The organism is Acidobacteriota bacterium, assembly GCA_016716715.1.
In the GTDB taxonomy this organism is placed as follows: domain Bacteria; phylum Acidobacteriota; class Thermoanaerobaculia; order UBA5066; family UBA5066; genus Fen-183.
In genome coordinates this window covers 1-57,671 of record JADJVE010000013.1, presented here as the reverse complement: position 1 = coordinate 57,671, position 57,671 = coordinate 1, and the positions used below count along the sequence as shown (strand labels likewise).

Sequence of the window (57,671 nt, the reverse complement as noted above, 5' to 3'; positions counted from 1 at the left end):
GCGCCCGCAGCTACGAGGACTTCGAGACGACGTACGACCTCGGTCCGAACACCTGCACGATCGCGACGCTGACGCCGCTCTATCACCAGATGCGCGAGTACGTGCCGCGGGCGGCGGCGCCGTCGTGACGGAGGCGGTCGATCAGAGCTTCGATTCGCCCGAGCGCGTGTTCAAGCGCTGCGATCACTGTAGCTGCAAGACTTGACCCCCGCGACCCCGGAAGGGGAATCCCCTCTCATAGACTCCACGGATGTTCCTTGCCCTGAGAGTCAATCCACTTACGGTTATCCAACAGTCTCCATCCGTCTTGTGTTCGCTCTACCGTATAGACGAATCTCTTCATCAACGGCCCCTCACTGCCGGTAACCACACGTACCGTCTTCCCTAGCTCGGTGGCTTCGATAATGACCTCGGTTTGCGGGTTGTAGCCGGGCGGTGTGGAGTACGCAAGCCCGCGTCGAGCCTCTACCTTGCTGCAATACCTTAGAAAGATCTCTCCCAATGCAGCTCGGGCCTGCTCTTGAGCCTCCCTAAGCCGAGCTGGGTCCGCCTCGCTGGGGGACATCCGCGCGCGCGCGAACAGCTTCGCTGAGACCGTCTCCCAGTCACACATCTCCACAAAGAACCCATGCAAGAACTCTCCAAGACTCGCCCGACTCTCCGAGTCATAGCCTGCCCTCGCGACAGCATCACGGGAATGTCCGATTGAAAACGGTCATCGTATCGGGGTCAGGTCTCAATTTTCTATTCTCACTCCCTCACCGCCTTCTCGATCCTGTCACGGAGCGAAGCGGTGAGGGTTTCGGTGTCCCCGGCGGCCGCCAGCGCCGAAGCCTGCGCGACTCCCACTCCAAGCGCCTTTCCGATTCCGTCCAGCGGCACCATCCCGAAGCTCTTGAGAGCCCAGGCCGTAAGACGCCGCTCTCGAATGAGAACTCGCGGCCTCCGCTTCATCTCCTCGAGCCCGCTTCCAAGGACTTTTGCCACGGCCGTCGCCGCCACAAGGGGATCTACCTCGAGCGGTTCCACCTGACGGCGAGGGATCCCCTTCGCCATTGGGCGTGCCTTCAGGCGCTGCCGCACCTCCTCGAGGAATTCGTCTCCGCCCAGGTAGACCTGTGCTCGCACGGCCTGCCATGGCGACTCGGCTGCGCCGACGCCCTCCGCGACGAACTTCCGGTAGCGCCGCACGGCCTGCGACGTCTCGCGACCGAAGTTGCGGAGCGTCCAGCGGGTTTCGAGCCATTCAGGCGCGGGTTCTTCTGCCGAGGTCGCCCGGTAGCTGCTCCATTTCCAGTCCCGAGCGGATCGCACCAGACCCGCTCGCACGGGGTTCAGCACGACGTATCGACACAGCTCGAGGAGATGGGCCTCCTTTTCCACGAGGATCGCCTTGAAACGACCCTGAAGAAGGTGCCCGGCGCGGCGGTGGCGGCGATTGAAGGCCTGGGTGTAGATGCCGTTCAGTTGGCGCATCCCGCGCGAGAGTGTCGGGGCGGGCGTTTCGAGCAGAAGGTGGTAGTGGTTGCCCATCAGCACGTATGCATGCAGCCGCCACTGAAAGAGCGTCACCGTCCGAGCGAGAATTGAGATGAATCTCTCGCAATCCGCCTGGCCGCGGAACAGTTCTTTCCGCTCATTACCGCGCGAAGTCACGTGCCAGACGGCGCCGGCATGCTCGAGTCGGAGTGGGCGAGTCATTGACGAAGATTATAATAGAAAATCGAGACCTGACCCCAATCCACTCCCAATCCACTCCGTGCCCAGGGAAGGGCCGGGGAAGGGCCCACGGGCACGCGCGCTGCTGAGCGCCCGGCTCCTCCACCACTTCCGCCGGAGCGCCGCGGGGCGCGAGATCGTCCACTTATCATCGCTTCGACTTCGGCAGCTCGGTGCGTATCTTGGTCTTCAAGAAACGAAAATACTTTGGATCTTCACCGTCGAAAAGCTCCTCGCCCCCTCCCATGTAGGCCCGCGTGAGCTCGTCAGCCGCTCGAGCACTCTCCCCGAGTTCGTACACGCTCTCACCGAGCCGTAGATGCACGAAGGGATTTCCAAGCGTTTTCGGAAACTCCAGCGCCTCCTTGAGCGCACTTGCTGCAGCGGCGTAGTCGCCCTTTAGGAAATGGGTATCGCCGATGGCTGTCATCAGCCAACCACCGGCATCCCACCGCTGAATCGGCTTCGGTAGGAGCTTGAGCGCTTGCCGAAATAGCGCCAGGCTCTTCTCGTAGTCCCCGGCCTCACTCGCCGCGTTCCCCTGTTCACTGAGGCGCGTCACTTCCGAGTGAATCCGATCGTCCAGCGTGTCGCTCATTCCTCAGACTCGCCGGGCAGAGGTGCCGGAGGCCGATAGCGTTCGCGCGTTTGTCCGCCGCGCGCCCGGTTGGGCCCGCTCGGCTCCAGCTCATAGTTGTTCGGATCGCGCATCCACTGGCGCACTTCTGGTGCGCGCGGCCCGTACCTGTAGCCCTCCCGATTCCACCAGGTCACCGCACCTTCGATATGGCTCATGTCCGTCTGCTCGATCGGCACCCACGCGCCATCGGACCCTTGAATCTCCATACCACCGCTCGGCCCGGTCCTCACGCGGCCTGCGGCCGCCATCCTCTCAAGCACTTCCTGCCCAGTAGCACTGCCCTTTCCTGGCGTGTCACCCATGTAGTGCCGCCGCTTCGGCATTTCGCCCGGGGGCCTCAACGCCTGCTGCTGCTCGACCATCCGCGGGCCCGCATTCACGACATGAGGCGACGCGAAGATCGCAATCTGGTTCGGCACAACGTTCGTCCAGAAGACCCACTTATAGGCCGACCGATTCCCTTCCTCGATTTGCTCCTCGGTCGGCTGGGGCCGGTACTTCGTGATCTTTCGCGGGTCCCAGAACGACATGGGGACGTCGTCGGACCTGATTGCTTGCCCATCGGCCGCATCCCAGACCGCATTGATATAGGTGTCCCTCATGGCCGTCACGTCAGCCAAACCGTGTTCGTACTCGCTCTGAGAGATCTTCGCCCCACGGAAGGTTCCAGCCCTTGCGTATTCGCCGCGAAGCTCGCGGTTCAACTCATTCAGCTGCCGGATGTAGTCCTTGTCGGCCTGGTTCAATGCCCTGAGCCCTAACGGATCCGTCTTCTCGTGTGGCCTTCCACCGACGAAGCCGTAGAGGTTCGGGGAGTCGCGGTCTTCCATGGGATCCTGGGAGAGCCAAACCCCGTTCCTCGCGTCATAGACGCGATTCGGCGTGAGCAGGAACCCCAGTACCGGATCCGTGTACTGCCCTTGGAACCCCATCGGCTGGCCGCCGGGGAAGAGGCCGTTGGCGTCGTTCGAGAAGGCCTCGAGGCTGTCGTACTCGACTGCGAACGTCCTCACGTATTCGTAGCTGCTCGCGCCGATGTCGCCCGGTGCGATGACCGGCGGCGTTTGCGGGAGTTCGAGGACTTTCGGGTCAGCCAGCGTTCTGCCAAGAACGTCCTTCAGAGCTGCCGTCGTCCGGATTCGGTAGCTCGTCGCGAACGCAAACCCATTCAGCGGCAGAACGTCGACGTCGCTGTTCGCCGCATCGGGGGCCCTGCCCAGCGCGACATCCCCTGCGCCGAGTGTCGTCCACGTGCCATTCGTTTCTTTTCTTTCTAAGAGAATCCCTCCGAACGTCCCCGCATCGACGTCGATCCCGAAGCTCAGCCGGACGCCGCCGGGCAGCGTCCCCGTCGCCGTCTGCGTCTTCGTCGCAGCACTCGCGTCCTTGACGCTCGTGATCCCGAACCCGTAGCTCCCCTTCCGAAGCTCCGGCCCTGTCTCGGCGTGCGCGTTGCCGTACGGGGTGTAGAGGTAGCGGATGGGGATGGACGGGTGCGTCGGGTCGCTGGCTTCGTCCGCCAGCGCGAGGACGGTGCCCTGCTCGTCTCTTATGTAAGCGTAGAGGCGGTCGGTGACGAGGTTCTGGGCGGCGTCGTAGGTCTCGACCCTGACCTGGACGTGGTCGTGGAGGTCGGCGCCGGGGACGTAGGTCTTTCTCCAGCGGATGGCGCCGTCCTGGGCCTTGGCGACTTCCGCGAGGAGGGTGTTGCCGTCGAAGAGGTACTCGCGGGTTTCGATGAAGGGGCGCTTGCTGTCGTCGGTCTCGCCGGACGGGAGAACTCCGAGGTGGGTGCGCGTGAGGAGGCGCGAGAGGGCGTCGTACGAGAAGACGAGCTTGTGGCCGGCCTGGGCCGGCCGCGTGAAGCCCGCCGCGCAGGCGGGACCCTGCGATTCGCCGTGCTCGATGGGCCAGCAGTCCATGACGACGGCCGTTGCGATCTTGCCGTCGTAGTGCCAGGTGAAGGTGAATCGGTCGTCGCCCGTGCGGCGCTTGAGCGCGTCGTAGAGGAAGAAGGACTTGGGTCCCGCGTCGAGCTGGCGCGAGTCGGGCCGGCCGTCGCCGCCGGTTTCGTAGCCGACGCTGCGGCCATCGACCTCGCGGGTTTTCCTTCTGGAGCTGGTCGGCCGAGCCGTACTCGTATTTGAAGCGCTCGAAGGCGGCGATGGCGGCCGCCGCGTCGGCGCCCGTGACGCTGCCCGGCCCGGCGTACGCCGTCGTGAGGCGCTTGGACGCGTCGAGCCCGTAGGCGTAGCCGAGGTTCGAGAGCAGGGACCCGGCCAGGAGGCCCGCAAGCCCCACGCCCGTCACCCTGCGGCCGAGCTTCGTGCCGTCTCCCGTGATGGAGGAATTGTAGCCATACGCGAACTGGCCCCACGGGGCCGAGCCCGGCGCGAGGGGATCGCCGAACGGCAGGAGGTTCTTCGCGCCCGGGTCCGTGCCGACCGTGAGCGTGCCGAGCTTCCACTTCGCGGCGCCGGGCACGGAGCCGTCCGGTCCGCCCGGGCCGCCGACGTACCCGAAGCGGTGCGCGGCGTGGAGCGGGCCGTTGGACGTGACTCCGAGGACGCGGTCGTCGCCCACCCATGCCCACGAAGCGCCGAGGAGGGACGGCGCGACGCCGCCGGGCGGCGGCGCGTCGCCGGTGCCGGTGACCGATGCGAGGCGATGCGTGACGGGCTCGAACGCGCGGGTGTAGCCGAACGGGCGCGCGGCGCCAACGCCGAGCGGCAGCCCCAGCGACGTGACGCCGCCGAGAAGGTCGTAGTCGCGCGTGAGCGCGGGGCGCGAGCCGACGGTCTCGGAGTGCGGTCGCCCCGCGAAGTCGTACGCGCCCGGGACGACGGCGGCCGACGGGTCGACGTCGATTCCGTTCGGCATGAGGCGGGACGCGCCCCGCATCCGCGAGGCGGCATCCCACGCGTAGAGAGCGCCGCCGGGCACGGAAGACCCGCCGTTCACAGTCGTCTTCGTCAGGCGGTTCGCGTCGTCGTACTCGAACTTCGCGGTGGATCCGTCGCTCAGCGACACGGTCTTCGCCATGTCGTCCGGGTAGTACTCCTTTACCGTGAGCGTCGGGCCGTCCGTCCGGGCGAAGGTCCTGAGCAGGCCGGCGTAACTCCCCCCGGGCGCGTAGTAGTCGTATGTCGACTGGAACGACGCGCCGCCCGCATCCGTCTTCTTCGCCGTCAATCGCCCGTCGTGGTCGTACCCGAGGCCGGTCGCACCCTGGCCGGCGGGACGAATCAGCTGGACGAGCGCTCCCCGCGAGTCCCAGCGAAGCTGCGTCGCCGAGGCACCGTCGGTGGTTTCGACGGGGCGGCCCTCTTCGTCGAAGCGCGCGGTCCGGAGTGTGCCGTCGTCGCGCAGGTCCTCGACGACGCGCCCCAGCGTGTCGTGCTTCAGGGTGCTGATCACCGTCGGCACCGCGGCCTTCGAAGGGTCCACGGCGACGCCGTACGTCAGGGACTTCGGCCACGCGGTCGCGGCGCTCCCGTAGCCGAGCGTGAGCCCGTTCACGGCGTCGCCGACGAAGGCGGGCCGGTCAGTGCCATCTTCGAACCTCATCTCGAGGTCCTTGCGGTCGTCCGACTTCTGCAGCGTGAGCCGCCCCTCGGCGTCGAGCTCGCGCGTCATGAGGAGCGAGGTGCCCGCCGTCACCCGGCGCTCGAGGTTCTTCAGCGCACCCCAGCTCGTCACCTCGGCGGAGGGAATCTCCGAGAGGACGGCTCCGAGGCCGTCCGCGAGCTTCGCCGTCTTGAGGCCCCCCGCGTTGTCGAACGTGCGCGTGACGATGCCGCCCGTGGGCAGAGTCTCGCCGGCCAGCCGTCCGAACGAGTCGTAACTGCCGTTCCACGTGCCCTTGTCCCCGTCGAAGACGTACGTCGGCCGGCCCATTTCGTCGTACCCGAACTGGCGCGCGCCCGAGCCGTCCGGCGTGACCTCGGCGAGCCGCCCCGCGCTCTCGAACCGGTAGGTCGTCGTCGTCCCCTGGTCGGTCGAGACGGACTTGAGGAACCCGCTCGTCACGTCGTACGTGAACTTCGTCGTCGACGTGGCGTCCGGCGCCGCGAACGGCGTGGCGCTGGCAACGTGGTCGCGCTTGATCTCCGTGACCTGATCGCGGTCGTTGTACTCCCACGTCGTCGTCACGTTTCCGGCGTTGAGCTGGGTGCGGATCTCCTTCTTGAGGCGGCCGGCCGTGTCGAAGCCCCGGAAGACCTCGCCCGGCGCTTCCTGCTCGCCTCCCCTGCCGAAGTCCTCGTGCACGGGCCGGTCCCACTCGTCGTAGTCGATCTTCGTGACCGCGCCCGACGACTCGCGAATCTCGGTCGGGTTGCCGCGCTCGTCCCTCTCGAACGTGGCGCCGGCGTACTTGCCGGAGGGCTTGTCTCCCTTGACGACCTCGAGCGGGAACCCTCCGCCCTTGACGCCGAGCGCGTCGTCGAGGTAGGTCGTCTCCCCCTTCGTGCCCGCGCCGCCCTCGTAGGTCTTCGGCCGGCCGAAGTCGTCGAACGTCGTCGAGCTCTTCAGCCCATCGCTCGTCTTCGAGTCGACCTTGAGCCCCGCCGCCGGCACGCCCGGCGTGATCGTGCGGCCCTCGGGGTCGGTGATCTTCTCGACGAGCCCGTCGCCCTGGTACTCGAACCCGCGCGTGATCGAGCCGTCCGGGTCTTTCCCGATCTCGGTGACGGACGGGATCCGGTAGGCGAGGCGCTGAGGCCCGGCCGGCGGAGGCGCGTAATCCATCTTCGTCCCGTCCGCGCGCGTCGCGAAAGAGATGCGGCCATCGTCGCGATAGAGGTACGACTCGCTGAGATCGGCGAGCGCGGGCGCTCCGCCCTTGCTCACCTCGACGCCCTTGCGGAGGACGTTGGCGACGTGGCCCTTGTCGTCGAGCGTGTACGTCGTCCGGAGGCCGCTCGGGTCGAGCACCTCGACCGACTTCGCGGGCTCCGCGGTCGCGGGCGTCGCCGTGAGCTTCCACGTCACGGTCGTCGCCTTGCCCGCGAGGACCGGGCTCGCGCGCCCCGACGCCAGGTCGTACGTGAACCGGATCCGCTCGGACGTCTCGCCGGGGAGCGTGAAGGTCTCGAGCTTTCCGCCCCAGAGCGGGCCGTGGAGCGGCGGCGCCGTGTTCGCGTTCGTGGAGGCCCCGTACCCGTAGCGGATCACCGGATCGCCGGGCACGATGCCAAGCTCCGGCGGGATCTTCGTGACCTTCGGCAGCGTGACCTTCGAGAGCCGCCGCCGGTCGTACTCGAAGGTGACCGTCCGCGCGGGAGAGGAGAAGTCTTCGATCTTCTTCAGGAGCCCGGCGTTCGCAGGATCCGCGGAGTCGAAGTACGTCAGCCGGTAGACGCGCCCCATCTCGTCCTGCACGCGCACGAGGTCGCCCGCGGGCGTGTAGTAGAGGCGGACGCTGCTGCCCTTCTTGTCGGGCTCTTCCTGCGCGTGACGGTCCGAGATCATCGTGAGGCGCCCGGCCGGGTCGAAGCGCAGCGTGTCGTTGTTGCGGCCGACGAGGCGGAAGGTCCCATCCGTCACCTTGTCGAGCCGCATGTAGAGGCCCTTCGGCGTGCAGTACGTCTCCCCGCCGTCGCGCGCGGTGCCGGCCGGGCAGAAGTCGCTCGGAGGGGTTGTCGAGGAATCGACCGGCTTGCCCGGGTCCACGAAGCGCCATACCTGACCGGCGCCGTCGTGGTAGTCGACGTACGACGAGCTGCCGCCGGGGACGGGCGGAATGAGAGCGGTCTCCCTGAGGTGCGCGAAGAGGGAAGCGTTCCAGCCGGCGGCGCCGAGCGGGCCGTAGCCGGCGACGCCGGACCGGTACGTGCGGTCCAGCGCGAAGCCGAGCGACCGGGCCGCCGCCGAGAAGTCGCGCGTCTCGACGACGCCCTCTCCGGACGTGAGGCGGACGCTGGCCCCCGCTTCCGCCGTCCAGACGGCGGGGTTCTGCGCCGGCTCGGCGAGCGCGATCTGCGTGACAGACGGGACCTCGTCGGCGAAGCCGCTCACGCGGACGTAACCCGAGGGCGGCGGGTAGTTCGTGCCGTTGAAGTACAGGATGGCGGCACGCGTCGCCAGCTCGTCGGGCGAGCCCGGCTTCGGCGAGAGGAACGCCCGGACGTACGGGCCGCCGGCGAGGAGCTCGACGACGCTCGTGTCGCTCGCGTCCTGCGGGAGCGTGGGCGGGCGGTCGCAGCGCCGGCATTGGTGGCGTTCGTCCGGCGGGTTGCCGGACTTCACCTCGAGTGCCTGATACGGCTTCCAGTAGGCGAACCGCGCGCGCGGGTCCGCGACGAGGACTACCGTCTCGTCCGATTCGTAGAGGTCGTAGGGGTTCGACGTCGGGCCGTCGGGGCTCGTGATGTCCGCACCCGAGTACCCCTTCCCGATCCGCCGCAGCGTCACCCACACGTCGCGGTCCGGCCAGCCGGATTCCGCCGCATGCGCGCCGCCGTCGCACGGCTCGGTGCCGCCGCACGGCGGGACGAGGGCGCCGAGGTCTTCCTGCGCGAGGAGGCGCTTGTCGGGCAGCCCCCGAAGGCTCTGGACCTTCGCGTTGAGCGTCGCGCCCAACGCGCGACCCGCCGCCGAGCCCGGCAGCGCGACGCGCACCTTGAACGCCGCCGTGCGGCAGTTCGCGCCCAGCGCGCGGTCGAGGTCGGAGCAGGTCTCGTCCGCCGGCGTGTCCCTCTCATCGAACGGGGAGAGGCGCAGCGGAACGCCGAGCGGGTCCAGCTTCGTGACGAGCTGGCGAACGCTCGGAGCGAGCGTTCCCGGCGCCGGCGCCGCGGTGTCCTTGCGGAACACGCCCGCGAACGTGATCGACGGCGCGTCGAAGGGCATCACGAACGCGCCTTCCTCGGTCACGACGCCGCCGCTGCCGTCCGGCGCCTTCCGGTAGCCCCACGTGTAGACGAGGCCCGCGCCGGTCTCGTCGAGACCGATGTGGTTCGTGTCCCACGGCACGTAGAGCGTCGCGAGCAGGCGCGGGTCGACGGCCTGCCCCGAGGCCGGCGGGAAGACGCCGGCGGGAGTGGGGCCGCCGTTCGCACGCGCGAGATCCCACACGTCCACGATCGAGTTGCCGTTCCTGTCCTGGCCGCCCGCAAAGAGAAGGCCGCGCGCGACGTCCGCCTGGAGCCGGTAGACGGAGTGCCCCTCGACCCAGTACCGGCCGATCGGATCGCCGTTCGCGAGAGGGCCGAGCGAGATCGAGAGGATGCCCGCAACGCCCATCGACACGAAGAGCAGGTCGCCGGTCGTCTTCACGGGCTTGAGCGCCGGCCCGTTGAAGGCCGCGCCCGTCCCGACGCGGATGCCGAGGTCCGTCCACGCGGCGTCGCGCGCGTAGGCGATCGCGCGGTACGCCGGACGGAGGCCGGCCGGCGCGCGCTCGCCGAGGCACGTTGCCCCGTCGGGCGTCTGCCAGAACTGCAGCGGCACCTTCGAGGGGATCGAGAGGTCGCCCGGCGTGGTGAGCTTTGCGCTCTCGTGGACGACACCGAAGTGCGTGAGGACCGAGTAGACGTTTACGTTGACGGGCCCGGGCAGAGCCACGAGGGCGGGCGTGTTGGAGAGACCATTCAGAGTCGGCACGCCCTGCGCCGTGCCGGCGCTATTCGGCGCCGGGCAAACGCCGTACAGCGCGACGTCCTCGCCTTCGTACTTCCCGACGCGCCGGTTGCACTGGCTCTTGTTCGCCTGCGCCGCGACGGGCCCCGGGTTGCGGTACATCCGGTTCAGGTCGAGGACCGAGATGCCGCTGCCGACGATCGAGAGGTAGCCGAGCGCGACGACGTTGTAGCGGATGCGCAGCCGGTCCCCAAGCCGGCCGCGGATGCGGATCCTGCGGGTCCCGTCGCCCGTGCCGCCCGGCGGCCAGGGGTTCTCGACGTCTGCCGACCACGTCTGCCCCGTCGAGAGGTTGTCGACCGAGACTCGCTGGTACCGGTCCCAGGGCTGCTCGCCGCACACCGAAGCCCGGTTCGCGCGGTGGTCGGCCGGCGTCGAGCCGTAGCCCATCGTGTAGACCCTGACGTCGAATTCGTAGAAGCCGTGGTCCGACGGGAGACCCTTGAAGGAGTCGGGCGCGTTCAGCTGCTCCGGGCGCTCGTAGAGCTCGCGCAGCTCGTACGAGCCGGCGGATGGCTCGGCGTCGTCACGCACGACGACTTCCATCGACGACGGCGTTCCCGCCGGCAGGCTTCCGACGAGCGCAAGGTAGTCCCCGCCGAGCAGCGTGCCGATCGCACCTGCCGCGAAGGCCGTGCGGACGCCGCCGTCGACGCTCGTGAAGTAGCCGGGGTCCGTAAAGAGCGGCGTCGTGGGAGCCGGAGCCTTACGTTCGCGGACGTCCTCGATCCTCACCGTCCGGACCGCCCAGCTCGAGCCGAACTGGACGTTGTAGAAGAGGCGGCCGTGCCCGTCCGTCGCGAACGCCCTCAGCGCATCGGCTTTCGCGTTCGTCGCGGCCCCGGTCGCGTCCACGTTCACGAGGGACGCCCACGTCGCCGGGTTCTTCGGGTCGGACACGTCCACGGCGACGAGGCGCCCGGTGGCCGAGCCGACCAGCAGCAGGTTGCCGAACTTCAGAAGGTCGCGGGCGGAGTTCGTGTCGCCCAGCGCGGACGTGACGATCTTGCCGAACGGATCGCCGGTGCGGCGCGTCGCGAAGAAGAACGACGAAGGCGCGCCGAGCGGATAGGCGATGCCCTTCGGGGCGGACTTCACGCCCACGAGATCCAGACGGTACTGGCGGCCCTCGGCGAGGCGACCCGGAAGGTGGACGACGATCTGCGCGCCTGCCAGCGCAAGATCGGCGGTGGCCGCGACCTTCACGCTCGCCCCCGGGCAGGACGGGGCGGAGCCGGAGAGAACTCGCGCCACGTCGCCGCAGTCCCAGAGAGCGACGAGGTCAGCGGCGTTGCCGGTCGGGTTGTCGATTCGGCGCGAGAACGTGAGCGTGAGCTCGCTGACTCCGGCCGGGTCGAGCTCGCCCGGCGAGACGTACACGAACATGTCGTCGGCGGGCCGGGCGGCGATCGGCCCCGTCGCGAACGCGCCGCCCGAGACGAATACTCGAGCCGAGACCGTGCCGCTCGGCGTCTTGGCGGCGGCCTGCGTGAAGTCGAGGAAGTCGACGGAGGTCCCGTCCGCGAACGCGAACCCCGGCACGCCGGCGAGGGACGCCGTGCGGTCGGAGCCGACGCGCGCTTCCATTTCGAGCGCGAGGCGCAGCGTGTCGATCCCCCGGGTGGCGTCGACGGGAGGCGCGGTGAAGCGCAGGACGCGGATCGGACTCGCGTCCACGAGGATGGGCGGCGTGTCCGGACCGGCGTCGAGCGTGCCGAGGTTCGTGAGGCCGCCCGAGCCCGCGGGACTCGCGTAGTCCTGGCGCGCGAGGATCCAGCCCGTCGCCACGTCACGCTTGATCACCGAGAGCGCCTGACCCGGGTAAGCCGGCAGCACGTACCGCCCGCTCCAGTCGTTCGCGAGCGCCTGGAAGACGAAGGAGTCGGCAATCGCGTTGTAAAGAATGAAGAGCGTCCCCGAGACGACCGCGCCCGTGACTCCCATGAGAGGCAGCGTCGTTCCGAAGACGAACGCGACGGAGCCGCGAGCCGTCATCTCGGCGGCAATCGTTCGCAGGAGCTTCCGCGAGATGAGGGCCGTTCGCCCGGCCGCCGCGCTCGAACCCGGGGTCGCGCCCGCCGTCAGCGCCGGGTCCTCCGGCTGATCCGCCTCGAGCGTCGAGATGAGCTTGCCGCCCTTGCCGTCGTCCACGAGGCGGCCGACGTCGAGGATCTTGAGCTTCCTTCCCCACGGAAGATCGATGGGCGTGCCCGCGAAGACGAGGCCGCCGACGGGCGAGGCCGTCGTCACGGGGATCCGGAGGCGCAGCGTCTCCTTCGCGGTGCCGTCGAAGTCGACGTTGAGGACGGCGCCCATCTCGAGGCCGGGGTTCAGCGCGACGTTGAGCGAGTCCAGCGGCTGCTTCGTGACCTTGACGAGCGTGGGCACGTCGAATGCGCCTGCGGGCGCTGTGACTTCGACGCCCTCCGAAGTCGTGAAGACGGCGTCTTCGCCCGGGTTCGCCACGAAGCCCTTGCCGTCGGGCGTCGCGAACGGGCCGAGCTTGAACGTCGCTGCTTCGGCGCCGGTCGGGTCGATGACGTGCAGCCAGACCTTGCTCGAGATCGTGACGCTGACGGTGGGCGGGCAGCCGGCGTTAACCGTGAAGCCGCCGTTCGCGTTCGCGGGCTGCGTGACCTTCGACGGGCAGACCGGGCCCTCGACGTCGGCCCACACGGACCACGGCGGCGTTCCGCCCGTGACGAGCGGGAGCGCGCCGTCGGCGCCGAGGATCTGGGCGACGCCGTTCACAGGGACGAGCAGCCGGATCTTCTCGGGATGAATGGCCCCGCCCGTGACGAACTGCGTGGACGTCCCGAAGCTCCAGTCCACGGGCAGCGCGCCGCCGTACAGCGTGCCGGCCGCGTCGCGGACGCCGCCCGTGAAGCGCGCCGCAATGCGCTTGCCGGGCGGGAGCGGTCGCGCGGGCGTGAAGACGACGGTCGTCCTGTCGGGCGAGAGCACGGTCGTTCCGTTGAAGACGAGGCCGGTCGGCGCGCCCGTCGCGTCGGCGAGAGAGACGGAGAGCGTCGCCGCCGTGACGCTGGCGGGATCCAGCGCCGCGCTGAACGCGATCGACACGGTCGAGCCGACGGGCTGGTCCGTCGCCCCGTTCAGGGGTTGCAGCGCGCGGATCGTCGGCGGCACCGGCGTGAGGACGAGGTCGAGCGTGGCGACCTGGCCCTTCACGAGCGACGGCACCTGCCCGGAGCCCGAGACGCCGAGCGTGGGGTGAAGCGCGTTCAGCGTGGGCGCGCCCGCGGGCGCGGGCACCGCGTAGACGCCGCCGGGCACGGAGAGGTTCGCCGTGCCGAGGCCCGCCGCCGTGACGCGCGAGCCCGCGATGCCCGCGCCGTTCGGCGACGTGACGCGGCCGGTCACGAATCCGACGGGCGCATTCGCGTGGAGATAGAGGAAGACGCCCTCCCCCGCGACGCCGGGGAACGGCAGCGGCGAGCCCGAGGCCTCGGGCGCCGCGACGAGCTTCGCGGGCACGGCGCCCGCCGCGGGCGGAGCGTGACGCGCGAGACGGCGTTCGCGAACGCACCGCGGCCGTCGTCGGGCGCGTCGACAAAGACGGCGAGGACGTAGCGCGGGTCGTCGGCCGCGTCGGCGGGGAGGCCCGAAGGCGCGTTCAGCTTCAGCGTGGCCGCGCGCGCGAGCGTCGCACCCGAGAGGCTGACGCGCACGCCCGCGACGGTCGTGTAACCCGCGACAGGCGGCAGGAGCGCCAGCTCGGAGGCGGTGAGCTTCCGCGCGGAGACGAAGGTCTTCTGCGCGAGGCCGCTCTCGGGCACGACGAGCTCGACGCCGTCCGCCGTCGTCACCGAGCCGCCCGCCGGGCCGAGCACCTGCCCGCGCTCGAGCTGGTCCGTGAACGGGAAGAGGCGGACGTTCTCGTAGCCCGTGTCGAGGAGGACCTGCGCGGCGCGCGGGCTGGGTGACACGCGGAACGTGAGCGCGCCCGCCGCGCCGGAGGCCGTGCCGCCGAGATCGGCCGCGGAGAGCGGCGGATGGTAGAGGACGAGGTCGGCTGTGAACGGCGCCTCGTGCAGGAGCTCGCCCCGCCGCCGAGAGGATGAGCTTCTCGTCGAGGTAGCCCTGCACCGCGAGGCCGCTGGGCCACGGCGTCGTCCCGTCGGAAGACCGCGCGACGACGCGCGCGGTGGCGCGGCCGGTGGGCGAGACGATGAGCGGGTCGAGCGCGATGGTCGCCGTAAGCGTCGGCACCGTCGAGGGCAGGTCACGCCCACGAGCGGCGCGTCGAGGCTGACGGGCAGGACCGGCGGCCGCGTCGCGGGGTTCGCGTCCGGCGCGATGATCGCGACGGAGCCGGGGCCCGCGAGCGTGACGCGCGCGATCGGGGTTCGCGCCGCTGCCCGCGACGAACACCGGGAGCGGCAGCGCGAGCCAGGCGCCGGCGACGACGTCGTACCGCGCGGCGAAGAGGTCGGACGGATTGATGCCCGCGGGGAGCGGAAGCGTGAGCGTGACGGCGCCGGCCGCGAACGGCGTGCCCGCGCCCTCGGGCAGCGCGTCGTCGCCCGCGCCGTTCGGAATCAGGCGCAGCTCGGCAGCGGCGAGCGGCGTGAAGCCGAGCGGCAGCGGCTCGGGCAGGCCCTGGCCCGCGAGCGGCGTCAGGCGGACGCCGAGGTTCGTCGCGGACGCCAGCGCGTTCGCCGCGAAGTCCACCGTCGCGTTGGAGCCCGCGGGGCCCGCGAACGAGCCGCCGCTGCCCGGAACGAGGAGTGACGGCGCCTGGGCCGCGAGAGGAGTCAGGCGGCTGCCGAACGGCACCGCGCCGACGGCGGGCTCGAGCGCGAGGCGCCGCACCGACCGCGTGTAGCCCGTGCGCGAGAGGACGAGCGCGTAACGGCCGGCGGGGATGTCGCCCGTGAGGCTGAAGCGCCCGCGGCCGTCGGTCACGGTGCTCGCGACCGGCGCCGTGACCTGCGCGGGAAGCGCGGCGCCCGGCAGCACGGCGCCCGATGCATAGAGCTTGACGTCCGCCGACGAGAGCGGCCTGCCGGACTCCTCGTCCAGCACGGCCCCGGAGAGGAAGCCGCCCGAGGGATCTCCCCCGCCGCCCACGAAGAACACCGTCGCGTACGGAGCCGCCATGGCGTTGCCGGACGCGTCGGAGGCGGGCGGACCAACGGAGAGGCGCACGGAAAGGCCCGCCCACCAGGCGGCGGGCCCGCTGCCGAGGTCGAGTGTGGCCGTCAGCCCGTCGGTCGAGAGCGACAGCGCCGCCGCCTGCGGCGCGTTCGTCGCGTCGTCGGCCTTGGACGCGGTGACCGCACTGCCCGCACCGCCGACGGTCAGCGACGTGAGCTTCATCGCCTCCGTGAACGCGACCGTCAGCTTCCCCGTGCCGCGGTCGAATGCGGCCCCGGCGACGGACGGCGCGCTGCAGTCCACGCGGAAGAGAGCCGCGGCTTCCGGTCCGGGCGATCCGCCCGAATCGATCACGGCGGCGTGCACGGCGTGCCAGCCGTTGCCCGAGAGCGGGATCGTGACTGCGAAGCGGCCCCCGGCGTCGGCGTTGCCGGTGAAAGAAAGGCTGGCGTCGCGCACGCGGACTGCGGCGTTCGGCGCGGCCGTGCCGGACACGACGACCTGCGTCGCACAGACGACGGGCGGCAGCGCGTCGAGCACCGGCGCGGCCCCCGTCCCGACGGCAGCCACCGTGAACCGCACTTCCCTCGCGGCCGCGAGCGGATGCCCGGCGAGGTCGGTGATGCCGGTCCCCGCGCGGAACTTGTACGCCTCGCCGCGCACCATTGCGGCGCCCGGCGCGAAAGCGACGGCGCTGCCCGCGACCGTGAATGTGCCGACGGCCCTGTCGCCCGTCGCCACGCGCGTCAGCGTGAGGCCGTCCGCGGCCGAGAGCGACGACGGGCGGATCGCCTCGCTGAAGAGGACGAGCGGGATCTCGTTCGCGTCGACCTGCTTCGCCGCGTCGGCGGGCTGCATGTCGACGACCGTGGGCGCCGTCGTGTCCTTGAAGAGGAGGCGCTTGTCGTTGGCAAACGCGCCCGAGGGCTCCTCGACGCGCGCGATGACGCCGAACGGGCCTTCCGCCGACGGCACGGTGACCTGCGCGCTGAAAGTCGCGTGCCGACGCCCATCGGCCGCCGCCGCGTCCCACGCGAGTCCGTCGAGCCCGCCGCCGTTGATCGAGACGATTGCGCCGTCCTTCGCCCAGGCCTCGCCGGAGGCCGTGAACGAAGGCGGAGAGGCTTCGCTGAACCGGGCGCCGTCCACGGGCGGACCGAGGACGAGCGCGGGCGCGGCCGGGTCGTAGATCACCTTGACCGTGGCCGTGCCGGCTTGGGCAAGCGTGTCCGTGGCGGTCGCGGTGACGTTCTGCGGCGCGCCGGGCGAAGCCGTGACCAGCGGCACGCCGCCCGCGAAGAACGAGCCCGTGTCGGGGTCCACGGTCGCGGTGACGGAGCCCGCACCCGTCGCCACGACGACCGAGGCCAGGTTCGGCTCGCTCGTGAGATCCACGACGCCCGAGACGTTCAGGACAGCGGCACCCGCGCCAGGCTTGCCCACGTGCGCGCCGTCGGGAGGCGACGTGATGGCGATCTTCGGCGCCGCCGAGTCGCGAAAGACGACGACGCGATCCTCGCCGCCGCGGCCGGCGGCGTCCACGGCGCGCGCCGCGAGGACGTTCGGGCCCTCGACGAGCGGCAGCGGGCCCGCCGAGAACGCGCCGGATGCGACCGGCGCTTTCACGCCGTTCACCGTGACGGACGCCCCGGGATCGGAGACCGTGCCCGTCACGGCAACCGTCGCGCCCGCCTGGCGCGCGCCGCCGGCGGGCTGGACGATGCGCACGACGGGGCCCGCGCCGTCCTGGAGGCGCGTGATCTTCAGGTTCGTCGTCGAGACGGCGCCCGCGCGATCCGTGCACGCGATCGCGAGCGTGTTCTCGCCCACGGCCGCGAGCGGCACGTCGCCCGCCGCGAACGTCCCGTCCGCGAGCTGCGTGGCGAACGTCTGGCCGCCGGACGTGACCGTGACGGACGCCGCATCGCCGCTGCGTCCCTTGAGCGTCACCTTCGGGGCCGCGACGATCGCGCCGTCGCCCGGGTCGAGCGCCGACACCGCGCAGCCGCCCGAAGCGAGGACGAAGCTGCGGTCGGCGCGGCTCTCGTTGCCCGCGGCGTCGCGCGCGACGACCGAGAGGACGTAGCCGCCCGCCTGCGCGATCGCGAGGTCCGTGACCGCCGCCGTGGCGCCCTTGTCGGCGCCGTTCAGCCGGATCGTGGGGATCGGAAGGGGCGCCGCGTCGTCGGAGATCGCGACGCGGAGCGTGAACGGGCGCGCGAAGCTCGCGCCTTCGGCGAGCGGCTGGCCGTCGGCGGCGAGAGAAATGCCGGGCGCCGTCGTGTCGGTCGTGACCGTGACCGACGCCGTGCCCGTGCGGCCGAGAGCGTCCGTGGCCGAGGCCGTGAGCGTGTTCGCGCCGGTCTGAAGGGGAACGTCCTTGGCGCGGAATGTCCCGAGCGCGTCGAGCGCGAGCGTCTGGCCCGCGACGGTAACCGTGCCGTTCGCGGTGGCGGACGGGCCGCCGACGACGGCGCCCGCCACGTCGATCTTCTTCCTGTTCGTCCGCGCGCCGCTGGAGGGCTCGAGGATCGTGATCTGCGGCCCCGAGGCACGCACGGTGACCTGGCGCGTCGCCGACGCGGTGCGGCTGGCCGAGTCCGCCGCGATCGCGACGATCTCGCTCGGGACGTCGGAAGGCAGGACGAGATCGGGCAGCGACCACGTGGCTCCGGTCAGCGTCGCCGCGCGGCCGTTCACTGTCACGGACGTGACGGAGGCGCTGGCCGTGCCGGTCACGGCCACGGTCGGCCCGGGCAGGACCGCGCGGTCGGCAGGCGCGGTGATGTCCACCGCGGGCCCCGGCGTGAGGTCCACCTTGAAGGACGCGTTCGCGGAGGACGAGTGGCCGAGCGCGTCCGTGGCGGTTGCGGAGAGCGTGTAGTCGCCGGAAACGGAAATCGACGTACCAGAAAGGAAAGAGACCCCGTTGAGAGTGGCCAGGACCGTGGCCGAGGGGTCGTTCGAGCGCACGACCGGCGCGACCGACCGGAAGAAGCGTGCGCCTGCACCCAGCGGCGCGCCCGACTCGAGGATCTCGACGGACGGCGCGAGAGACTTCACGCTGAAAGAGCGCGAGAACGTCGCGCGGTTGCCGGCCTTGTCGACGAGGACGATCGAGGCGGTGTTGGCGCCTTCCTTCGAAGAGAAGGGCGACAGCGAGAAGGCTCCGCCGGACGTCGCCGCAGCAGCTCCGTTGACGGTGGCCGAGGCGAGATCCGGATCCGACGTGCCGGATACCGACGCGACCGGCGCGCCGAGCGACGCTCCGTCGGCCGGCACGAACGTGAGGAGCCGCGGCGGCGTGACGTCGATCGTGAAGAGCGCGTGCGCGGACACGGAATGACCCGCGCAATCCGTCGCGGTCGCCGAAAGGAGGTGCGTGCCCTCGGCGGAGATCGGCGCGCCGGCCCACGGCGCACCGTCCAGCGTGACGACAGGTGCGGGCGGCGCGGAGCCGGGGCCGTCCGAAACGGCGACGCGCGGCGAGAGCGCGCGCCCGAAGAGCACCGGCGTCTCGCCGGGAGAGGCCGCCGCGCCCGGCCCGGCCCCAGGCATTGTTCCGCCGTCGAGGAGCAGCGCGAGCGAGGGCGTCGAAGCCTTGATGCGGAACGAACGCAGGACGCGCACGTCGTGCCCGAGCGCGTCGGTCGTCGAGGCGGTGAGCGTGGCGATGCCGTCGGCGGAGCCGAGGTCGACGGCGGGCACGGTCCACGTCGTGCCCGCGGCGTCGAGCGTGGCCGTGAACGTCTGCACCGCGGCGCCGGCGGTCTGGACGGTGAGCGTCACCACCGGCCGCGCGGCCCCGCGCCCGTACACGCGGCCCGAAACCGCAACCGGGACGCCGGGCGCGCGGCAGGCTGCGGAGGCCGCGGCGGGAGCGTCCATCGTGAGGACGGGCGGCGTCGAATCGAGCCGGTACTCCACGGCAGCCGACTCGCCGCGGTGGCCGAACGTGTCGACCGCGACGGCCTTGATCTGCTGCGTGCCCTCGACCAACGGGACGTTCGTCGCAACCCATTTCCCGCCCGAGACGCTCGCCGGCACGCCGGAGACCGTGACGGAGAGGAGGTGCGGCTCGACGACCGTGCCCGTGACCGTGACGAAGGCCGAGCCCGTGAGCGGATCGGCCGGAGCGTCGATCGAGACGACGGGCGCGAGCGTGTCCACCGTGACGCCGACGGCCGCCGAGGCCCCGGCGTTCCCGGCGGCGTCGGCCGCGCGCGCGACGAGCGCCGTGTCGCCCTCGGCCAGAGTCAGCGTCGCGGTGAACTGCCCGCTCGCAACGGCCGCCGCGACGCCGTTCACGGTCACGCCCGCCAGGTGCGGGTCGGAGGCGGTGCCCGTGACGGTGACGCCGGACGCCGCGAGCAGCGCGTTCGGCGCGGGCGACGTGATCGCCACAGTCGGCGCCTGCGTGTCGCGGTTCACCGTGGCGGTGTTCGAATCCGCCACGTGGCTGAGGGTGTCCGAGGCGCGCGCGCGGAGAGCGTTGTCGCCCTCGACCAGCGGCACCGCCGTCGCCGTGAAGCGCCCTCCCGACACGACTGCAGCGACGCCGTTGACCGTCACGCCCGCGAGATGCGGATCCGAAACCGTGCCCGAGACGGCGAGGGACGTGAGGCTCGTGAGCGCGGGCAGCCCGGCGGTCTCGAGCACGACGGCCGGCGGCAGCGTGTCGAGCGTGACGACGACGGCCGCGGACGAGAACGTGCGCGCCGACGCGTCCACGGCCTCGGCGACGACGCGGTTGTCGCCCTCGGCGAGAGGCACGCCCACGGCCGTGAAGGACGTGCCCGTGAGGGTCGCGGCGATCCCCGCCACCTTGACGCCGGCGAGGCCCGGCACGTCGGCAACGCCCGACACGGTCGTCGTCGCGGTTCCCGTCAGCACTCCGGACGCGGGGCTCGTGATCCTCACGTTCGGCGACCCGGCGTCGAGCGAGACGGAGATCTCCGCCGACCGGCCCGAGCGCCCGGCGACGTCCCGCGCGACGGCGACGAGCGTCGAGGAGCCCGGCGGAAGCGAGACGGTGGCCGTGAAGCGGTTGCCCGAGATCGCCGCGACGACGCCGTTGACGGTGACGTCGACGAGGTTCGCCTCGACGAACGTGCCCGTGACGGAGATCGGCGAGGCGCCGAAGACCGAGCCGGGCGCCGGGCTGTCGATCGCAAGGGAGGGCGCCGCAGAGTCGACGACGAAAGCCGACACGGCCGTCGAGCTGGCACAGGCGTTCGACGCCACGACGGTGACCGTCGCGACTCCGTCGGGCCCGAAGTCGACGCCGTCCGCCTGGAACGTGCCGCCGGAGACGGCGGCGGGGACGCCGTTCACGGTGACCGTCGAAGCGGAGCCGCACGTTCCCGCGACCGGGCCCGTGCGCGAGGCGACGACCGAGCCGTTCGCGGGAATCCGGATCGCCACGCTCGGAGCGCCCGTGCAGAGAGAACGCCGAAGGCTTGCCGTCAGGCCGGCGGCGTTCGTGACGTCCGCCCGGACCTCGAGCGTCCGCGTCGCGTCCACCGTCACGTCGAAGGAGCCGTCGGCGGCGACGGGCGTGGCGACGCCGTTCACGACGAGGGCCGTCACCGCCGTCTCGGGGTCCCGCGCGCTGCCGCGCACGCGAACGGCGGAAAGCGAGACCGCCGCGTCCTCAACCGGCTCGGCGAGGTCGACGACGGGAGGCGTGTCGTCCACGGCGCGGATCGCGACCGACGCTTCACGCACGACGACCGAGTCCGCGAACACGGAACCGACGAGCCGGCTGCCCGTGGCGAACGTGGCCGTCGCGCCCGGCGCGTAGACGAAGGCGCCGAGCGTCGAGAGCGTGTCGAGGCTGACGCGCGCTCCGCCAGCAACGAGCCGGAGCCGGAAGCCGCCGCCCGCGGGGTTCATGTGGCTGTTGCCCGTGAGCGAGACGTCGCCCGTGACGAAGACGTGCGCTTCGCCCGAGAAGAGGACGTGCGCGCGGTTGGAAAGCGCGATCGAGGAGAAGACGTACGTCCCCGCGGGCAGCGTGAGCGGGTCCGGGCCGTCGAGGACGAGCGCGCCGTCCTTCACGGCGTCGCGCCCCGCGGCCGTCTTCGGGATCCGAGCGTTGTCGTTCTTCGCCCGGAACGCGTCGAAGACCGCGAGATCGACGGGCCTGCAGTCGGCGGCGTCGCGGGCGGGCGTCGTGAGGCCCGTGACTTTCGATTCCGGCGGCACGACGGTGCGGCGGCCCGGGCCGGGAATCGCGTCGCCCTGCACGGTCGTGCGGCCGGAGAGGACGACGTCGCCATTCGAACCCACGTGCCCGAGGCCCTGCTTCGCCGTCCACGTCGCCACGCCGTCGGACCCGACCGACGCGTCGGCAAGCGTCACGCCGCTGCATCCGAAGACCGCCCGGCCCGCGAGCGGCACGCCGACCGCGAACGGCGCGTCTGCGGCAGGCGCCGCCGCGGCCCAGAGGAGGGCGGCGGCAAGCGCGGCGGAGCGGGCGGCGAGCTTCACTTCACGAGCCTCGACGAGTCGCGCGAGGCCTCGTCCTCGGCGAACGCGACCATCTCTTCCAGCGGGCTCGCCACGCGGCGGAAGCCGTCGCCGATCGCGAGGAGCTTCTGTGGGAACGCCGGGAGCGGCGTCAGCGCCGTGACGACGTCCTCGACGGTGCCGCCGGCCGCCGCGAGCGGACGCTTCACGCGCACGGGCACGGCGCCGTCGGCGGCGCGGCGCGCGGCGGCGACGAGCTGCGCGGGCGAAACGCCGGACGAGGACGCGGCGCCGAGCGCGTCCTTCTCGAACGCCTCGAGCGCGTCGAGCGCCGCGGGCGACAGGCGGACGGTCCCGTCCACCCAGACGTCGGCCGAGGGCCCGTTCGCGACGGACGCGCGCAGGTGCCGCACGCCGGCACGCGACGCCGGCCCGCCCGGTGCGGCGAGGCGCTCCCGCCCGGAATCCGTGACGTCCTCGACCCGGATGTCCTGCTTGACGGCCGCGTTCGGCACGCGGGCGGAGCCGGTCGACGGCCGCTCGTCGGCCTTCGCGAGGCGGCGCGCGAGATCGCCCATCTGCGAGAAGGACAGCGTCCAGTACGTGGACTTCTCGACGCTGACCTCCGTGACCGTGCGCTTGCCAAAGTCCACGATGACGCGCGAACCGCCCGGGCGGACCGAGACGAGCGTCGAGCCGCCGTAGGTATCGACTACGGCCTGCGCCTGGAAGATGTCGCCGCCGGGATCGGTCTGGACGAGCTGGTGCTCGACGGAGAAAGCCGCCGGGAAGAGAACGCCGACGGGCGCGTCGGCCGCCCGCGCGACGCGCGGCGCCGACGCGCCCAGGAGGAAAGCGACGAGCAACAACTTCTTCATGGCGCGACTCCCGATGCGGCCGGTGGCGCCGTGCCAGGCGGTTCGGGCCGCGGGCCGCGGCCCGAGCACTCGGCGACCGAGGGATTCGGAGAGGGAATCTGAAGATTCTTTGAAAGGAATACAGAGGAGGCGTCGATGCGGACGCTCCGCGCTTCGACGACGTCGCCCGAGACGAGCCTGGCGCCGCGCGTGAGCATCAGCTCGCCGAAGCTCCATACACCTTCTAAGAAATCCCCTCTTCGAACGTCACCCGCTGCTCCGCCCTCGAGGCGCAGCACCGTCCCATCCTCCGAAGCAGAAAGAATCCTGAACCGCCCGACGATGTCGTCACCGCGCCGCACGTCCACCGCGCCGCCGTGCACCGCGGCGCGCGCAACCGGGCCGTCGAGCGCGACGACGAGTCCGTCCGCGCCGTCGACGGCGAGCACGGCGTGCGTGCCGATAGCCGGGAGCTCGAGCGTCCTGCCGCGCGTCTCGCCGTCGGCATCGCGCCACGGCCAGCCGCCGTCCACCGCGAGCCTGCCGTCCTCGAACGAGACGCCCGGCTCGGGCGCGACCGGCGCGGCCAGCGGCAGCCGCGCTCCCGCGGGCAGGACGCCGAGGTCGAGCGCGCGGCGCGAGACGTTGCCCGACGGATCGAACACCTCGACGAGGACGGGCAGCGACCCGCCCGATGCGACGGGCGGCGCGAGCGCGACGACTTCGAACGGCGGCGCCGTCAGCAACGTCCGGCTTTCCCCGAGCGTGATCGCGACGGATGCAATGCCGACATCGTCCCACGCCTCGACCGCCACGCGCAGCGGATCGCCCGAGCGGAAGGACGCCCCGGCCGCCGGCGCGACGGACACGAGCACCGGTGCGCGCTCGTCGGCGACGACGAGAGCGCGCACAGTCGCGGAAACGGTCCGGCCCTCGGCGTCGCGCGCGGTCGCGACGATCTTCAGAGGCCCCGGCCGGGCCGAGCCCGGAATCGCGATGGGATCGCGGCAGTTGCCGTAACCGGCGATGCGCGCGTCGAACGCGCCGGAGATCTCGAGAGAGACGTGGCGGGCGTCCGTGTCGGCGCAGGCGACGAACGAGGAGCCGGGTTTGAGCGGCGCGGCGAAGTCGGTGCAGAGGGAAACGGAACGCACTGCGAGCGGTGCGGCCCCCGACGCAGCCGGAGCGGGCTCGGCGCGCAGGAGCGATCCACCGATGCGAATCGGGTCAACGCTGGTGAGCGTGGCGCCGCTCCAGACCGTCGGCGCCGCATCGAAGCGGTAGACGCCCTGATACGTGTCACCCGGCACGATCGAGATCGTCTCGGCTCCGTTCGGCACGAGGTTGAAGCGCGCGAGAGTGGTCGAGAACACGGGATTGCTCACCCAGATCTCGCCCGCATTCTGCGACCCCGGATCGAAGTTCGGGAAGATGTCCCCTCCGACCATCGGCAGGACCGAAATCCCGTTCACGCTCGGGCACACGCCCAGGGGGCACGTCAGGCGCACGATGTTCGAGACGCCTCCTTTGTACGTCGCGAACACTCGGTCGCTGGCGTGCGGCGTGAACGGAACAAACGTGCTGTTGTTGTCGTACTGCCACTGCCCGCCCGAGTAGCGCGCCCCGAACGTGCGCGAGTCCGCGTTGTAGTTGATGTGACCGACGAGCTCGGGGTGATCCACCACCCGGATGTCCGAGCAGATGAGATAGCCGTCGTAGACGACTCCGTCCTGCAGGGAATTGCCCCAGTCGCCCGGCAGGCTCCTTTCGGCCGCCGAGTTCGTCACGCTCCCGATGCGCCACGTTCCTTTCAGCGCGCCGCCCGAGTCCCTCACCTCCACCCAGTGCCCCGCGAAGTACGTCCCCGGCCACGCCACCTTGTCCATCACGACCGCCGCGCCCGACGTCCCCGCCTGCGCCGTGCCGCCCCCGAACGACGGCAGCACCGTCGCGCGGCCGCTCACCGCCTTGTTGTCGGCCGTCAGGTTCCCGAACGTCGCGCCCGGCCCCTTGACGAACACCGTTCCCGCTCCACCGCTCGCGTTCGCGTTCGGCCCCGCGCCGCCTCGCGCCAGCAGGTTCGTCAGCAGGCTGCCGCTCGCGCTCGCGTACTCGACCGCGATCGCCCCGCCCCCGCCCGCCTCGAACTGCTGCTCGCCGCCCCGCGCCTCGATCGTCCCGGCTCCACCCAGCGCCGTCGCCGTCACCCACACCGAACCGCCGCCGCCGCCGCGGCTCGAAAGCGCTCCGTTCGCCCGGATCGCCCCGTCCACCGTCAGCGTCCCGGCCGTCACGCGCACGATCCCGCCGCCCGCTCCACCGATCACCGCACCCGCGCCCGCTTCCTGCGGCCGGTACACGCTCCCGTACGTCGAGCCGCTCGGGGAGACGTTGTTGTTCCCGCTCGCCCCCATGTGGCTCCCGCCCGCCCAGTCCGCTCCCGACGTCGCGCCCGGGTACGTCGTCGTCGCCCCGTATCCCCGCCCCGACACGTCCACCGAGGCGCCCGCTTCGACGGTCAGCGTTCCCGACGCCTCCAGGGCCAGGCTCTGCGCGTTCGTGCCGGAGGTCGCCGGATGCGTCAGGATCGCTCCCGCCTTCACGCTGACGTTCGTCGCCGCGATCGACGGCACCGAGACATGGCCTGTGACGACGACGTCGGTGCCCGTCACGGGATACGGGATCTCGAGGAACTGTCCCGCACCCGCCGGGCCGGAGAGCGTGACCGGGCCGCCGCTCCCGAGCCGGATCGGGTCCGCGCTCGCGATCGCCTCGCCGTGCGGCGCGCTCACGGAGTCGAAGCGATAAACGCCCTGGTATGTGTCTCCCGGCTGCAGCGAGATCGTCTCGCCTCCGTTCGGCACGAGCGTGAAGCTCGCGAGAGTCGAAGCCAGCACCAGGTCGTGGACCCAGATTTCGCCGGCGTTCTGGCTCCCCGGGTCGAAGTTCGGCGTGATGTCTCCCGCGACGACCTGCAGCACCGGAATTCCGTTCATGCTCGGGCACACGCCCTGCGGGCAGGCCAGGCGCACGATGTTTGACACCCCGCCCTTGTACGTCCCGATCACCCGGTCTCCGGCGTCCGGCGTGAACGTGTTGAAGGTCGAGTTGTTGTCGTGCTGCCACTGCCCGCCCGAGTACCGCGCCCCGAACACGTGGTAGTTCTCCGTGCCGGGGTACACCTTCCCCGCGAGCCCCGTGTGCGAGGCCAGCGGGATGTCCGAGTAGATGAGGTATCCGTCGTAGACGTTTCCATCCTGCAGCGGCAGGCCCGTATTCCCCGGCACCGTCTTCTGGGCCGCCGAGTTCGTCACGCTCCCGATGCGCCACGTCCCCTTCAGCGCGCCGCCCGAGTCCCTCACCTCCACCCAGTGCCCCGCGAAGTACGTCCCCGGCCACGCCACCTTGTCCATCACGATCGCCGCGCCCGACGTCCCCGCCTGCGCCGTGCCGCCTCCGAATGACGGCAGCACCGTCGCGCGGCCGCTCACCGTCCTGTTGTCGATCGTCAGGTCCCCGTACGTCGCGCCCGGTCCCTTGACGAACACCGTTCCCGCTCCCCCGCTCGCAGCCGCGTTTGGCCCGGCCCCGCCTCGCGCCAGCAGGTTCGTCAGCAGGCTGCCGCTCGCGCTCGCGTACTCGACCGCGATCGCCCCGCCCCCGCCCGCCTCGAACTGCTGTTCGCCGCCCCGCGCCTCGATCAAGCCTGCTCCGGCCAACGCCGTCGCCGTCACAAACACCGAACCGCCGCCGCCGCCGCGGCTCGAAAGCGCTCCGTTCGCCCGGATCGCCCCGTCCACCGTCAGCGTCCCGGCCGTCACGCGCACGCTCCCGCCGCCCGCTCCGCCCACCACCGCTCCGCCCCCGGCCTCCTGCGGCCGGTACACGCTCCCGTAGGAAGTCCCGCTTGGCGAAGCGTTGTTGTTCCCGCTCGCCCCGATGTGGCTCCCGCCCGCCCAGTCCGCTCCCGACGTCGCGCCCGGGTACGTCGTCGTCGCCCCGTATCCCCGCCCCGACACGTCCACCGAGGCGCCGCATTCCACGTACATCGGTCCATTGACGGTCAGGCTCGTCGCGTGCTCGCCGCCCGGCCCGGTCGCGGCCGTGTGCGTGATCGTCGCGCCGCGCAGGACAATGAGGCCCGCGAACGTCTTCGGCGCGTCGACGACGACCGTGCCCGAGCGCAGCACCGCGACGTCCGTCGCGGTCGCGCTCGCGAAGTCCACCGCCGGAACCACGTGGACGTCGACGAAGACCTCGGTGAAGTGGTTCGCCGGGTTCCAGGCGCGGGCGCGGTAGCGGACGACCGTGTCGCTCGCGACGGTCGGCGTCGTGACGGCCGCGGACGTGCCCGTGTACGACACGGGCGCGCCGGTCGCGGTGGAGGTCGAGAAGGGTGTCACGTCGCCCGGCCGGAAGAACTCGATCTTCGTCACGCCGCCGGCGTCGGTCGCGGTCGCGGAGAGCAGCAGGCCGGCATAGGCCGACGGCAGGAACGCCCCGGCGGTCGGACACGTGAACGAGACCGCCGGGAACGTCCCGCCGCCCGCGGGCACGACGCTCAGCGTCCTCGAAGCCGTGGACCGGTTTCCGGCGAGGTCGAGCGCCTCGACGTCGAGGGTGTAGGGCGTCGAGCCCGAGACGTTCGGCGCCGTCCACGCGAGAACGGCCGGAGAGGCGCCGAAAGGCGTCGTCACGCCGTCGATCGTCAGGCGAATCGTGGCCACTGCAACGTTGTCGGCCGCGGTGACCGTGAACGTGACGACGTCGCCGGTCGTGTAGACGTCGCCCGCCTTGACCGGTGAGAACAGGACGGGAGCGATCGAAGGCGGCGCCGTGTCCGCGAGGATCGTCCACGTGACGGGCGACGCCGACGTCTTGTGCCCGAACGTGTCGTAGGCGTCGACCTGCAGCGTCACGGTCTGGCCGGCCGTGAGCGTCGTCGGCAGCCGAGTGCTGAACGCCTGCGCCGAGGAGAGCCCGGTCACGGGGCGCGAGTCGCTCGCCGTGACGGCCCCGGAGAGCGTGAAGACGACGGAGACGAGCCCGACGTCGTCCGTCGCGTTGGCCGTCGCGGCGAGCACCGCTCCTGGCAGGACGGACGGGCCCGGCGTCACGCCCGTCAGGTTGAGCACCGGCGGCGCGTCGGGCAGGACCGTCCACGACTTCGTAACGGACTGCGTGCGTCCCACGCGATCGCTGACCTGCAGCGAGTACGTGACGGGCCCTGCCGGCTGGCTCGCCGGCACCTGCACCGAAATCGCCCCGCTCGAGACCGTCGCGGGCTCGTCGGCGAAAACGGTCGTCACGGCGCCCGACGGAGAGAACGTCGCGACACGCGCGAACAGGCCGATGGGATCCGAGAGCGTGTACGAGATCGAGAGCTGCTGGCCTGTCGTCACGTTGCCGCCGTCCGGACTCGCCGTCAGCGCGATCGACGGGACGTCCGTGGCGAGGAGCAAGCGGGAGTCGAGATCCAGCGAGACCTTCGACCGGTCGTTCACGACGCCGGGATCCGGGCCGACGGTGAGATCGCCCGCGAAGACGAGGCGCGCGGCGCCGTGGCCCTCGACAGAGCCGAAGCGCTGCGCGCCGGAGAAGGGCGTCGGCCACGCGGGCTTGCCCGATGCGTTTGTCACGATCAGCTTGCCCGGCGACTTCGGCGCGCCGAGCGCGTCGAGCTCTTCGAGGTAGACCGTGCCCGCGCCGCCGATCTGCTGCGCGTTCGCGTCGGGGGGAAGGCTGTTGAACCCGCCCGGCGCGCTGACGGAGATCGGCAGGCTCGCGGCCGGTGGATCAGCGAACGACAGCGCGATGCGTCCGCCGCCGCCGCCGCCTGCGTAGGAGCCATTCGTCCCGCGCCCGCCGGCCGCCGAGACACGGCCCGCTCCCTCGATCCGGCCCGCGACGACGCGGATGGCGCCAGCGGCGCCGCCGGCGCCGATCAGGCTGCCGCCCAGGCCGGTCCCCGGGCCGTTGCCGCCGTCGGCGACGAGATCGCCAGCGAGATGAAGCGTCGCGCCGGGCGCGAGCAGCCGCACGACGCCGCCGCCGGTTCCGCCCGCGGCGGTGACGCCGAACGGGCCCGTCGCGTTTCCGGCGCCGCCTCCTGGCAGGGACGGGTCCTTCACCGCGTCGTACACGGAGCCGGGCGCCGTCAGGTCGGTCCGCGTCCAGCCGAGCGGCGAGCCGGGCCCGCCGGAGCCGCCGTGCGAGCCGCCCGCGTTCTGCTGCGAGCCGGTCTGCCCCGGCAAGATCATCGACTGGGTCGTCGTGGAGCCGAGGAGGCCCTTCGCGGACATGTCCACGCGCGCGCCGTGGCCGAGGCCGAACGTGTCCGTGACGGCGAGCTCGAGCGGGTTGAAGAGGACCGACGACGCGTACGAGGTGATCTCGGGCGCCGTGAGGACGCTGGGCGACGGCGTGAACGTGGCGCCGGCCGCGACGCCACCGGCGTAAACGTACATCGACGCGAGCGAGCGCACCGCGGGAGCGGTCTGCGGGTACAGGCTCAGGATCGTCCCGTCGAGGAGGAAGACCGGCCCCGCCGCGTCGCCACCCGCGCCGATCAGCGTGTCGGCCGGAAGCACGGCGACCTCCGCGGCCTCGTAGACCTTGCGCGGCGCCACCGCCCTGAGGTGCGCGTCGGCGGTCGTCACGTTCGCGCCCGCGTCCACGACGCGCACCTGGAACGGCAGCTGCGTCCCCGCGGCGACGCCGTTCGGCACACGCCAGAGCGCCTCCCAGATTCCGTTCCCGAGGCCGTCCACGAGTCCCGCGACCGGAGTCCCGTCCACGAACGCTGGCGCAAGCGTTCCCGCGGCGTCGGCCGGGCCCTTGAACTGGACGCTCGCGATCGTGCCGGGCACGTCCGCGTTGCTGACGCGGTCGAGATCCGAGACCTTGACGCGCAGGAGCAGCGCGGTGCCCTGCGCCGACACCGTGGACGTGTACGCAGCGGGCCAGGCACCGCCCTCCCACGGCGTCAGCCACGTGGCGGCGGGCGCGTACGGGTCGGGCGTTGGCGAGACGTTGAACGTCAGCGGCGACGTGCCCGTGTTGCCGCCCCAGTCCGTGGCGGACGCCGTCGCGTTGACCGCGAGCCCGCCCGGAGGCACCGTCGCGGGAACCGTCAGTTCCGCCGTGCGATACAGGTTCGTCGTGCCCCCGACCAGCGTCGCGGCCTGCGGCGACGTGAAGACGCCGGAGAGCGCGATCGACGTCGTGCGCACGGCGGTCTCGGCGTCGCGCGCGCGGAACTCGAGGACGAGCTTCTGCCCGATGAAGAACTGCGAAGCCGGGGACGCCGAGCCGGAGAGCCGCGCGACGAAAGAATCGACGGCCGGCGGGTTCGGGTCGTGCGCGACCGCGAAGCGCGCGGACTCGGCGGTAGCGAAGGAGCCGAGCGCGTCCGTCGCTCTTACGCGGAAGAAGAGCGACGTTCCCTCGGCCATGGCGAGCGGGACGGCCGCCGCGAAGACGGGCGGTGGCAGCGCGCCCCATCCGGCCCCCGGCTTCGTGAGCACCTGCGACGGCAGGCTCGCGACGAGGTCGGCCGGGTCGTTCGGGCTGCCCGCGTTGTTCTTCCGGAGCTCGGCCGTGAGCGTGATCGCGCTACCGTCCGGATCCGCGACGCCCGCGACCGTCGCCGCGAGCGCCGAGCCCGCGTAGAACGTCCCCGCGACGGGCGCCGTCGCCGCCGCCGCGACGGACGCGACCACGGGCGGCGCATTCGGGAGGACCGTCATCGCGAGCTTCACGACGTTGCTCGCGTTCGTGGACGTGTCGGTCGCCTTCACCCAGACCGGGAAGAGGCGCGGGTCGATGCCGTTCCCGACGTAGGCCGCGACGAACGTCCACCCGAACGGCGAGGTCCGCGCCGTGAACGCGGGCGTCGAGGCCGGCGTCGACGGGTCGCCCGACGAGGCGAGGAAGTACTCGACGCGGTCGACGTCGCCTTGCGGCAGGTCGTCGAGGCTCGTGAGCACCGGCGCGAGCGTGTACGGCGATCCGCCGACGAGCTGGCCCGTCGGCGCCCCCGCCGGGAACGCGACGTCGACGTGCGGCGGGTTGAGGTCGTAGACGCGGAAGTCCCTCTCGTAGTCCGCCATCGCGTTGCCCGTGGCGTCCTTCAGGCGGGAGAGATGGATGCGGCGCTTCAGGCTGTCGTTCTGGTACGTGACGCCCGTGGGCGGCACGACGACGAGCGAGTACCCGCCGCGCGACAGGAACATCGTGATCGGCACCGGCTGCCAGGTCGCGTTCCCGTTCTGCTGCCAGAAGAGCTGCGCGGCGGGCGTCGGCCCGGAGCCGTCCAGCTCCTGCGGCGTGGCGGTGACGACCTCGCTGAAGTCGAAGCGGATCGGCGCGACGGGGTCGACCGGGCGGTCGAGCACGGGTACGGTCCCCACGACGAGCGGCCCCACGGTGTCGGACGTCGTGAAGTTGGAGCCGACGTCGCCCAGGTCCGTGAGCGGGCGGCCCGCGCGGTCGCGCACGCCGGAGGGTCCTCCGGCGATCGTGATGCTGTAGACCGCCGTGTTGTCGTAGAGGCCGGCCGGCGTGAAGCGGACGACCTGCTGGCCCGCGAGATTCGTCGAGGCCGTCCACGCTCCCGCGGGCGAGAGCCCGCTCGCGGCGCGGAGCGTGAAGTACGGCGACGTGGGCCCGCCCGACGGCAGCACCGAAGCGAGGAGCGGCTCGGAGAACGTGATCTCGACAGGGGCGTTGCGGGAGACGCCGACGCTGCCCGGCGGCGGGACGATCGAGACGATCGTCGGCCGCGAGGCGTCGAGCACGAGCGGCGGCAGCGCGTTGTCGTTTCCGTTCGGGCCGGAAAGGGTCCCGCCGCCGTTCGCGAGCGAGACCACGAGCGCGTCGCTCGCGCTGATCGTGTACGCGCCCGTGCGCAGGCCCGCGAAGCGATACGTGCCGTCGGCCCCCGTCGTCACGATCTGGAGCGTGCCGCCCGAGTCGCGGATCTGGACGATCGCGCCGCTCTCCGGCGTGAGCGTGGCGACATCGCCGTTCCAGACGTCGCCCGCCGGCGGGTGATACACGACGCCGTGGGCGAGGACGGCGGCGGCGAGCGTGATCCCGAGGTTCAGCGTCTGGTCGTCGAACTGCAGCGCCCCGGCCGCGGTGCCGCCGAAGCCCGTGGCCAAAACGCGCGCGGCCGCATAGACGTCGCCGGACAGGACTGCATCGAACGTGGCGACACCTGCCGCGTCCGTCGCGGCCTCGTAATGGCCGCCCGCCGAGTCCAGCGTGACGTTCGCCTGCGCGGGCTGGCTCGCCGCGTCGCGGACGGTGACGACGACGCGGCCCTTCGCGCGGAGGACGAGCCGGTACGGGTCGGAGGTCGTGCCGCTGCCCGCGAACGCGCCCGTGCCCGAGATCTTCCCGGTTCTCAGCTTGCCGCTCGACTCCTGCGCCGAGACCGCGAGGCTCTGTGCCGTCAGGACGTTCTGGAAGCGATAGAGATGCCCCGGATACGGCGCGAAGGGAGTGCCCGTCGTGAAGGAGTAGACGCAACCCGGCGGGCAGCCCGCCGACTGCGTGAGCGTGAGCGCGAAGATGCCGTTCGCGGGGTTGACCTCGGAGATTCCGGCCGTGAGGTTCTCGAAGAGCCGGACGAACCGGTCGAGGGCGGGCTCGAGGACGAGGTCGATCGAGACGACCGGTGCGGTTGGCGTGGTCGAGAGCGAGGCCGCGGCGCGGCGCGGGGAAGTCGTGACGCCCGCCGCGAGCGTGTACGAGCCCGGCGGCATGCCGTCGAAGAGGAATCGCCCGAGCGTGCCGGGTTCGGACGAAGTCGTCGCGAGCGCGCTGATCGAAGTCCCCCACAGCTGGCCGTTCGCGCGGCCCGTGAGCTGGATCGTTCCTCCGCCGACCGCCGCCGTCTTCGCGGCGTCGTCCCAGAGCGTTCCGCCGACCTGTCCGCGTGTGTCGAGGACCACGATCGCGTCCACGCGGTCGCCCGCGTTCTGAAGCCTGAGGCCGCTCGTGAGGCCGGCGCGCCCGGTCGGGGCGTGGAACGCGTGGACCGAGTACGTGTCGAGCGGCAGCGCGTCGAACGAGGCCTGGCCGTTGACGTCGGCCACCGTCACGTCGCCGTTCGAGAGCGTGAGGACCGCGTCCGCCACGGGCGCGCCCGAATCGGGATCGCGCACCGTGACCCCGATCGACCCGACCGACGTCGTCATCACGATGTCGGACAGCGTGACCACCTGGAAGTCGGCCTTGATCTCTCCGCGCACGCTCCCCTGCCGCGTGACCTGGTTGCGGTCGCGGGCGACGACCGTGACGCCTCCCGCGAAGACGTGCGAGACCTCGTACGCCCCCTGCGCGTCCGCGGAGAAGAACCCCGTGCCCGCGGGCAGCCGGCGGTTCGGGAAGCCGGACTCCTGCACGCAGAACTGCGCGAACGCGAGCGGCGCCGGGACGCCGCCCGCGACGTCCACGACGCGCCCGCGCACGGTCCCTTGCGCCTTCATGACCACCGTGAGATCCAGTTCCTGTCCCGGCCCGGTGATGACGCCGTCCGCCCGGCCGACGCGGTCCACGCTGCCCACGAGCGCGGCCGCGGTGACCGACACGGCGCCCCGCGGCACGAGCTCGTAGCGGAACGCGCCCTGGCCGTCCGTCCGCTGGACCTGCGGGAGGAGGCCGCTCGCGGTGAACGACACGTCCGCGTTCGGAACGGGCGTGACGCCGTCCACGCCGACGACGTGTCCCGTCACGGTGGACGCCGTGTCGAAGACGACGTCGAGGTTGATCACCTGCCCGGGATAGTCGATCGAGCGGCTGAAGGACCTGTTGCCGTTCAGCGGGTTGATGGCCGTCAGCGAGAACGCGCCGACCGGGAGGACGAGCGTGAGACGGCCGTCCGGATCCGTCGTCGTCTGGATCGGGTTGCCGGTGAGGGGCCCGATCGACGCGTTTGAATAGACCGTCGGCCGGTACGTGATCGGCGAGAGGACGCCCTGCGACGCCGAGGTGCGCGTCCGGACGTTCACGACGCCCGAGCCCGCCATGCGGATCGTCACGAACGGCCTGTGGCCGCCGAAGACGATCGACGCGGTTGCCTGCCCGAAGAAACCCACTTTCCCCGCCACGAGACCGTCGCCGACGTGCGCGACCACGAGCCAGTCGTTCCCGACGGCGATGTCGTCGAAAGAGAAGCGGCCGTCGCCGCGCGCGAGGGTCGTGATGTCCGTCCCGAGCTCGACCGCGGCGCCGCCGTAGGGCCGGCCGAGCGGGTCGACGACGACGCCGTCGATCCCGCCGGACATGCTCTTCAGGAGGATGTCGGCCGCGAGCACCGGCGTTCCGTCTCCCGTGTCGAGCACCGGCGCGAGCGCCGTCTGCCCCTGCAGGCCGCGCACGTTGTCGAACGCGGTCACGGCGTACGCGGCCTCGCCGACGCCCTGCACCGGCACGCCGTCGATCCGGTACGTCCCCGTCGCGTCCGTGTACGCGAAGCTGCCGGGACCGGCGATGAAGGCGACCGCTCCCTTGACCGGAAGGTTCGTGTTCGAGGGCCCGTCGTGGAAGAGGACGCGGCCGACGACGCTGCGCGGCGCGGCGTCGGAGAGCGTGAGCGTCGCCGAGACGGTCGCGTCGGCCGCGAGCGTGAGGTCCGTGAGCGCGGGCGTGCGCGAGACGCTGAAGTCCGCGGCCTGCAGCGTGACCTTTCCGGCCGGCACGCCCGTGAACGTCGCGTTGCCTAGGTTGTCGGCGATCTTCGACTCGATGAAGGTGCCGTTCGAGTAGACGGCGACCGTCGCGCCCGGCGACGGAACGGGCGGCGGCCGCGGGCTGCCGCTCCTGAGGCGCATCACCTTCGCGGACACCGTGCCGGTCTTCGGAGGCCCGGTCCGCCCGAGCTGGAGCGTCACGTTCACGACGTCGCCGGGCCTTTGGATTCCGACCGTCTGGTAGACGCGGTTGCCCGCGACGTCGCGGCCCGAGAGCGTGATCGGGCCGACCGGCAGCCCGCCGAACGTGAACGAGCCGTCCGCCGCGGGCTGAACCGTGCGCTGCTCGGGGAAGAGCGTGCTCGCGGCCGCGACGGTCCCGTCCGTCACGGGCGAGCCGTCGTCCGCGTGGACGAGCCGCCCCTTGACCGTGCCGCGCCCGAGGAGCGCGATGTTGACCCTGAGAAGACGGTTCTGGAGGCGGACGATCGTCGAGACCTCCGCGCGTTCCTCGGGCTGGAGGACCGGATCGGCGCCCGCCGGGACGATCGCGCGGAGCGTGAAGCCGGACTGGACGGATTCGGAGAGCAGGTTCGGCGGGTGCCCGATCGAATGTCCCGGCGGCGGCGGCTCCTCGACGAAGTCGAAGTAGAACGCGCCGTCCGCCCCGGCGACCGCCTCGGCCACGACGTCGAGATACAGCTGCTCGCCCTCGGGCGTGCTCGGATTGACGACCTTTCGGTAACGCAGGAGCTGGACCTTCGAGCCCGCGGCCGGCGTGCCGTCGCCGCGCAGAACCTTCCCCTCGACGAGCCCTCCGGTCCGGTTCGGATCGGCGACGATCGCCGGCACCTGCGGATCGAGCGGCGTCCCGCGCACGTCGCGGATCGCGTTCGTGACGAGGAGGTGCTCGTGGCGGATCACGGGCACGCTCTCGAAGATCCCGTTCAGCGCGCTGATCGGGCTCTGGTAGCGCACGTTCACGACGCGCTCGCTGTTGGGCTGCCAGTACGCCGCGGCGCCGGCCTTCGTCGCCACGCGGTCCACCGTGACGGCGGGCGACGCCGTGTCCTGCCCGTGGAACGTGGAGCGGACGGCGTAGCTCGAGGGCGCCTCGGCGGACGCCTTGTCGGGCGGGCGGTTGAAGAGGTACGAGATCCCGAGGCCGTACCGGTCGAGCTCGGGATCCTGCACGGCGCCGATCAGCCGGAAGGGCGGGAGCGAGAGATTCGTGACGGACGGCGCCGGCGCGCCGGGGACCGGCGCTCCCGTGCCCGGGTAGACGAGCGTGAACGTCAGCGCCGCGTCGCCCGCCGCCTTGACCGCCCGAACTTCCCAGACCTCGCTCGCGCCCATCGTCAGGAATCCGAAGTCGACCTTGCGGAATCCCGAGAGGTCGTCGGACGGGACGACGAGGACGAGGCGGCCCGAGGCGCCCGTCGGCGCCGCGTGCAGGTCGACGCGATACGAAGCCGCGGCGTCGAGCCGGCCCGCGAGGGCGAACGGCATCTTCGTGCCGCCGGGCACGTCGTGGATCGCGTAGATCTCGCCGTAGGGAAGGCTCCGGAGGCGCGACGGATCCTCGCTCGTGTACGCGAGGTACGCCGTGCCGGCCGCCGAGGACTGGCGCACTTCGAGCGTCGGCGCGGGCTGCGAGCCGTTCGGCACGAGCGCGGCCGCCATCCACGGGCGGCCGTAGCCCGCCGTCGCGGCGAAGTGGTCGACGAAGTCGGCCGCCGTGAGGTTGCGGCCCTGCTGCTCGAGCCGGAAGAGGTCGCCGAGCGCGGTCGAGGCCTGCGCGCCGCGGTCGAGCGCGCGGCGCAGGCCGTCGTACTCCGGAAGGTCGTGGCGGTTTCCGAGCTGGTCGAGCGCGAGGGCCTCGAGCGATTCGAGGAGCCTATCCTGAAGGTAGAGCCGCTGCCCGGCCTCGCCGAGATCGATCGCGCGGCGCTCGACGTCGCCCTTGAGCGGATGCGGCAGGCCGGCCGGCGTCGCGCCGGCCGGCGCGGTCGCGAGGCTGTACGCGAGGCCGAGGAGGCGCACGTCGGCGTCCACGAGGCTCTTCGGCAGGAGGTTCGTGAAACGCGGCAGGATGAGCGCCGCCGGCGACAGCGGGATCCCCGCTTCACCCACCCCCGCGCGCAGGCGGATGACTCCCGTGGCGCCGCCGGTCGCCTGGAAGGTCGTCGCGACGCACGTCCCCGTCACGTCCGCGACGAGGCGGTACTCGAGAGTCTCCGACGCGCCCGGCGCGAGCGTCGGGATGGTCTTCGCGAACGACTCCTGCGCGTCGAACTTGTGCGCGCCCGAGATGTTCTCCGTCGCGAGATCCAGCGTGACGAGGTTCTGCGCCGCGCGCGAGAGGTTCGTCACCGTGACGTAGAGCGAGTAGGGCTCGCCCGTTCGGACGACGTCGGGATGGTTGAACGCGAGCTGGAAGCGCGCGTCCACGACCTCCACCGCCGCCTGCACGACGCCGCCGGTCGCGAGGACCGGCCGCCCCGGGCGCGCGAGGTCCGCCTCGATCTCCATGCGCAGCACGTGCGTGCCCGGCAGCAGGCCCTCGACGGTCCAGCTCGCCGTCCCCTGCTCGCCGGGTCCCATCGCCGCCTGTCCGTTCGCGTTCAGAACCGGAAGCTTCTGCCCGACCGCCACCGGCGGCGCCGTGGATGCGAGGCGCAGGACCTCGCCCGACGGGAGCTTCATGGCGCCCGTCACGTTCTGCAGGGTCGCGCCCGAGCCGCCGGGCGCGCCGTTCGCGACGATGAGCTTCGCGTCGAAGAACTGATTCAGGAACGAGACGCTGCCGGGCAGGACGATCGCGCCGTAGAGCGGGTACTCGGGATTGGTGACCTCGTCGTCCCCGCCGCCGGGTTTCGGGACGCGGGGACCGGTCGCGTTGAGCTGGAACGGGACGATGTTCGGCGGCTGCCAGCGCCTGACGGCGTTCGCGACGGCTGGCGGCAGTCCGTCGAGCTTCACCGTGGGCCCCGAGAGCATCTGCGTCGTGCCGTTGCCGTTGTAGAGAACCGGCAGGTCGATGATTACGGTGGTCCCGGAGAAGACGAACCCCACCGCAAACTTGAACGCGTTGAAGTTCTGCTGCGTGATCGTGATGCCGCGGGCCTGGAGGTCGGCGAGCGTCATTCGGGTGACGGTCGCCGACGCGAGGAGAATCTGCGTGACGTGGACCGTCGCGAGGGACGGCTCGGCGTTCGCGAGGACGCGGCCCGTTGCCGTCTCGACGAGCCGGATGTTCGACAGCAGGTAGTCGCCCTCGCGCTGGAAGCCCGGGAGGAAGAACGTCCCGCCCGGCGCCGTCTCGTACGGGATCGCCTGCGGCAGTTCCGGTCCGGAGAGGTCGCCGACGACCTTGAGACCCGGAACCGAGCCGGCGGCCGCCGTGCCGCACGCCGCGCCTGTGCCGTAGCACGTGCGCACGCGCGCGGCCTCGCCGACGTTGACCCACTGCTCGACGTCGGTCGTCAGCGCGTCGGCGTAGAGCGTGAGCCGCGCGCCGGAGATCTGGAGCTGGGCGGTTCCGAGCGGGCTGCCGGGTTGCGCGACGACTGGCGCCGCACCTCCGACGCACAGAAGAAGGGCTCCGACGACTGTGCGAACAACTCTCAAGGCACGGCGCAGTGTCCTGCGGGCGTGCGGGCGCGGCTTCTCGGAGCCCGAAGGAACGGGCTCTTTCGAGAGACCTTTGAGCCTCCGGCGATACGCCATCGACACGCCCCTTGGGGGACCATCTCGAACGTTCGGCCGAGAAAACGGGGCCGGAACCTAACCTGTTGGCTGCGCGTCATATCACGGGGCTCCATGGGGGACAAATCGAGCGTTTTCCGAGCCCGGCCGACGCAACCCCGCACCTCGCCGGAGCGTAGATTGGGGGAGTGACTCGCACGCGCGTCCCCGCCCTCCTTGCCGCCGCGCTCGCCGCGGCCCTGACCGGCTGCGTCTCGACCGAGGGGACACCGGGCTTCGCGGTGAGCCCGAAGAGCTGGAACGCGGGCCTCGAGCGCCGCGGCGTCGACCCCGCCGAGGCGCCGAACCCGATGGCCGCGACGCCGGCCATCGAGGCCGCCGCGCTGGCCATCGGCGGGGTCGGACGGGACGAGGACCGGCTCGAGCACCTGCGCTCCGCGCTCATCGACGGAGGCTCCTGGACGTTCGAGTACGAGAGGAATTCCACGTTCTCCGCGACGGACGCCTTCGAGAAGCGGCGCGGGAACTGCGTCTCCTTCACGAACCTCTTCATCGCGATGGGGCGCTCGCTCGGCATCCGCCTGCACGCGGCGCTCGTCTCGACGCGGGGGACGTCCGAGCGCCAGGGCGACCTCATCGTCACGTACAACCACATGATCGCCGTGTACATGGAGGTGAACGGCCGCAGCGCGAAGGTCTACGACTTCTACCGGATGGCCGACCAGCTCACGGGGCGCCTGACCCTTCTCGACGACTACATGGTCGCCGCCATCCGCGCGAGCAACGACGGCATCGCGCACCTCGGAAAGGGCGAGTTTCAGGAGGCCCTGCACGACCTCGAGATCGCCGTGAAGCTCGGGCCGGGGCTGGGGTCCCTCTACGCGAACCTCGGCCTCGCGAAGTGGAGGAACGGCGACGTCCCCGGGGCCTTCGCCGCGCTCCGGAAAGGGCTCGAGGTCGAGCCCGGCTCTCCTCCGCTCCTCCAGAATCTCGCGGCGCTGTACGTCGAGGAGGGCAAGGCCGCCGAGGCGCGGGCGGCGCTGGGCGCGCTCGACCTGCGCCGCGCCTCGCCGTACGCGCTCATCGTGCGCGGCGACCTGGAGCTCCGCGCCGGCAGCCCGGCCACCGCGATCAGGAACTACCGCGAGGCCGCGTCGCTCGACCCCAAGCTCGCGGACCCGTGGCTCGCGATCGCGCGCGCCGAGCTCGCGCGGGGCCGCCCGGATGCCGCGCGGAAGGCCGCGCAGAAGGCGCTCAAGCGCGACCCGTCGAGCGCCGAGGCTCAGCATCTGGCGGATGCGCCACGCTGAAGCCGCGCGCCGCGCCCACGGTCAGCGGCCGGGCGCGAGGAACCACATCGGCACGAGGATGGCGTGGAGCGCGATGAAGAAGACGAGCGCGATTCCGAATGTCTTCAGCGCGCTGCCGCGCAGGTCGAGCAGGATGGAAGACGGGCTGACCGGGTAGAGCCGATTCAGCATCGCCGACGACCCGGGCGCGAAGCCCCGCTCGGCCTCCGACCAGATGCCGAGGACGGTCACGGTGGAACCCACGGGGACGACCTTCTCCTCGATGCGCTTGCCGCCCAGATCCGGCTCGCCGTCGGCGATGCGCATGTCCTTGCGGATGGCGCCGTCCTGGTCCGTCACGAGGTTCTTGAAGAACGAGAGCACGTTCGTGAGGCCGAGCGGCTCGAACGTCGCGCCCCTGAGGTAGGCGAGGCCGCGCTCCCGATCGATCTCCTCCTGCAACGCCTTCGGGAACTCGTCGAGCATCGACCAGCCCAGGATCCGGACGGGACCCCGCGCAGAGTCGATCGCGCACGGCGCGAGGGCGACGCCGGCGAAGTCGCTCCGCTCGGCCTCGGGGTTCTTGACGTTGTACTCGAAGGCGACGCACGCGCGACCCGTGAACGGGGCCTCGAGCGCGGCGCCGAGGGGGCGCACGCGCCCGCTCGCGGCCTCGAGACGGCCGTCCTTCGGCGGCTCCCCGGCCACCGCCCGCTTCAGGGCCTCGCGATCACCGCCGCCCGTGACGAGGCCCGCCGCCGACCCGAACAGCATCGCGGCGAACGTCCCGCCGAGAAACCCGATCGCGGCCGCCGGGATTTTCTCCCCGGTCTTCGTCCACGCGAGCCAACCGTAGGCGCCCATGCACGCGAGCCACACGAGGAGCGAGAGGCCGCAGCTCTTCTTCATGTCGAGACCCATTCTCGCATCGACCGGAACCCGGGTCGGAGCGCCGGCCTTGACGCCGCCCCGAAGTGACCATATTCTCGTGACCATGAAGACCGCACGTGTCATTCCGGCGGGAACCTTCAAGGCGAAGTGCCTCGCGCTGCTCGACGAGGTCGCCGAGACGGGCCGCCCGATCGTCGTCACGAAACGCGGCCGGCCCGTCGCCCGGGTCACGGCCGCCGCGCCCGAGGCCATCCGCAGCCTCAAGGGCAGCGTTCGGCGCGAGCGCGACCTCGTGCGCCCGACCGGCGAGGTCTGGCGCGCCGCCCGGTGATCCTCCTCGACACGCACGCGTGGGTCTGGTGGGCGGCCGAGACGCCCCGGCGCCTCTCCGCGCGGGCCCGCCGCGCGATCGCGGACTCCCCCGCGGTCGGAGTGAGCGCCATCTCCACCTGGGAGGTCGCCATGCTCGTCGCGAAAGGCCGGCTCGAGCTGGACCGCGACGTCCTCGTCTGGATCCGTCAGGCGCTCGCGCTGCCGCGCGTGACGCTCGTGCCGCTCACTCCGGAGATCGCGGTCCGCTCGACTCGTCTCGGGGACGGCTTTCCGGGCGACCCCGCGGATCGGATCCTCGTCGCCACGGCCCGAGAGCTCGGCGCCGCGTTCGTCACGAGGGACGAGGCCCTCAGGAGGGCGGAGGGCGTCCGGACGATCTGGTGATCAGTACGGCATCTCGTCGTCCTCGAGCCCGAAGTAGTGGCCGAGCTCGTGGACGATCGTGTCCTTGATCTCGCGAACGGCCTCGCGGCTCGTGTCCGTGTTGCGGAGGATCGGGCCGCGGAAGACGACGACCTGCGGCGGGAGCTCGGGCAGGACGTCCCACGACATCTCCGTGCGCATCGCCCCGCGGTAGATGCCGAAGAGGTCCTCGTCGTCCGGGGTGTCCGTCAGCTCGTAGTCTTCGTCCGTCGGCTCGTCCTCGACCGCGATGACGACGTTCTCGATCCGCGAGCGGAACTCCTCGGGCAGCTCGGCGATCGCCTTCTCGACGAGCTTCTCGAACTCGGCTCTCGTCAGGCGGGGCGGGCGGGCCACGGGGACCTTCTCAGGACACGCGGAAGAGCCGCTTGAAGTTCTCCGTCGTCACGCGCGCGACCTCGTCGACGGAAACGCCCTTGACCTCGGCGAGGCGCGCGGCCGTGCGCGGGAGATAGCTCGACTCGTTCGGCTTGCCGCGGAACGGCGCCGGCGCGAGGTACGGCGCGTCCGTCTCGAGCAGCGTCGAGGCGAGCGGCAGCGCGGCCGCCGCTTCGCGCACGTTGTCGGCGGTCTTGAACGTGAGCATCCCGGAGAAGCTCACGAGGTAGCCGAGCGCGAGCGCCTGCTCCCCTGTCGCGACGTCTGCGCAGAAAGAGTGAAAAACGCCGCGCGGCGCCTCCGGCGTGCCGGGATACTCGGCCTCGAGGATCGGCAGGAGGTCCGCCTCGCTCAGCCGGTTGTGGAGGAGGACCGGGAGGTTCCGGCTCTTCGCGAAGCGCAGCTGCGCGGCGACGACGCGCTTCTGCACGTCGCGCGGCGAGTGGTCGTAGTGGTAGTCGAGGCCGATCTCCCCCACGGCGACGACCTTCTTCGACGCGCAGAGTTCTTCGAAGAGTTTCAGGTCCCTGTCCTCGTCGAACTCCTTGGCCTCGTGCGGGTGGAAGCCCACGGCGGCGTACACGCCGTCGAAACGCTCGGCGGTTTCCACGGCGCGCCGCTGGTCCTCGCGGTCGGTCGACGGAACGAGGATGCGCGTGACGCCCGCGTCGTTCGCGCGCGTCACGAGGAGCTTCGCCTCGTCGGGGCGCGGGGCGCGGGGCGCGTTCTTCATCTCGCCGCCGTCGAAGACCATCGTGAGATGGCCGTGCGAGTCCGCGTACTCGGCCGGCATCAGCGCAAGAGCGGGCCCGGGAGGGCGGGATGCCGGGAGTAGAAGTCGACGATCGCGGCCCAGGCCTCGGCGCCGCCCTCGGCGAAGGAGATGAGATCGAGATCCTCGGGCGCGATTCCGCCCTCCTCGACGAGGAACTTCCAGTTGATGAGCTTCTCCCAGTAGTCCCGGCCGACGAGGACGATCGGGAGGTGCTTCATCTTCCCGGTCTGGACGAGCGTCAGCGTCTCGAAGAGCTCGTCCAGCGTCCCGAAGCCGCCCGGGAAGGCCACGAGCGCCCGGGCCCGCATGAGCAGGTGCATCTTGCGGATGCCGAAGTAATGGAACTGGAAGCAGAGCGACGGTGTGATGTACGGGTTCGGGTACTGCTCGTGCGGGAGCTGGATGTTGAAGCCGACCGTTTTGGCCCCGACGTCCCACGCGCCGCGGTTCGCGGCCTCCATCGCGCCCGGGCCCCCGCCCGTCGTGACGACGAAATCGCACATGCCGTTCGCCTGGCAGGTCGTCGAGACGATGCGCCCGAACTCCCGCGCCTCTGCGTACCAGCGGTCGCCTTCCGTCAGGCGGGCGCCGCCGAAGACGACGACCGTCGTTCGGACGCCTTCCTGGTCCATCTGAAAGTCGGCCTTCTCCAGCTCGAGCATGAGACGGACTCCGCGCTGCTCGCGCCTCGCGAGGAACCCGAGGTCCTCCTGCGCCCGGACATAGGTCGGCGAGGCGAGGATCTTCTCGAGGTTCGCCCTCGCGGCCGGGTCGGCCGGCATTTCGGACGAAGGCACGCGGGTCATTACTTGACCTTCGCCCCCGAGGGGACCGCCGGATCGACCATGAGGAGCGACGGCTCGCCCGTCTCGGGGATCGTGGCCGCGAGGATCATCCCGTTCGACTCGACACCCATGAGCTTCGCGGGCGCGAGGTTCGCGACGAAGATGAACTTCTTCCCGACGAGCTGGTCGGGCGTGTAGGCCAGCGCGATGCCGCCGACGATCGAGCGCACTTCCTCGCCGATCCTGACGGTCATCTTCATCAGCTTCTTCGACTTCTCGACCTTCTCGGCGGCGATCACCTCGCCGACGCGCAGGTCGAGCTTCAGGAAGTCGTCGATGGGGATCTTGGCCTCGGAGGGAGAGGGGGACGGGGAGGAAGAGGAAGACGAAGAGTTCTTAGAAGGTGAAGAGTCCGCTGGCGGCGCGGCTGCACCCGGCTGGATCGCGAGGGGCGCCGTTGCGAACGGCGAGGGACCATTCGAAGCAATCTTCTCTTTCTCTTCTGTTTTCTCTGTCTTCTCTTCGGCCACGGTCTTCTCCTTGGAAGCAAAATATTCCTTCGCGTCCGCCCTTGGAAACAGAGGCGGCGCCTGCGGAAGCGGGGCGCTCAGGGGAAGCTGGCCCCACGCGAGGTCGGAGTCGCGGACGTCCTCGGCGCGCTTCTCGATGCCGAGCCGCCGGAAGATCTCCGTCGCCGTGCGCGGCGCGATGGGCGCCAGCAGGCACGCCGCGAAGCGGAGACCCTCGAGCGTCGCGAAGTGGATGCGGTGGAGCGCGGGCGTGACGCCTTCGGCCTTCGCCTTCTTCCACGGCTCCTTCGCGGCAATGTAGCCGTCGATGCGCGTCACGAGCGTGCGCAAGGCGGACGCGGCGTCCTGCAGGCGGTAGCCCTCGAACGCGGACGTCCACGCGGCGGCCGCGTCGCGCGCGGCGGCCAGAATCTCGTTGTCGTCGCACACTTCGCCGGGCGTCTTCCCGCCGAAGGCGTCCGACGCCATCTTCACGGCCCGCGAGAGCGTGTTGCCGAGGCCGTTCGCGAGGTCGGCGTTGTAGACGGAGAGGAAGTCCTCGTCGGAGAAGCTCGCATCCTGCCCGAACGACATCGCCGCGAGGAAGTGCCAGCGCAGGGCGTCCACGCCGAACGCGGCGACGAGCTCGTCGGGGCGCACGACGTTGCCGACCGACTTCGACATTTTCCGGGCGTCCTTCAACCACCAGCCGTGGCCGACGACCTGGCGCGGGACGGGCATGCCGGCCGACATCAGGAACGCCGGCCAGTAGACCGCGTGGAACCGCAGGATGTCCTTGCCGATCACGTGGATGCCGGGCCAGTACCGCTCGTAGAGCGACATGTCGCCGGAGCCGAAGCCGAGCGCCGTGACGTAATTGACGAGCGCGTCGAGCCAGACGTAGACGACGTGGCCGGGGCGCCCCGGGAACGGCAGGCCCCACGTGATGGACGTGCGCGAGACGGAAAGGTCCTTGAGGCCCGCGCCGACGAACGAGCGCACCTCGTTGAGGCGCGACTCGGGGAAGACGAACGGCTTGCCGTCGACGCCCTCGTCGTAGAGCTTGAGCAGGCGGTCGCCGTACTTCGAGAGGCGGAAGAAGACGTTCTCTTCCTTCTGCAGCTCGAGCGTCGTGCCGTGGACGGGGCACTTGCCGTCGAGGAGGTCCTTCTCCGGGTAGAAGGCCTCGCACGGCGGGCAGTACCAGCCCTCGTGCGACGCGGTGTAGAGGTCGCCCGCGGCGTCCAGCCGGCGGATGATCTCCTCGACGCCCTTGCGGTGGCGCGGCTCGGTCGTCCGGATGAAGTCGTCGTTCGCGATCCCGAACGTCTGCCAGAGGTTCCTGAACGTGGGCGCGTGCCGGTCGGCGATGACGATCGGCGCGACGCCTTCCTTCTTCGCGACCTTCTCGATGTTCTGGCCGTGCTCGTCCGTGCCGGTCAGCATCCGCACGTCCTCGCCGCGCAGGCGCCAGTAGCGCGAAAGCGCGTCCGTCACGACCGTCGTGTACAGGTGCCCGATGTGGGGCCGGTCGTTGACGTAGTAGATCGGGGTGGTGAAGTAGCGGGCCGCCATGAACTGCTGAGGATAACCCGGGATCTAGCGGGCGAACGCCTCCCGGAGCCGGCGGCTCACGTGTTTCGAATGCTCCAGGAGCGAGCCGGCCTGCTCCTGCGAGAATGAGAGGGACGAGGCGCTCACCTTTCGGGCGCTGGCCCCATCCGGAACCGAAACACCCTGACGGCTGCTCCGAGGTGTAGACGATGCAGAACACGGCGGTTCTCATCGCGTCGCTCGCGGTGGTTGGCCTGGGGATCTACCTGTTCCTCCTGCGCCGCCGGAAGCGTCAGTTCCGGGACACGCAGATCCTCAAGACCTCGATCGCGAAGGAGCTCCACCTCCCTCCCTCGCTGCACCCGGTCATCGACCCGAACACCTGCATCGGGAGCCTCTCGTGCATCAAGGTCTGCCCGGAAGGAGACATCCTGGGCATCGTCGACGGGAGGGCCGCCCTCGTCGTCGCGGCGAACTGCATCGGCCACTCACGGTGCGAGCTCGAGTGCCCCGTCGGCGCCATCCGGCTCGTGTTCGGCACGAGCGAGCGCGGGCTCGACCTTCCCGAGGTCGACGAGTTCTTCGAGACGAACCGCGCCGGCGTTCACATCGTCGGGGAGCTCGGCGGGATGGGCCTCATCAAGAACGCCGTGCGGCAGGGGCTGCAGGTGGGCCGCCATTTCAAGGGCATCGCCAGGCCACTGGTCGAAAAACAGGTCCACGCCACCATCGTCGGCGCCGGGCCGGCCGGGATCGCCACCGCGCTGGCGATGAAAGAGGCCGGCCTGTCCTTCGTCCTCGTGGACCAGGGCAGCTCCCTCGGCGGGACGATCGCCAACTACCCGCGGCAGAAGCTCGTGATGACGGAGACCGTCGATCTCCCCTTCTACGGGAAGTTCGGCAAGCCGCTGATCTCGAAAGAAGCCCTGATGGAGACGTTCGCCGAGGCGCTCAAGAAGGCGGCGATCAAGATCTACCACGGCGTCAAGGTCAGCGGGATCAACGGCGACGACGGGAACTTCGAGGTGCTGACCGAGAAGGGGAAGATCAAGTGCCAGAAGGTGGTTCTGGCCATCGGCCGCATGGGCACTCCCCGGAAGCTGGAGGTGCCCGGCGAGGATCTTCCCAAGGTGACCTACCTCCTCCTTCACCCCGAGCAGTACGCCGGGAAGAAGGTTCTCGTCGTCGGAGGAGGCGACTCGGCTCTCGAGATCGCCCAGATGGTGGCCGCGGAGAAGGGGACGGAGGTCAGCATCTCCTACCGCTCCCCCGCCTTCGGCAGGGCGAAGCAGCGCAACAAGGAGAACATCGAGAAGCTCATCGCGGACGGGCGCGTGAACGCTCTCATGAGCTCCAACGTCCTGTCCATCCATCCGGACAAGGTCGTGCTCGACGTCGCCGGGACGAAGACCGAGATCGCGAACGACTACGTCGTGATCAACGTCGGGGGCGTCCTCCCCACGGAATTCCTTCAGAGCCTCGGCGTTTCGATTCAGCGACATGTCGGGCAGGCCTTCGAGAAACCGAAGAAGAAGTCCGTCTCGACGACCTCCCGGGTCATCACCGACGAGACGACCGAGGAACGACAGCGCGTCCGGCTGGGGACGCTGCTGGCCCTCGCCGGCCTCGTCATCCTGGCGGGTCTGTGGTACGTCGGACGGAACTACTACTGGCTCCCCACCGCCCAGCGCGTGTATTCACCGCTGCACAAGGCCCTCAAGCCGGGGGGCGGGTGGGGGCACGGCATCGGCGTCGTCGCCACCGTCGTGATGCTCTCGAATTTCCTTCTTCCCCTGCGGAAGCACTGGCGCCGACTGAAGGGCAAGAAGTCGATCCGCCACTGGCTCACGTTCCATGTCTTCGTCGGCGTGATGAGCCCCCTCGTGATCCTCTTCCACTCGGCCTTTGGCTCGAACAACATGATCGCGACGCTCTGCTACAGCTCGCTGATCTGCGTGGTCTCGACAGGACTCGTGGGGCGTTTCCTTTTCGGGCTGGTTCCGATTGCGGGAGACCACTATCTCGAATTGACCGAGCTCCGGAGCCGCATGGAACAGCTCCGGGGAACCCTGAACCCGCTTCTCGAGAGAGTCCAAAGGCCGCAGGACATCCACTGGCTCCTCAGGAAAGCGACGTCAGATCCCGCCGAGGGGATGGGCTTCTTCCGGGCGCTCTTCACGTTTCCCTTGGACGTAATCCGTGTGAGGCTGTCCCTCGTCTCGTGCCGGTCTCATTTCGCGACGCGGGACGACTACCACGAGTTCAGCACGATGATCACGCGGCTCCTGAAATTGAAACGACAGGCTTCCGTGTTCCGCACGGCGAAAGCGGTGATGACCTACTGGCGCGGCTTCCACGTGGTGCTGGCCGTGTTTCTCGTGCTCGTGATCACCATCCACATCGCGACGGCCTGGTACCTCGGGTACCGGTGGGTCTTCTAGATCAGCTCCTTGTCGAAAACGGCGCTTGGATGAAGCGAGCCACGCGCTCCGACAGCAAGACTGGGGCGCCGACGAGCAAGATCGCCGCGACTACGCACCACGTAACGAACAGCACGTACCCCACCGTCGCGAGTTGAGCAAGGTCACCTCTCCCTCCACTCATCAACAGACAGACTCGCGTCACCCCAACCAAGACCCCAAGACCAACAAGGCCTCGAACCATCCAGATCGAGCGGTGGTGCGCCCCGACGAGAGGGAAACACGCCCAGGAACCAACCGTACCGGCGCCCCCGCCCCGCCTGCGCCACAGGCACAGACGAATGTCTCCCGGCCATCCGCGACGCCAGTATCCCCCCTTGGCTACGGCGTGGACTCAATGGCATAGATGAGCGTGAACCGGAACCTCCGGAGCACCTTCCTGCGAAGAACTCTCGATCGTCCCAGCGCAGGCCCGGCTTCCGGATACTCGAGGAGGAGATGAACGCCCGCCTGAACCTCGCCGGTGAAGTCGCTGGCAACCTGAGGATCCACCGCCTTGAGCCGATCGAGCTCGGCAAGAAACTCGTCCGCTGCCTCGGGATGGAACTCGTATCTACGAGCTGAGGCGGGCTCTGGCACTCGCGAAGACCTGCTCGCCGGGGATGCCGTTTACCCTGCCCTCACGCATGTCGGCGAGGCGGCGCTCGGACTCCTCGACCCACGCGGCCTCCCATTCGGCCTCGCCGAGGCTCTCGACGGTTTCGTCGAGGCTGGCGATGATCCGGTGCGCGACTCTGGCCCTCGTCTTGGGGTCGAGCGCGAGCACGGCGGCGAGGATTTCGTCCGTGGACATGCGCGAATTGTATGCCCCGGCCGGGTCCCCGAGAAGGGTCCTCAGCTCCGCATCGCAGCCACAGCTTCCGCGATGCGCCCGCCGATCGCGAGGGAAGCGGTCGCCGCGGGTGACGGGGCGTTCAGGACGTGGACGATGCGGCCGTGCGGCGCGAGGACGAAGTCGTCTTCGAGCGTTCCGTCGCGCCGCAGCGCCTGCGCGCGCACTCCCGCTCCCCCGGGGACGAGGTCCTCGCTCCGGATGCCGGGCATGAGCTTCTGCAGCGCCTTCACGAACGCCGGCTTCCAGAACGAGCGGTAGAGCTCCCCCGTCGCCATGCCGCCGTACTTCACGAGAAGCTTCCAGACGCCCGGGTTCGCCGCCTCCTCGAGCGCGTCGAAGAGGTTGAACGACGTCTTCGTGTAGCCCTCGCGCGCGAGCGCGGGGACGGCGTTCGGGCCGGCCTCGGCCCCGCCGCCCACGAGCCGCGTGAAGTGGACGCCGAGGAACGGGAAGCGCGGGTCGGGCACGGGATAGAGGAGCCCCTTCACGAGGCCCTCGCGCCCCGGCGCGAGCTTGTAGTACTCGCCGCGGAACGGGACGATCTTCACGCCGGCGTCCACGCCGTCGAGCCGCGCGACGCGGTCGGCCTGGAGGCCCGCGCACGCGACGGCGTGCCTCGCGGCCACGTGCTCGCCGCCCGCGACGATCCGGACCTCGGAGCTGTTCGACGCGAGCGTCGTGACCTTCGCGCGGAAGCGCACGTCGACGCCCTTCTTCGTGAGTTCGGCGGCCAGCGTCCGCGCGACGACTCCGTAGTTCGTGATGCCCGTCGGAGGCACGTGGAGGGCCTTGATCCCCGCCGCGTTCGGCTCGATCTTTCTAAGCTCCTCGGGGCCGAGCTCTCTCAGCCCCGCGACGCCGTTCTCGCGGCCGCGGCGCGCGAGCTCGTCGAGGCGAGGCAGCTCTTCGTCGGACGTCGCGACGACGAGCTTGCCGCAGATCTCGTGCGGGACGCCGTACGTCCGGCAGAAGTCGAGAAGCAGGCGCCCGCCCTCGACGCACGTCTTCGCCTTTTCGGAGCCGGGCTTGTAGTACAGGCCCGAGTGGATGACGCCGCTGTTGTGGCCGGTCTGGTGGGCGCCGGCCTCGCCCTCCTTCTCGAGGAGGACGACGGAGAGCCGCGGGTCCTTCTCGAGCAGGCGCCATGCGGTCGCGAGGCCCACGATGCCGCCCCCGACGACCGCCACGTCGTACGTCTTCATGCCGTTCCCTTCAGCGCAGAAGCCCCCGCTCGTGGAACGAGACCCACCGGCCGCGCCCCACGATGACGTGGTCCTTCACCTCGATGCCGATCTCGCGTCCCGCCGCGAGGAAACGCTTCGTCGTCGCGAGGTCCTCCGGCGAAGGCTCGGGATCTCCCGAGGGATGGTTGTGGTACAGGATGACGCCGGCCGCGCCGGCGAGGATCGCCTGACGGAAGAGCGGCGCGGGCGCGACGGCGGCGTGCGTGAGCGTCCCGCGGAAGAGCGCCGCGTCCCTCACGAGCCGGTTCTTCGCGTCGAGCAGGAGGCCGCCCATGACTTCCTGCGTTTCGCTCGCGAGGCGCTCCATGAGGTAACGCCCCACGGTTGCAGGGTCCGAAAGAAGATTCTTCTTCGAAAGTGAATCGAGCGAAAGCCTCCGCCCGATCTCGAGGGCCGCCTCGATTCGGGTGGCCTTCGCGGGGCCAACACCCGAGGCGAGTTTCTCGAGGTCGCGCGCGCCGCGCGCGAAGAGACCCGGAAACCCACCGTCCTTCAAGAGGTCGCGCGCCGTCTCGAGGACGGGCCTCGCGGCCGTACCCGTGCCGAGGAGAATCGCCAGAAGCTCTTCGTCGTCCAGAGCCTCTGGACCCTTTCTAAGCATCTTCTCCCTGGGTCTTTCTTCTTTCGGTCTCTCCGCGAGGCGCCCGCCTCGCGGCCCTCGGCCGGTGCTCACGCGGTTCCCCGCTCCAGCGCGTCCGCCAGCACCGGCAGCACCGCCGACGCGTTCGCGCGCAAGCAGCCGTCGGCGCTTGACGCGAGCGGCGTCATCATGGGGTTGATCTCGAAAACCTTCGCCCCGCCGCGCGCCGCGATCGTCGCGAGCGAGGACGCGGGCGCAACGACGGAGGACGTGCCGACGACGAGGAAGACGGCGCTGTCGCTCGCGGCCTCGGCCGCGGCCTCGAAGGCTCCCTCGGGCAGCATCTCGCCGAACCAGACGACGTCGGGCCTGAGGAGGCCTCCGCACGCGCAGCGCGGAGGAATCTCCGGGAACGGCGCGTCGGGCCCGGTCTCGTTCGCGCCGCAGCCCGTGCAGCGCGTCTTCAGGATGGTGCCGTGCAGCTCGATGAGGTTGCGGCTGCCGGCCGCGCGGTGGAGGCCGTCCACGTTCTGCGTCACGAGCGTCATCCTCGGAATGACGTTCTCCATGCGCGCAAGCGCGACGTGGCCCGCGTTCGGCCGCGCCTCGCGCAGCTTCGCGCGCCTCCATTCGTAGAACCGCCAGACCTCCTTCGGGTTCGCCGCGAACGCCTCCGGCGTCGTGAGCTCCACCGCTCGCCGGCCCTCCCACATCCCGTCGGGTCCGCGGAACGTGGGGAGGCCGCTCTCGGCGGAGACGCCCGCGCCGGTCAGCACCGCGAGCGGCCGGCCCGCAAGCAGGTCGGGGACGAGCGCCGCGAGGCCGCCGAGACCCTCGCTGCTCACGGTGCGTCCCCGGGAGCGATTCGGTCGAGGCCGCGCGAGTGAAAGTCTGCGGGAATCGCGAAGAGCGCGTCGTCGGATGCGGCGCCCTTCCTGACGACGAGGTTCGAGATCCGTCGCGTGATCGTCTGGCGCGCCTCGGCCGGCCTCGGCGGCGGCTCCGTTCCCGACGGCATGCCCGCCTGTTCGGACACGACCTTCGATGTCACGTCGAGCGCGGCCGAAACCGGCAGGCCCGGAAGCTTCGCAAGCTCCGCGTCCAGCGCCTCGGCGGCCTCGGCGCGGGCTGGGACGAGGCGTGAGAGCCCGTCGAAGAGGGACCGCGCGGCGGGCTCGTCGACGGTTTCGATGACGCCCTTGATCTCCGTCGTCACGCGGGCGATGCGCCCGGTCGTCGTCAGGACGAGCGTCCACCGAGCCTCGAGGAGATATTTCCACGTGGGACGGCCTTCGAGGACGCGCCCCTTCCCATCGGGCGCGAGGCGGACGGAGACGTCGCGGAGTGTTGCCGCCGCGCTGCCTTCCGTCGCGGGCCGCCCGCGGAAGAGCGCCGTGAAGTCGTCCGCGGTCGCCGACGCCGCGAGGCGCTCCTTCGGGTCGAGGAGCGTCACGAGCGCCCCGTCTGCGATCGCCACCGAAGCGCTCGAGCGCGGGAACGACCCGTGCGGGAGCTCCCATCGGGCGCGCCCTCCCGCGACCTTCACGGAGCCCGCGGTGCCGCTCGTGCGGTCGCCGGCCGGCGTGACGGCGCGCGTGGACTCGACGACGTCGTAGGAGGCGAGGACGGGCCTCTCCGGAGGGGCCGCGGGCGCGGCGCCGAAGAGGAGGACGGCGGCGAGGACGAGGCCGGCCGGCACGAGTCGATCATCGCACGCGGGCCAAGGTGGACGGCGGGGCGCGCGGACGGCGAGAATGCGCGCGTGGAACCCGCCGCCGACGCCATGGCGCGCCCCCTGCGCGACGGCGTCCTCCGGACCGTCCGGCTCGTGGGAGAGCCCGAGGCGATGGACTGGGTCGCGCGCACGCTGGCCGGCTCGGGTCTCCTCGTCGAGAGGCACGACGAGAAGGACGTCCACGACCCGAAGTTCTTCCACCACTGGCCCGTCGTCTGGGTCACGCGCCCGGACGCGTTCGGGCGCGGCTTCGCGCTCGCGCGCCCGCCGCTCCTCGACGTCGCGAAGGCGCCGCCGCCCTGCCTCGTCGTCGTGCCGCCCGGCGTCGAGATCACGGACCCGCTCGTGCGCCGCATCCCGCTCGAGTCGTTCGAGGTCGTGCGCGAGCGCGACGAGGGCCCGCTCCTCGCGATGCGCCTCGAGCGCCTGCTGCTGCTGCACCGGCGGCGCTCGGCGAGCGAGGAGAACGCGTTCAAGGAGCGCCTGCGCGTCGAGGCGAAGCGCAACGAGATCCTCGCCTCCATCGCGCTCGCCGCGCGCGACTCGCTCGACCTCGAGGAGATCCTCGACGCGGCGACCGAGCTTCTCGGCACGCGCTTCAACGCGAACTCCGTCGAGATCTGGTTCCTGAACGACGACGGCGAGTCCTGCACCGTCCTCATGGACTGGCGGCCCGGCGACGTCCCGACGTCGTTCGTCGGATACGAACGGCCGCTGCCCGAGAGCGAGCCGTTCCGCGCCCTCGTGACCTCGACGGACCCGTACGTCGTCGCCGACCGCGGCGAGCTGGCCCAGACCGATCCGCTCGCGGCGGAAGCGCTCGAGGCGCTCGGGGCCGAGAGCTTCCTCGGCATCCCGATCCACCGCGAGGGCGAGGCGATCGGCGTCCTCGGGATGTCGTGGGAGGCGCCGCGCGCGTTCCCGCAGGACGAGCTCGTCTTCTTCGGCCGCGTCGCGGATCAGCTCGCGCTCGCGATCCGCGCCGCGCGGCTCTACGGAAACCTCCAGAGCCAGGTCGAGGAGCTCGCTCTCGAGCAGCGCCGGCGCGCGCTCGCCGACCGCGACCGCTCGCGGCTGACGGCGATGCTCGTGCACGACATGAAGAACCCGCTCTCCGCGCTCTCGGCCGCGCTCGAGCTCACGCGCGACAAGGAGCGCCGCGGCGGCGACGAGCGCCTCGCGAAGCTGCTCGACGGCTCGCTCGCCTCGGCGCGCGGCCTGCAGGGGCTCATCGAGGACGCTCTCCTCGTCTACCGCTCCGGGGACGCGCCGGATCCCGAGCGGCGGCCTGCGTCGGTGGCCGAGGCGCTCGCGCTTCCCCTCGAGGAGGCGCGGTGGATGGCCGTCCCGCGCGGCGTCGCCGTGGCGGTCGACGTCCCGTCTGATCTGCCGCACGTGCGGCTCGACACGAAGATGTTCCGGCGCGCGGCGGCGAACCTCCTCGGGAACGCCGTGAAGTTCAGCCCCAAGGGCGGCACCGTCCGCATCGCGGCGCGTGTCGTCGACGAGGACGGCAAGGCGTTCCTGAGGCTCGACGTCGCGGACGAGGGCCCGGGCTTTCCCCCGGCGGAGAAGTCGCGGATCGCGACGCCTTACATCAGGTTCCAGGGCTCCGAAACCGTTCCCGGCACGGGTCTCGGCCTCACCGTCGTTCAGAAGGTCCTGCAGGCGCACCGCGGGCGGCTGGACGTCGCGAACAACGACGGCCCCGGCGCGACGTTCACGCTCTGGATTCCGGCTTAGGCGATGGGACCTCGATCCCTCAGCGGTCCCGCGGCTGCGCCGATGCGGCGAGCCGCCGCTCGAGGTCCGCAATCCGCTTCTCGAGCCTCTGGATCTCGTTCAGAAGAATCGCCGGCAGCTCGTGGTACATCACGGTCTCGATCTCGCCGTCCTTGCTGCGCGCGACGAGCTCCGGCATAACCGCGTCGACCTCCTCGGCGATGAGGCCGTACTGCTTGGGGCCGTCCGGCCCGTGGGCCTTGTAACGGAACGTCACCGGGCGAAGCTGCATCAGGTTTGCGCTGCGCCCACGTTCGAATTTGCGCTCCCGACCGTGAGCGTGATGTTGCCCGCGTTCTCTCCGAGAAATACGTTCCCGCTGCCCCCAAAACCGTGAAGAAATCGATTCGTCCCGCCAGCGAGAAAAATGCCGCCACCAAAAAACGAGTTGCCAAAGATCAAAGCCTGGTTGAGTGTGACGGTATGGGCGGAGAAGTCGCCACCTCCACTACGCGAAACGATCGTGCCCCCTAAGGCCGTGTCCGTCGCGTTCGACGTCAGACCTCGTCAGCGGACGCCGACGTCGGCGAGGCGGAAATACCGTTTGTCCCCAGGGCGATGCTCGTGACGCCGGGAGCCGCGATCGTGATCGTGCCTGCATTGTGGATGACCTTGACGGTCCCGCCGCCCTGCAGCGTCGGGTCTCCGGTCAGTGCATTCAGACTGCTGACGGGCTCAGGAACGGTCGCCGTACCCCGTTCGTGTCGAGGACGACGTGACCGCCCGAGACGCCGCGCCATCGAGATCCCGCCGTCCCGCTCAGGAGGACCGTCCGGCGATGACGTCGTTCCCAAGGTAGTCAGTGTCGAGACGGGGAAACGTCCCGCCCTGAGGATAAAGCGTCAGAAAGCCCGGGCCGGTCGGGTCGACCGTGGCGTTGAGCGAGACTCGCCTGGCTCGCGCGGGGACGCCGCAAACGCCGGTCAGCGTGTAACTACGCCAGTGGCCGGCGGCAGGGGACCGCCCGTGAGCGGCGCATTCCCTTGCGGGTGTCGACGAGCCGGCACGGGGCAGCGCCATGAACGGCAAAAGGGCCCGAGACGAGCGCCCGGCGCCCTGCGGCTCGGGGACGGGCGGCCCGTCCAGAGGGGGCGCGCGCCATCTCGGGAGGCGGCGAGGCATCTCGGCAGCCGAGGGCGTGAGCGCAAAAAGAACGGACTGGATCAGAGCCGACTCCCCGAGCCCGGGCCGGTGAAGGCACGCCCTTCGAGATCATGGGGCCTCCACTTCGATGGACGCTCGAAGATAGGTGCCGTGAGCCCCGTCCGGCCTCGGGCTCCCAAGAATCGACGTCCGGCCGCCCGCTCAGTCGAACTCGCGCTTCGGCGCCGGCTGCGCGATCCCGACGCGGCCGGCGGCGACGTCGGCGACGAAGTAGTTCTCGCCTTTCATCTTCGCCCCCGACATCCGGCGCAGCATCGCGAGCTGCCCCGTGTGCGTGAGGGCGTCCGCGACGGGACCCTGGAAGATCTTCGGCGCGGGCTGGGCGAGCGGTGCGCCTCCGGCGAGCCGCGCGTCGAAGCGCTCGAGCGCCGCGAAGAAGCGCGCGACCTCGCCCTCCCACGGGAGCGGCACGGCGTCGTGCCAGACGGCCTTCCCGTCCGCCATGGTGAGCGCCCAGTCGAAGAGGTCGCCCATGTGCGCGAGGATCTCGACCGCCGTCTTCCCGCCCTCGCCCGCCCGGAAGCCGCCGAACGCCGGCGGCGCGTCGCGCAGGACCTTGCCCCCGTGTGGCGGAGCATCGGGAGATCGGCGTCGGGCGCGCTCATCCGGCCACCTTCACGACGATCTTTCCGAGGCCACTGGACGACTGCATCCGCTCGTAGGCCTTACGGCCGTCGGCGAGCGGGATGACGGAGTCGACGATCGGGGACGATTCGGCCCGCCGAGACGGCGGCGAGGAGCGCCGCGAACTCGGCGTCCGTCCCCATGGTCGAGCCGAGGATCGAGAGCTGCTTCCAGAAGATGTGGCGGATCTCCTCCTCGGGGTTCGGGCCCGAGGTCGCGCCGGGCGTCACGATGCGCCCGCCCTTCGCCGCCGCGACGAGCGAGTGCTTCCACGTGGCCGCGCCGACGGAGTCGACGACGACGTCGACGCCGCGCTTCTTCGTCAGCTCGCGCACGCGCTTTCCAATGTCGTCTTTCGAGTCGAGGACGTCGTCGGCGCCCATCCCCTTCGCGCGGGCGCGCTTCTCCTCCGACGAAGACGTGACGATCACGCGCGAGGCCCCGCAGAGCTTCGCGATCTGGAGCGCGAACGTGGAGACGCCGCCGCCGATCCCGTGGATGAGGACCGTCTCCCCGGGCCTCAGCGCCGCGCGCGTCACGAGGAGGCGCCACGCGGTGAGCGCGGCGAGCGGAAACGCCGCCGCCTGCTCGTCCGTGAGTCCGGCCGGCGCCGGGTAGACGTTCGCGGCCGGCACCGCGACGAGCTCGGCGAACGTGCCCGGAATGTGTTCGCCGAGGATCCGGAAGGAGATGCACAGGCTCTGCTGGCCGGCCCGGCAGAATTCGCACGCGCCGCACGAGAGCCCGGGCTGGATCACGACGCGCGTGCCGGGCGCGGGGCCCTTCACGCCGGCGCCAAGCGCCTCGACCACGCCGCAGCCGTCCGCACCCGGGACGTGCGGGAGGGCGATCGGGACGCCCGGGATTCCGGCAAGCACGAAGAGGTCGAGCCGGTTCAGGGCGGCGGCGCGGACGCGCACGAGGATCTCGTCGGGACCGGCCGCGGGATCGGGCCGGTCGCCGAACTGGAGCACGTCGAGGCCGCCGTGCGCGGCGAGGTAGAGAGCCTTCATCGATGCCTCCGGAGCGGAGGTTACCGCCCGGCGGGTATCATGCCCGCCGACGGCGCCTCGCGCGCCCGGAAGGAGCCGCATGCGGGCCTGGGAAATCAGACAGAAGAGAGCACAGAAAAGGGCGCGCGAGCTCGCCGCAAGGAAAAGAACAAGAACGCCAAGGAAACCTCCACGTTCCGTCTCGTCGTCGCGGGCCGCGAGCCCGCCGTCGTGGAGTCCGTCATCGTGAAGAACCCGGACGAATCCGTCCTCGAGGCCACGTTCGACGAGATCGGGGACGGGCATGACGCTCATCGTCGAGGGGCGAGCGCGGGCTCATCCAGCGAGCCGCCGTCGAGGAAAAAGGTCGAGATCACGGAGCCTGGAGCTGGTCCGCGAGGTACGGGTCCGGATCCTCTAGGTGTCGCGGCTAAACAGGTTGTTCACTCTGGACACCGGTGGTTTACCTCCGAGTGAGGAATGCTGACGATGGAAATTGTAGTAGTGAAGCCATCGCGGCAGAGCGCGACGGCGCTTTGCTGAGGAAGAGTAAGAGCGTCGGTAGGCCCATTCCCTGAGCATCGTCTGGATGAAGCGCTCGGCCTTGCCGTTGGTGCGAGGGCGGTAAGGGCGAGTGAAGCCGTGACGGATGGAGGCCTGGGCGAGGACCTCGTTGAATGGTCGTGAGGTGAAGACCCGGCCGTTGTCGGTGAGGAGGCGTCTGGGCTGGATACCGGAGGCGCGGTACCAGGCGATGGCACGCTCGAGGAAACCCGTGGCCGTGGCCATGTTCTCGGCCTTGAGCGCCTCGACGTAGCTCAGGCGCGAGTGGTCGTCGATGCACACGAAGAAGTGCTCGTAGCCGACCCCGCGCTTCTTCTTCCTGCGGTCCCCGTGAATGCGGTGGCCCGGGCCTCCGACGATGCGGGCCAGCTTCTTGATGTCGATGTGCAGCAGGTCGCCGGGATGTGCGTGCTCGTATCGATTCGGCGGCTCGGGCGGCTCAAGTGAGCGAAGGCGCCCCACGCCGGCCTGTCGAAGAATCCGGCTCACCGTAGCCCGCGGCAGGCCGATTGTCTCGGCGATCTCGCGCCCGACAAGACGCTTCTGGCGCAGCTCGAGCACCCTTTTTCGAAGAACCTCCGAAGTACGCATGGGTGAGCTGCGTGGCCGGCTCGTGCGGTCCGGTAGCCCTGCCAGCCCCTCTTCTCGATAGCGCCTGAGCCACTTGGCCACGCTCCGAACGCTCAGGCCAAGGGCTTCCGCCGCCTCACGGCGGCTCCAGCCCTCGGCCTGCACTCTCTGGACGATTAGCTCTCGACTTCGGGGGTTCGTCTTTGCTCTGCTATGAGCGTTCATCCGGGTCTCTCCGATGGGGTCCTGCTGCTTCGCACCAACAGCATTCCACCGGTTAACCCGGGTGAACAACCTCCTGAGTCTTTACA

At 70.8% G+C, this 57,671-nt stretch carries 26 protein-coding genes and 1 pseudogene (1 of these 27 running past the window's edge); 6 read left to right on the top strand and 21 right to left on the bottom strand.

Translation table 11 applies throughout. The annotated features are described in order from the left end of the window. Positions 1 to 128: the final stretch of a hypothetical protein gene (locus IPL89_16855; GenBank protein MBK9064836.1), read on the top strand. 283 nt of this gene lie to the left of the window's left edge; the window shows 128 of its 411 coding nt (coding positions 284–411); its start codon lies off the left edge, out of view; it ends in the stop codon at positions 126 to 128. A gap of 107 nt (positions 129 to 235) precedes the next feature. Here the strand turns inward: IPL89_16855 and IPL89_16850 are convergent, their stop codons facing one another. The 7 genes from IPL89_16850 to IPL89_16820 all read right to left on the bottom strand — a co-directional run bounded on the left by IPL89_16850 (position 236) and on the right by IPL89_16820 (position 37,775). Beyond that, positions 236 to 613, bottom strand: coding sequence for a hypothetical protein (locus IPL89_16850; GenBank protein MBK9064835.1), 378 nt, complete (start codon positions 611 to 613; stop codon positions 236 to 238). Positions 614 to 750: 137 nt separating this feature from the next. After that, entirely contained in the window at positions 751 to 1,701 is a 951-nt protein-coding gene (locus IPL89_16845) for a transposase (GenBank protein ID MBK9064834.1), read from the bottom strand. A gap of 166 nt (positions 1,702 to 1,867) precedes the next feature. Then, positions 1,868 to 2,317 (bottom strand): tetratricopeptide repeat protein, encoded by a 450-nt coding sequence (locus IPL89_16840; protein ID MBK9064833.1) that lies wholly within the window; start codon positions 2,315 to 2,317, stop codon positions 1,868 to 1,870. Continuing rightward, a complete protein-coding gene (locus tag IPL89_16835; protein ID MBK9064832.1) occupies positions 2,314 to 3,372 on the bottom strand; it encodes a hypothetical protein in 1,059 nt (352 codons plus the stop codon). The genes IPL89_16840 and IPL89_16835 overlap by 4 nt, the downstream gene beginning before the upstream one ends. Positions 3,373 to 3,448: 76 nt before the next feature. Continuing rightward, positions 3,449 to 21,610, bottom strand: coding sequence for an Ig-like domain-containing protein (locus IPL89_16830; protein MBK9064831.1), 18,162 nt, complete (start codon positions 21,608 to 21,610; stop codon positions 3,449 to 3,451). Then, positions 21,607 to 22,467: a hypothetical protein gene (locus IPL89_16825; GenBank protein MBK9064830.1), complete on the bottom strand. Its 861-nt coding sequence runs from the start codon at positions 22,465 to 22,467 to the stop codon at positions 21,607 to 21,609. Before IPL89_16825 ends, IPL89_16830 begins: the two co-directional genes overlap by 4 nt. Then, the gene (locus IPL89_16820; GenBank protein MBK9064829.1) at positions 22,464 to 37,775 is read right to left on the bottom strand and encodes an Ig-like domain-containing protein; all 15,312 of its coding nucleotides are present in this window, start codon (positions 37,773 to 37,775) and stop codon (positions 22,464 to 22,466) included. The genes IPL89_16825 and IPL89_16820 overlap by 4 nt, the downstream gene beginning before the upstream one ends. A 266-nt stretch (positions 37,776 to 38,041) precedes the next feature. Between IPL89_16820 and IPL89_16815 the strand changes: the two genes are divergently transcribed. Then, on the top strand, positions 38,042 to 39,163 hold the full coding sequence (locus IPL89_16815; GenBank protein MBK9064828.1) for a tetratricopeptide repeat protein: 1,122 nt from the start codon (positions 38,042 to 38,044) through the stop codon (positions 39,161 to 39,163). Positions 39,164 to 39,184: 21 nt separating this feature from the next. Here the strand turns inward: IPL89_16815 and IPL89_16810 are convergent, their stop codons facing one another. Further along, a complete protein-coding gene (locus tag IPL89_16810) occupies positions 39,185 to 40,051 on the bottom strand; it encodes a hypothetical protein (protein MBK9064827.1) in 867 nt (288 codons plus the stop codon). Between the two features lie 85 nt (positions 40,052 to 40,136). Here IPL89_16810 and IPL89_16805 point away from each other — a divergent pair, with 85 nt between their 5' ends. Beyond that, positions 40,137 to 40,364 (top strand): type II toxin-antitoxin system Phd/YefM family antitoxin, encoded by a 228-nt coding sequence (locus tag IPL89_16805; protein ID MBK9064826.1) that lies wholly within the window; start codon positions 40,137 to 40,139, stop codon positions 40,362 to 40,364. Continuing rightward, positions 40,361 to 40,750, top strand: coding sequence for a type II toxin-antitoxin system VapC family toxin (locus IPL89_16800; protein MBK9064825.1), 390 nt, complete (start codon positions 40,361 to 40,363; stop codon positions 40,748 to 40,750). Before IPL89_16805 ends, IPL89_16800 begins: the two co-directional genes overlap by 4 nt. Here IPL89_16800 and IPL89_16795 read toward each other — a convergent pair whose 3' ends face one another. From IPL89_16795 to metG, 4 genes are read right to left on the bottom strand one after another with little or no spacing between them, the layout of a single operon-like run. Further along, positions 40,751 to 41,125 carry a metallopeptidase family protein gene (locus IPL89_16795; GenBank protein MBK9064824.1) on the bottom strand — a complete coding sequence of 125 codons (375 nt, stop codon included), beginning with the start codon at positions 41,123 to 41,125 and terminating at the stop codon, positions 40,751 to 40,753. Between the two features lie 10 nt (positions 41,126 to 41,135). Beyond that, positions 41,136 to 41,960, bottom strand: a complete 825-nt coding sequence (locus tag IPL89_16790; protein MBK9064823.1) for a TatD family hydrolase — start codon at positions 41,958 to 41,960, stop codon at positions 41,136 to 41,138. Next, positions 41,960 to 42,724, bottom strand: a complete 765-nt coding sequence (locus IPL89_16785; GenBank protein ID MBK9064822.1) for a TIGR00730 family Rossman fold protein — start codon at positions 42,722 to 42,724, stop codon at positions 41,960 to 41,962. The genes IPL89_16790 and IPL89_16785 overlap by 1 nt, the downstream gene beginning before the upstream one ends. 23 nt (positions 42,725 to 42,747) lie before the next feature. Next, positions 42,748 to 44,811: a methionine--tRNA ligase gene (gene metG, locus IPL89_16780; protein MBK9064821.1), complete on the bottom strand. Its 2,064-nt coding sequence runs from the start codon at positions 44,809 to 44,811 to the stop codon at positions 42,748 to 42,750. Between the two features lie 188 nt (positions 44,812 to 44,999). On the opposite strand from metG, the gene IPL89_16775 reads away from it, so the two are divergent. After that, entirely contained in the window at positions 45,000 to 47,231 is a 2,232-nt protein-coding gene (locus tag IPL89_16775; protein ID MBK9064820.1) for an NAD(P)-binding domain-containing protein, read from the top strand. Between the two features lie 360 nt (positions 47,232 to 47,591). Here the strand turns inward: IPL89_16775 and IPL89_16770 are convergent, their stop codons facing one another. The 5 genes from IPL89_16770 to IPL89_16750 form a co-directional block, all read right to left on the bottom strand. Continuing rightward, complete coding sequence (locus IPL89_16770) at positions 47,592 to 47,849, bottom strand: type II toxin-antitoxin system RelE/ParE family toxin (GenBank protein MBK9064819.1); 258 nt, start codon at positions 47,847 to 47,849, stop codon at positions 47,592 to 47,594. Beyond that, positions 47,824 to 48,063 carry an addiction module protein gene (locus IPL89_16765; GenBank protein ID MBK9064818.1) on the bottom strand — a complete coding sequence of 80 codons (240 nt, stop codon included), beginning with the start codon at positions 48,061 to 48,063 and terminating at the stop codon, positions 47,824 to 47,826. The genes IPL89_16770 and IPL89_16765 overlap by 26 nt, the downstream gene beginning before the upstream one ends. A 41-nt stretch (positions 48,064 to 48,104) precedes the next feature. Then, on the bottom strand, positions 48,105 to 49,307 hold the full coding sequence (gene lhgO, locus IPL89_16760) for an L-2-hydroxyglutarate oxidase (protein ID MBK9064817.1): 1,203 nt from the start codon (positions 49,305 to 49,307) through the stop codon (positions 48,105 to 48,107). A 10-nt stretch (positions 49,308 to 49,317) separates the two neighbouring features. Further along, positions 49,318 to 49,950, bottom strand: a complete 633-nt coding sequence (gene radC, locus IPL89_16755; GenBank protein MBK9064816.1) for a DNA repair protein RadC — start codon at positions 49,948 to 49,950, stop codon at positions 49,318 to 49,320. A 68-nt stretch (positions 49,951 to 50,018) separates the two neighbouring features. Then, on the bottom strand, positions 50,019 to 51,449 hold the full coding sequence (locus IPL89_16750) for an NAD-dependent deacylase (protein ID MBK9064815.1): 1,431 nt from the start codon (positions 51,447 to 51,449) through the stop codon (positions 50,019 to 50,021). A 242-nt stretch (positions 51,450 to 51,691) separates the two neighbouring features. Between IPL89_16750 and IPL89_16745 the strand changes: the two genes are divergently transcribed. Beyond that, on the top strand, positions 51,692 to 53,407 hold the full coding sequence (locus IPL89_16745; GenBank protein ID MBK9064814.1) for a GAF domain-containing protein: 1,716 nt from the start codon (positions 51,692 to 51,694) through the stop codon (positions 53,405 to 53,407). A 19-nt stretch (positions 53,408 to 53,426) separates the two neighbouring features. On the opposite strand, the gene IPL89_16740 is transcribed toward IPL89_16745, so the two are convergent. The 4 genes and pseudogenes from IPL89_16740 to IPL89_16725 form a co-directional block, all read right to left on the bottom strand. Then, complete coding sequence (locus tag IPL89_16740) at positions 53,427 to 53,678, bottom strand: tail fiber domain-containing protein (GenBank protein MBK9064813.1); 252 nt, start codon at positions 53,676 to 53,678, stop codon at positions 53,427 to 53,429. Between the two features lie 1,073 nt (positions 53,679 to 54,751). Beyond that, positions 54,752 to 55,084: a hypothetical protein gene (locus IPL89_16735; GenBank protein MBK9064812.1), complete on the bottom strand. Its 333-nt coding sequence runs from the start codon at positions 55,082 to 55,084 to the stop codon at positions 54,752 to 54,754. A gap of 127 nt (positions 55,085 to 55,211) precedes the next feature. Next, positions 55,212 to 56,247, bottom strand: a pseudogene (locus IPL89_16730) (zinc-binding dehydrogenase). 396 nt (positions 56,248 to 56,643) lie between these two features. Next, on the bottom strand, positions 56,644 to 57,585 hold the full coding sequence (locus IPL89_16725) for an IS481 family transposase (GenBank protein MBK9064811.1): 942 nt from the start codon (positions 57,583 to 57,585) through the stop codon (positions 56,644 to 56,646). Between the last annotated feature and the right edge of the window lie 86 nt (positions 57,586 to 57,671).

Excerpts from the sequence above, each read along its gene's own strand:
- radC (MBK9064816.1), bottom strand. The coding sequence starts at position 49,950 with ATGCTTAGAAAGGGTCCAGAGGCTCTGGACGACGAAGAGCTTCTGGCG.
- IPL89_16725 (MBK9064811.1), bottom strand. The coding sequence starts at position 57,585 with ATGAACGCTCATAGCAGAGCAAAGACGAACCCCCGAAGTCGAGAGCTA.
- lhgO (MBK9064817.1), bottom strand. The coding sequence starts at position 49,307 with ATGAAGACGTACGACGTGGCGGTCGTCGGGGGCGGCATCGTGGGCCTC.
- IPL89_16790 (MBK9064823.1), bottom strand. The coding sequence starts at position 41,960 with ATGCCGGCCGAGTACGCGGACTCGCACGGCCATCTCACGATGGTCTTC.
- IPL89_16810 (MBK9064827.1), bottom strand. The coding sequence starts at position 40,051 with ATGAAGAAGAGCTGCGGCCTCTCGCTCCTCGTGTGGCTCGCGTGCATG.
- IPL89_16850 (MBK9064835.1), bottom strand. The coding sequence starts at position 613 with ATGTGTGACTGGGAGACGGTCTCAGCGAAGCTGTTCGCGCGCGCGCGG.
- IPL89_16805 (MBK9064826.1), top strand. The coding sequence starts at position 40,137 with ATGAAGACCGCACGTGTCATTCCGGCGGGAACCTTCAAGGCGAAGTGC.
- metG (MBK9064821.1), bottom strand. The coding sequence starts at position 44,811 with ATGGCGGCCCGCTACTTCACCACCCCGATCTACTACGTCAACGACCGG.
- IPL89_16740 (MBK9064813.1), bottom strand. The coding sequence starts at position 53,678 with ATGCAGCTTCGCCCGGTGACGTTCCGTTACAAGGCCCACGGGCCGGAC.
- IPL89_16845 (MBK9064834.1), bottom strand. The coding sequence starts at position 1,701 with ATGACTCGCCCACTCCGACTCGAGCATGCCGGCGCCGTCTGGCACGTG.
- IPL89_16785 (MBK9064822.1), bottom strand. The coding sequence starts at position 42,724 with ATGCCGGCCGACCCGGCCGCGAGGGCGAACCTCGAGAAGATCCTCGCC.
- IPL89_16825 (MBK9064830.1), bottom strand. The coding sequence starts at position 22,467 with ATGAAGAAGTTGTTGCTCGTCGCTTTCCTCCTGGGCGCGTCGGCGCCG.
- IPL89_16765 (MBK9064818.1), bottom strand. The coding sequence starts at position 48,063 with ATGTCCACGGACGAAATCCTCGCCGCCGTGCTCGCGCTCGACCCCAAG.
- IPL89_16735 (MBK9064812.1), bottom strand. The coding sequence starts at position 55,084 with ATGGGCGACCTCTTCGACTGGGCGCTCACCATGGCGGACGGGAAGGCC.
- IPL89_16840 (MBK9064833.1), bottom strand. The coding sequence starts at position 2,317 with ATGAGCGACACGCTGGACGATCGGATTCACTCGGAAGTGACGCGCCTC.
- IPL89_16775 (MBK9064820.1), top strand. The coding sequence starts at position 45,000 with ATGCAGAACACGGCGGTTCTCATCGCGTCGCTCGCGGTGGTTGGCCTG.
- IPL89_16750 (MBK9064815.1), bottom strand. The coding sequence starts at position 51,449 with ATGGGAGCTCCCGCACGGGTCGTTCCCGCGCTCGAGCGCTTCGGTGGC.